Origin of the sequence: Streptomyces sp. NPDC049813, from assembly GCF_044465085.1 — a bacterium.
Classification (GTDB): Bacteria; Actinomycetota; Actinomycetes; order Streptomycetales; family Streptomycetaceae; genus Streptomyces.
In genome coordinates, this window is sequence record NZ_JBITLI010000008.1 from 166,094 (window position 1) to 223,764 (window position 57,671).

51 protein-coding genes (1 of these 51 cut by a window edge) are annotated in these 57,671 nt (G+C 72.2%); 46 read left to right on the plus strand and 5 right to left on the minus strand.

The window, feature by feature from the left end:
• Positions 1 to 187 precede the first annotated feature (187 nt).
• From ruvC to ACIBW6_RS18780, 8 genes are all read left to right on the plus strand, one after another.
• Positions 188 to 745 carry a crossover junction endodeoxyribonuclease RuvC gene (ruvC, locus tag ACIBW6_RS18745; RefSeq protein WP_399060836.1) on the plus strand — a complete coding sequence of 186 codons (558 nt, stop codon included), beginning with the start codon at positions 188 to 190 and terminating at the stop codon, positions 743 to 745.
• Positions 742 to 1,353 (plus strand): Holliday junction branch migration protein RuvA, encoded by a 612-nt coding sequence (gene ruvA / locus ACIBW6_RS18750; RefSeq protein ID WP_399060838.1) that lies wholly within the window; start codon positions 742 to 744, stop codon positions 1,351 to 1,353. Before ruvC ends, ruvA begins: the two co-directional genes overlap by 4 nt.
• 45 nt (positions 1,354 to 1,398) lie before the next feature.
• Complete coding sequence (gene ruvB, locus ACIBW6_RS18755) at positions 1,399 to 2,472, plus strand: Holliday junction branch migration DNA helicase RuvB (protein WP_399060841.1); 1,074 nt, start codon at positions 1,399 to 1,401, stop codon at positions 2,470 to 2,472.
• A 167-nt stretch (positions 2,473 to 2,639) separates the two neighbouring features.
• Positions 2,640 to 3,146, plus strand: a complete 507-nt coding sequence (gene yajC, locus ACIBW6_RS18760; RefSeq protein ID WP_399060843.1) for a preprotein translocase subunit YajC — start codon at positions 2,640 to 2,642, stop codon at positions 3,144 to 3,146.
• Positions 3,147 to 3,295: 149 nt separating this feature from the next.
• Positions 3,296 to 5,083: a protein translocase subunit SecD gene (secD, locus tag ACIBW6_RS18765; protein WP_399060845.1), complete on the plus strand. Its 1,788-nt coding sequence runs from the start codon at positions 3,296 to 3,298 to the stop codon at positions 5,081 to 5,083.
• Position 5,084: 1 nt separating this feature from the next.
• Positions 5,085 to 6,200, plus strand: a complete 1,116-nt coding sequence (gene secF, locus ACIBW6_RS18770; protein WP_399060847.1) for a protein translocase subunit SecF — start codon at positions 5,085 to 5,087, stop codon at positions 6,198 to 6,200.
• 175 nt (positions 6,201 to 6,375) lie between these two features.
• Positions 6,376 to 6,915 (plus strand): adenine phosphoribosyltransferase, encoded by a 540-nt coding sequence (locus ACIBW6_RS18775; protein ID WP_399060849.1) that lies wholly within the window; start codon positions 6,376 to 6,378, stop codon positions 6,913 to 6,915.
• Positions 6,916 to 7,083: 168 nt separating this feature from the next.
• Complete coding sequence (locus ACIBW6_RS18780; protein WP_399060851.1) at positions 7,084 to 9,606, plus strand: RelA/SpoT family protein; 2,523 nt, start codon at positions 7,084 to 7,086, stop codon at positions 9,604 to 9,606.
• A 156-nt stretch (positions 9,607 to 9,762) separates the two neighbouring features.
• Here ACIBW6_RS18780 and ACIBW6_RS18785 read toward each other — a convergent pair whose 3' ends face one another.
• Both ACIBW6_RS18785 and ACIBW6_RS18790 read right to left on the minus strand, forming a co-directional pair.
• A complete protein-coding gene (locus tag ACIBW6_RS18785) occupies positions 9,763 to 10,995 on the minus strand; it encodes a DUF349 domain-containing protein (protein ID WP_399060853.1) in 1,233 nt (410 codons plus the stop codon).
• Between the two features lie 135 nt (positions 10,996 to 11,130).
• Complete coding sequence (locus ACIBW6_RS18790; RefSeq protein WP_399060855.1) at positions 11,131 to 11,985, minus strand: peptidylprolyl isomerase; 855 nt, start codon at positions 11,983 to 11,985, stop codon at positions 11,131 to 11,133.
• 188 nt (positions 11,986 to 12,173) lie between these two features.
• On the opposite strand from ACIBW6_RS18790, the gene ACIBW6_RS18795 reads away from it, so the two are divergent.
• The 5 genes from ACIBW6_RS18795 (at position 12,174) to rpsD (ending at position 17,370) form a co-directional block, all read left to right on the plus strand.
• Positions 12,174 to 12,884: an MBL fold metallo-hydrolase gene (locus ACIBW6_RS18795; RefSeq protein WP_399060857.1), complete on the plus strand. Its 711-nt coding sequence runs from the start codon at positions 12,174 to 12,176 to the stop codon at positions 12,882 to 12,884.
• A gap of 14 nt (positions 12,885 to 12,898) precedes the next feature.
• A complete protein-coding gene (gene hisS, locus ACIBW6_RS18800; protein WP_399060859.1) occupies positions 12,899 to 14,161 on the plus strand; it encodes a histidine--tRNA ligase in 1,263 nt (420 codons plus the stop codon).
• A gap of 153 nt (positions 14,162 to 14,314) precedes the next feature.
• A complete protein-coding gene (locus ACIBW6_RS18805; RefSeq protein ID WP_399060861.1) occupies positions 14,315 to 14,965 on the plus strand; it encodes a vitamin K epoxide reductase family protein in 651 nt (216 codons plus the stop codon).
• 56 nt (positions 14,966 to 15,021) lie between these two features.
• A complete protein-coding gene (locus ACIBW6_RS18810; protein ID WP_399060863.1) occupies positions 15,022 to 16,383 on the plus strand; it encodes a replication-associated recombination protein A in 1,362 nt (453 codons plus the stop codon).
• A 372-nt stretch (positions 16,384 to 16,755) separates the two neighbouring features.
• Positions 16,756 to 17,370 carry a 30S ribosomal protein S4 gene (gene rpsD, locus ACIBW6_RS18815; protein ID WP_324771529.1) on the plus strand — a complete coding sequence of 205 codons (615 nt, stop codon included), beginning with the start codon at positions 16,756 to 16,758 and terminating at the stop codon, positions 17,368 to 17,370.
• Positions 17,371 to 17,400: 30 nt separating this feature from the next.
• Here the strand turns inward: rpsD and ACIBW6_RS18820 are convergent, their stop codons facing one another.
• Positions 17,401 to 19,611 carry an ATP-binding protein gene (locus ACIBW6_RS18820; protein WP_399060866.1) on the minus strand — a complete coding sequence of 737 codons (2,211 nt, stop codon included), beginning with the start codon at positions 19,609 to 19,611 and terminating at the stop codon, positions 17,401 to 17,403.
• 198 nt (positions 19,612 to 19,809) lie between these two features.
• On the opposite strand from ACIBW6_RS18820, the gene ACIBW6_RS18825 reads away from it, so the two are divergent.
• The 15 genes from ACIBW6_RS18825 (at position 19,810) to ACIBW6_RS18895 (ending at position 35,585) form a co-directional block, all read left to right on the plus strand.
• A complete protein-coding gene (locus ACIBW6_RS18825) occupies positions 19,810 to 20,256 on the plus strand; it encodes a DUF948 domain-containing protein (protein ID WP_399060868.1) in 447 nt (148 codons plus the stop codon).
• A gap of 7 nt (positions 20,257 to 20,263) precedes the next feature.
• On the plus strand, positions 20,264 to 20,602 hold the full coding sequence (locus ACIBW6_RS18830) for a DUF6167 family protein (RefSeq protein ID WP_399060870.1): 339 nt from the start codon (positions 20,264 to 20,266) through the stop codon (positions 20,600 to 20,602).
• On the plus strand, positions 20,602 to 23,274 hold the full coding sequence (gene alaS / locus ACIBW6_RS18835; RefSeq protein ID WP_399060872.1) for an alanine--tRNA ligase: 2,673 nt from the start codon (positions 20,602 to 20,604) through the stop codon (positions 23,272 to 23,274). The genes ACIBW6_RS18830 and alaS overlap by 1 nt, the downstream gene beginning before the upstream one ends.
• Positions 23,274 to 23,738, plus strand: a complete 465-nt coding sequence (ruvX, locus tag ACIBW6_RS18840; protein ID WP_399060874.1) for a Holliday junction resolvase RuvX — start codon at positions 23,274 to 23,276, stop codon at positions 23,736 to 23,738. Before alaS ends, ruvX begins: the two co-directional genes overlap by 1 nt.
• Before the next feature lie 133 nt (positions 23,739 to 23,871).
• Complete coding sequence (gene mltG, locus ACIBW6_RS18845; RefSeq protein WP_399060876.1) at positions 23,872 to 25,575, plus strand: endolytic transglycosylase MltG; 1,704 nt, start codon at positions 23,872 to 23,874, stop codon at positions 25,573 to 25,575.
• Positions 25,556 to 26,389: a shikimate dehydrogenase gene (locus ACIBW6_RS18850; protein WP_399060878.1), complete on the plus strand. Its 834-nt coding sequence runs from the start codon at positions 25,556 to 25,558 to the stop codon at positions 26,387 to 26,389. The genes mltG and ACIBW6_RS18850 overlap by 20 nt, the downstream gene beginning before the upstream one ends.
• A gap of 145 nt (positions 26,390 to 26,534) precedes the next feature.
• A complete protein-coding gene (gene aroC, locus ACIBW6_RS18855; RefSeq protein ID WP_399060880.1) occupies positions 26,535 to 27,719 on the plus strand; it encodes a chorismate synthase in 1,185 nt (394 codons plus the stop codon).
• Positions 27,716 to 28,231, plus strand: coding sequence for a shikimate kinase (locus tag ACIBW6_RS18860; protein WP_399060882.1), 516 nt, complete (start codon positions 27,716 to 27,718; stop codon positions 28,229 to 28,231). Before aroC ends, ACIBW6_RS18860 begins: the two co-directional genes overlap by 4 nt.
• Complete coding sequence (gene aroB, locus ACIBW6_RS18865) at positions 28,228 to 29,319, plus strand: 3-dehydroquinate synthase (protein WP_399060884.1); 1,092 nt, start codon at positions 28,228 to 28,230, stop codon at positions 29,317 to 29,319. The genes ACIBW6_RS18860 and aroB overlap by 4 nt, the downstream gene beginning before the upstream one ends.
• 134 nt (positions 29,320 to 29,453) lie before the next feature.
• Entirely contained in the window at positions 29,454 to 30,293 is an 840-nt protein-coding gene (locus ACIBW6_RS18870; protein ID WP_399060886.1) for a Pro-rich N-terminal domain-containing protein, read from the plus strand.
• A gap of 119 nt (positions 30,294 to 30,412) precedes the next feature.
• Entirely contained in the window at positions 30,413 to 31,531 is a 1,119-nt protein-coding gene (locus tag ACIBW6_RS18875; protein ID WP_399060888.1) for a M24 family metallopeptidase, read from the plus strand.
• 72 nt (positions 31,532 to 31,603) lie between these two features.
• On the plus strand, positions 31,604 to 32,170 hold the full coding sequence (efp, locus tag ACIBW6_RS18880; protein ID WP_399060889.1) for an elongation factor P: 567 nt from the start codon (positions 31,604 to 31,606) through the stop codon (positions 32,168 to 32,170).
• Between the two features lie 2 nt (positions 32,171 to 32,172).
• On the plus strand, positions 32,173 to 32,607 hold the full coding sequence (nusB, locus tag ACIBW6_RS18885) for a transcription antitermination factor NusB (RefSeq protein ID WP_383491153.1): 435 nt from the start codon (positions 32,173 to 32,175) through the stop codon (positions 32,605 to 32,607).
• Between the two features lie 109 nt (positions 32,608 to 32,716).
• Positions 32,717 to 34,120: an MFS transporter gene (locus ACIBW6_RS18890; RefSeq protein ID WP_399060892.1), complete on the plus strand. Its 1,404-nt coding sequence runs from the start codon at positions 32,717 to 32,719 to the stop codon at positions 34,118 to 34,120.
• Positions 34,121 to 34,136: 16 nt separating this feature from the next.
• The gene (locus tag ACIBW6_RS18895; protein WP_399060894.1) at positions 34,137 to 35,585 is read left to right on the plus strand and encodes a pyridoxal phosphate-dependent decarboxylase family protein; all 1,449 of its coding nucleotides are present in this window, start codon (positions 34,137 to 34,139) and stop codon (positions 35,583 to 35,585) included.
• Between the two features lie 112 nt (positions 35,586 to 35,697).
• Here ACIBW6_RS18895 and bldD read toward each other — a convergent pair whose 3' ends face one another.
• Positions 35,698 to 36,198 (minus strand): transcriptional regulator BldD, encoded by a 501-nt coding sequence (bldD, locus tag ACIBW6_RS18900; RefSeq protein ID WP_338694408.1) that lies wholly within the window; start codon positions 36,196 to 36,198, stop codon positions 35,698 to 35,700.
• 243 nt (positions 36,199 to 36,441) lie between these two features.
• On the opposite strand from bldD, the gene pyrR reads away from it, so the two are divergent.
• The 14 genes from pyrR (at position 36,442) to ACIBW6_RS18970 (ending at position 53,000) form a co-directional block, all read left to right on the plus strand.
• Positions 36,442 to 37,041 (plus strand): bifunctional pyr operon transcriptional regulator/uracil phosphoribosyltransferase PyrR, encoded by a 600-nt coding sequence (gene pyrR, locus ACIBW6_RS18905; RefSeq protein ID WP_399060896.1) that lies wholly within the window; start codon positions 36,442 to 36,444, stop codon positions 37,039 to 37,041.
• A gap of 108 nt (positions 37,042 to 37,149) precedes the next feature.
• Positions 37,150 to 38,127: an aspartate carbamoyltransferase catalytic subunit gene (locus tag ACIBW6_RS18910; RefSeq protein ID WP_399060898.1), complete on the plus strand. Its 978-nt coding sequence runs from the start codon at positions 37,150 to 37,152 to the stop codon at positions 38,125 to 38,127.
• A gap of 2 nt (positions 38,128 to 38,129) precedes the next feature.
• Positions 38,130 to 39,419 carry a dihydroorotase gene (locus tag ACIBW6_RS18915; protein WP_399060900.1) on the plus strand — a complete coding sequence of 430 codons (1,290 nt, stop codon included), beginning with the start codon at positions 38,130 to 38,132 and terminating at the stop codon, positions 39,417 to 39,419.
• Positions 39,416 to 40,003: a hypothetical protein gene (locus ACIBW6_RS18920; RefSeq protein WP_399060902.1), complete on the plus strand. Its 588-nt coding sequence runs from the start codon at positions 39,416 to 39,418 to the stop codon at positions 40,001 to 40,003. The genes ACIBW6_RS18915 and ACIBW6_RS18920 overlap by 4 nt, the downstream gene beginning before the upstream one ends.
• Entirely contained in the window at positions 40,000 to 41,142 is a 1,143-nt protein-coding gene (carA, locus tag ACIBW6_RS18925) for a glutamine-hydrolyzing carbamoyl-phosphate synthase small subunit (RefSeq protein ID WP_399060904.1), read from the plus strand. Before ACIBW6_RS18920 ends, carA begins: the two co-directional genes overlap by 4 nt.
• Positions 41,135 to 44,443: a carbamoyl-phosphate synthase large subunit gene (carB, locus tag ACIBW6_RS18930; protein ID WP_399060906.1), complete on the plus strand. Its 3,309-nt coding sequence runs from the start codon at positions 41,135 to 41,137 to the stop codon at positions 44,441 to 44,443. The genes carA and carB overlap by 8 nt, the downstream gene beginning before the upstream one ends.
• Positions 44,444 to 44,521: 78 nt before the next feature.
• Positions 44,522 to 45,673, plus strand: a complete 1,152-nt coding sequence (locus tag ACIBW6_RS18935; protein WP_399060908.1) for a quinone-dependent dihydroorotate dehydrogenase — start codon at positions 44,522 to 44,524, stop codon at positions 45,671 to 45,673.
• Entirely contained in the window at positions 45,670 to 46,518 is an 849-nt protein-coding gene (gene pyrF, locus ACIBW6_RS18940; protein WP_399060911.1) for an orotidine-5'-phosphate decarboxylase, read from the plus strand. The genes ACIBW6_RS18935 and pyrF overlap by 4 nt, the downstream gene beginning before the upstream one ends.
• 237 nt (positions 46,519 to 46,755) lie before the next feature.
• Positions 46,756 to 47,079 carry an integration host factor gene (locus ACIBW6_RS18945; protein ID WP_026246651.1) on the plus strand — a complete coding sequence of 108 codons (324 nt, stop codon included), beginning with the start codon at positions 46,756 to 46,758 and terminating at the stop codon, positions 47,077 to 47,079.
• A gap of 61 nt (positions 47,080 to 47,140) precedes the next feature.
• Entirely contained in the window at positions 47,141 to 47,698 is a 558-nt protein-coding gene (gene gmk / locus ACIBW6_RS18950) for a guanylate kinase (protein ID WP_399060913.1), read from the plus strand.
• 50 nt (positions 47,699 to 47,748) lie between these two features.
• A complete protein-coding gene (rpoZ, locus tag ACIBW6_RS18955) occupies positions 47,749 to 48,021 on the plus strand; it encodes a DNA-directed RNA polymerase subunit omega (RefSeq protein ID WP_005319902.1) in 273 nt (90 codons plus the stop codon).
• Positions 48,022 to 48,123: 102 nt separating this feature from the next.
• A complete protein-coding gene (coaBC, locus tag ACIBW6_RS18960) occupies positions 48,124 to 49,329 on the plus strand; it encodes a bifunctional phosphopantothenoylcysteine decarboxylase/phosphopantothenate--cysteine ligase CoaBC (RefSeq protein ID WP_399061075.1) in 1,206 nt (401 codons plus the stop codon).
• A gap of 211 nt (positions 49,330 to 49,540) precedes the next feature.
• Positions 49,541 to 50,749 (plus strand): methionine adenosyltransferase, encoded by a 1,209-nt coding sequence (metK, locus tag ACIBW6_RS18965; RefSeq protein ID WP_399060915.1) that lies wholly within the window; start codon positions 49,541 to 49,543, stop codon positions 50,747 to 50,749.
• 106 nt (positions 50,750 to 50,855) lie between these two features.
• Positions 50,856 to 53,000 (plus strand): primosomal protein N', encoded by a 2,145-nt coding sequence (locus ACIBW6_RS18970; RefSeq protein ID WP_399060917.1) that lies wholly within the window; start codon positions 50,856 to 50,858, stop codon positions 52,998 to 53,000.
• 190 nt (positions 53,001 to 53,190) lie between these two features.
• Here ACIBW6_RS18970 and ACIBW6_RS18975 read toward each other — a convergent pair whose 3' ends face one another.
• Complete coding sequence (locus tag ACIBW6_RS18975) at positions 53,191 to 53,733, minus strand: hypothetical protein (protein ID WP_399060919.1); 543 nt, start codon at positions 53,731 to 53,733, stop codon at positions 53,191 to 53,193.
• Positions 53,734 to 54,000: 267 nt separating this feature from the next.
• Here ACIBW6_RS18975 and fmt point away from each other — a divergent pair, with 267 nt between their 5' ends.
• From fmt to ACIBW6_RS18995, 4 genes are all read left to right on the plus strand, one after another.
• Positions 54,001 to 54,930, plus strand: coding sequence for a methionyl-tRNA formyltransferase (gene fmt, locus ACIBW6_RS18980; RefSeq protein WP_399060921.1), 930 nt, complete (start codon positions 54,001 to 54,003; stop codon positions 54,928 to 54,930).
• A 291-nt stretch (positions 54,931 to 55,221) separates the two neighbouring features.
• Positions 55,222 to 56,592 carry an RsmB/NOP family class I SAM-dependent RNA methyltransferase gene (locus tag ACIBW6_RS18985; protein WP_399061077.1) on the plus strand — a complete coding sequence of 457 codons (1,371 nt, stop codon included), beginning with the start codon at positions 55,222 to 55,224 and terminating at the stop codon, positions 56,590 to 56,592.
• A gap of 139 nt (positions 56,593 to 56,731) precedes the next feature.
• Entirely contained in the window at positions 56,732 to 57,415 is a 684-nt protein-coding gene (gene rpe, locus ACIBW6_RS18990; protein ID WP_399060923.1) for a ribulose-phosphate 3-epimerase, read from the plus strand.
• Between the two features lie 157 nt (positions 57,416 to 57,572).
• Positions 57,573 to 57,671, plus strand: partial view of a sugar-binding transcriptional regulator gene (locus tag ACIBW6_RS18995; protein WP_399061079.1) — the 5' end (the start) only. 882 nt of this gene lie beyond the right edge of the window; the window shows 99 of its 981 coding nt (coding positions 1–99); it begins with the start codon at positions 57,573 to 57,575; its stop codon lies off the right edge, out of view.

Here is a 57,671-nt window from a genome sequence, read left to right on the forward strand (position 1 = left end):
CCGCCGTGTACCCGCACTAGGTCAAAAACGTCTCCCCAACATCCGCGCCCCCCCCGGCCCCCGGCCCCCGGCCCCCCCCCCCCCGGCCCCCCGGGGGGGGGCCCCCGGCCCCCCCCCCGCCGCCCCGCCGCTTTGTCAGTGGCAGCCGATAGCCTGCACGGACAGGCGAGGGAAGTGGGGGCGAGGCGTGCGTGTGCTGGGCGTGGACCCGGGGCTCACCCGGTGCGGTGTCGGTGTGGTCGAGGGGGTCGCGGGACGCCCGTTGACGATGCACGGCGTCGGTGTCGTGCGCACGCCCCCGGACGCCGAGCTCGGCCACCGGCTGGTCGCCGTCGAGCAGGGCATCGAGCGCTGGCTCGACGAGTACCGGCCCGAACTGCTCGCCGTGGAGCGGGTGTTCAGCCAGCACAATGTGCGCACGGTCATGGGGACCGCCCAGGCGAGCGCCGTCGCCATGCTGTGCGCCGCGCGCCGCGGCCTGCCGGTCGCCCTGCACACCCCCAGCGAGGTCAAGGCCGCCGTCACCGGCAGCGGCCGCGCGGACAAGGCCCAGGTGGGCGCCATGGTGACCCGGATCCTGCGACTCGACGTGCCGCCCAAGCCGGCCGACGCCGCCGACGCGCTGGCCCTCGCCATCTGCCACATCTGGCGCGCCCCCGCACAGAACAGACTCCAGCAGGCCGTGGCGCTGCACGCGGCCCGCGCACCCAAGGCACCCAAGGCACTGAAAGGCCGTACCCCATGATCGCCTTCGTCAGCGGCTCCGTCGCCGCGCTCGCCCCCGACGCCGCGGTGGTCGAGGTCGGCGGCGTCGGCATGGCCGTCCAGTGCACGCCGAACACGCTCTCCACGCTCCGCGTCGGCCGGCAGGCCAAGCTCGCCACCTCCCTGGTGGTGCGCGAGGACTCACTGACCCTGTACGGCTTCGCGGACGACGACGAGAAGCAGACCTTCGAGCTGCTCCAGACCGCCAGCGGCGTCGGCCCGCGCCTCGCCCAGGCCATGCTCGCCGTGCACAGCCCCGACGCCCTGCGCCGCGCCGTCTCCACCGGTGACGAGAAGGCGCTCACCGCCGTCCCCGGCATCGGCAAGAAGGGCGCGCAGAAGCTGCTCCTGGAGCTGAAGGACCGTCTCGGCGAGCCGCTCGGGACCGGCGGGCCCGCCATCGGCACCGCCACCACCAGCGGCTGGCGCGATCAGCTGCACGCCGCGCTGATCGGCCTCGGCTACGCGACGCGGGAGGCCGACGAGGCGGTCGCGGCGGTCGCCCCGCAGGCCGAGGCGGCCGAGGGCGCCCCCCAGGTGGGCCAGCTCCTCAAGGCGGCCCTGCAGACCCTGAACCGCACCCGCTAGCCGACCGACCGCCCGACTTCGAACCCGCAACGCGAGGCACACGTAATGAACTGGGACGACCCGACCGACGCGGCGCCGGACCCCGAGCGGCTCGTCGGCTCCGTCGCCGACCGCGAGGACCAGGCCGTCGAGGCGGCCCTGCGCCCCAAGGACCTGGGCGAGTTCATCGGCCAGGAGAAGGTCAGGGAGCAGCTGGACCTGGTCCTGCGCGCCGCCCGCGCGCGCGGCGCCACCGCCGACCACGTCCTGCTCTCCGGCGCCCCCGGCCTCGGCAAGACCACCCTCTCCATGATCATCGCCGCCGAGATGGGCGCGCCGATCCGCATCACCTCGGGCCCCGCCATCCAGCACGCGGGCGACCTCGCCGCGATCCTCTCCTCGCTCCAGGAGGGCGAGGTCCTCTTCCTCGACGAGATCCACCGCATGTCGCGGCCCGCCGAGGAGATGCTCTACATGGCGATGGAGGACTTCCGCGTCGACGTCATCGTCGGCAAGGGCCCCGGCGCCACCGCCATCCCGCTCGAACTGCCTCCCTTCACCCTGGTCGGGGCCACCACGCGCGCGGGGCTGCTGCCGCCCCCGCTGCGTGACCGCTTCGGCTTCACCGCGCACATGGAGTTCTACGAGCCGGCCGAGCTGGAGCGGGTGATCCACCGCTCCGCGACCCTGCTCGACGTGGAGATCGACACGGCCGGGGCCGCCGAGATCGCGGGCCGCTCCCGGGGCACCCCGCGCATCGCCAACCGGCTGCTGCGCCGCGTCCGCGACTACGCGCAGGTCAAGGCCGACGGCTCCGTCACCCGGGACATCGCCGGCGCCGCGCTCGCCGTCTACGAGGTGGACGGCCGCGGCCTCGACCGCCTCGACCGCGGTGTCCTGGAGGCGCTCCTCAAGCTGTTCGGCGGCGGGCCGGTCGGCCTGTCGACGCTCGCGGTCGCGGTAGGGGAGGAGCGGGAGACGGTCGAGGAGGTGGCCGAGCCCTTCCTGGTCCGCGAGGGGCTGCTGGCCCGCACCCCCCGCGGCCGGGTCGCCACCCCGGCCGCCTGGGCCCACCTGGGTCTCACCCCGCCCCAGGGGCGCCCGGGCGCAACCGGACAAGGGGACCTGTTCGGGGCGTGACGGCGCGCGTACTCGCCGGGCCTGGAACCCCGGTGCCATGCTGAGCGTTGTTCCCACCGTGCGGACTCGCTTAGACTCCGCCGACGGTCGCCTTTCACGGCGACGGTGCACCCCCGAAACCGACAAGGCCGCTCTTCGACGCGGTCGCCTGAAGGAAGTTCCCACCCGTGAGTCTCGTGACCCTCCTCCCGTTCATCGTGCTCATCGGGGCCATGTTCCTGATGACCCGGTCGGCCAAGAAGAAGCAGCAGGCCGCCGCATCGATGCGCAATGACATGCAGCCCGGTTCCGGCGTCCGCACGATCGGGGGCATGTACGCCACGGTCAAGGAGGTCAACGAGGACACGGTCCTCCTGGACGCCGGTCCCGGCGTCCACCTCATGTTCGCGAAGAACGCGATCGGTGCCGTGCTGTCCGACGACGAGTACAACCGCATCGTCCACGGCGTCGACGCGACCGAGGACGACGAGCTGACCGGCTCGGCCGTCGTGCCGGACGACGCGTCCTCCCTCACCGGGGCCGACGAGACCGCCGCCGCCGACGTCGCCCACATCGACCTGGGCAAGAAGGACGAGGCGGACAAGCCCGCCGCCGAGGCCGAGCCCGCCGCCGAGGCCGAGAAGGCCGCCGACGCCGAGCCGAAGAAGACCGACGGCGAGTCCGACGCGAAGTAGTCACGACCGGAGCCGCGGGGCGACCGCTTGCGTCGCCGCGGCTGCGGCCCGTGCGTGACCCGCGTGGATTTACGACCATTTCATGACCGTCCGTGCAGGCCGGGGCGCCGATCCCCGCCGCCGGACGGATGGAGAGGGAGTACGAGAAGGTGGCCACACCTACGAAGAGCCGAGGGGCAGGCTCACCGAGCAAGCCCGGGCGCGCTCTGAGCCTGATCGTCATCATCATGGTGGCGCTCGTCGGGGGGATGTTCCTCTCCGGTACGTTCACGCCGCGTCTCGGCATCGACCTCGCGGGCGGCACCAGCATCACGCTGGAGGCCAAGAACGAGCCGGGCCAGCCCAACGCGATCAACAAGACCAACATGGACACGGCGGCGGACATCATCAACCGCCGTGTCAACGGCATGGGTGTCTCCGAGGCCGAGGTCCAGACGCAGGGCGCCAACAACATCATCGTCAACATCCCCCGGGGCACGAACCAGAAGCAGGCGCGTGAGCAGGTCGGCACGACCGCTCAGCTCTACTTCCGTCCCGTCCTGACGGTGGCCGCCGGCGCACCCACCGGCGACTCGGCGACCCCGTCCCCGAGCGCGTCGTCCGGCGACAAGGCGACCGACAAGGCCACGGACAACGACAAGGCGACCGACAAGGCGACGGGCACGGCCACGCCGTCCGCCACGGCCACCTCGCAGGGCCGCGCCGTCACCGACGCGCTGAAGGCCGACGAGACGCCGGGCGCCTCGTCCAGCGCCAAGGCCGACGACAAGGCGTCCCCGACGCCGTCGTCGAGCGCGACCCCCTCCGCCGACCCGGCGACAGCCGCCCTGCAGAAGAAGTTCACGGAACTGGACTGCACGGACAAGGCGGCCCGCACGAAGGTGAACGAGGGCGCCAAGCCCGGCGACACCATCGTCGCCTGCGGCAAGGACTCGCAGGGCCAGTGGGAGAAGTACATCCTCGGTGCGTCCGAGGTGAACGGCAAGGACGTCAAGAAGGCCCAGGCCGTCATCAACCAGCAGTCCGGCGCGTGGGTCGTCAACATGGACTTCACGGGCGGCGGCTCGAAGAAGTTCGCGAAGACGACCGGCAAGCTCAAGGACCAGCAGTCGCCGATGAACCAGTTCGCCATCGTGCTCGACGGCGACGTGGTCTCCGCCCCCAGCGTCAGCTCGACGCTGAGCGCCAACGCGGAGATCTCCGGCAGCTTCACCCAGGACTCCGCCCAGGACCTGGCCAACGTGCTCTCGTACGGCGCCCTGCCGCTCACCTTCCACGAGCAGAGCGTCACCACGGTGACCGCCGCGCTCGGCGGTGAGCAGCTGCACGCCGGCCTGATCGCGGGCGCCATCGGCCTCGCCCTGGTCGTCATCTACCTGATCGTCTACTACCGCGGCCTGTCGGTCATCGCCCTCGCGTCGCTGGTCGCCTCCGGCATCCTCACGTACACGCTGATGACGCTGCTCGGCCCGGCCATCGGGTTCGCGCTGAACCTGCCCGCGGTGTGCGGTGCGATCGTCGCCATCGGTATCACCGCGGACTCCTTCATCGTGTTCTTCGAACGGATCAGGGACGAGGTCCGCGAGGGCCGCTCGGTGCGGCCCGCCGTCGAGCGCGCCTGGCCGCGCGCCCGGCGCACCATCCTCGTCTCCGACTTCGTGTCGTTCCTCGCGGCGGCGGTGCTCTACATCGTGACCGTCGGCAAGGTGCAGGGCTTCGCGTTCACGCTCGGCCTGACCACCCTCCTCGACGTGGTCGTCGTCTTCCTCTTCACGAAGCCGCTGATGACGCTCCTGGCCCGCAAGAAGTTCTTCTCCAGCGGACACAAGTGGTCGGGTCTCGACCCCAAGCGCCTGGGTGCCCAGCCTCCGCTGCGCCGGCGCTCCACCCGCCGTACCGCTCCCGCCGCCGGCCCTGTCGACCCGAAGGAGGCGTGAGATGTCGAAGCTCGGCAATCTCGGCGCCAGGCTCTACCGCGGTGAGGTCGGCTACGACTTCATCGGCAAGCGCAAGATCTGGTACGGCGTCTCGATCCTGATCACCATCACGGCGATCCTCGGTCTCGCGGTCCGCGGCCTGAACATGGGCATCGACTTCGAGGGCGGCGCCGTCTTCACGACGCCCAAGACCAGCGTCTCGGCCGCCAAGGCGGAGGAGTACGCGGAGAAGGCGTCCGGCCACGACGCGATCGTGCAGGAGCTGGGCACCGGCGGCCTGCGCGTGCAGATCGCGGGCATCGACACCGGCAAGTCGGACCAGATCGCGGCCGAGCTGTCCCAGGACATGGGCATCGACGCCGACAAGATCAACGCCGACCTGGTGGGCCCCAGCTGGGGCGACACGATCGCCAACAAGGCCTGGCAGGGCCTGGCCATCTTCATGGTCCTGGTCGTGATCTACCTGGCGATCGCCTTCGAGTGGCGGATGGCGCTCGCGGCACTCGTCGCGCTCATCCACGACATCACCATCACCGTCGGGATCTACGCCCTGGTGGGCTTCGAGGTCACGCCGGGCACGGTCATCGGTCTGCTCACGATCCTCGGTTACTCGCTCTACGACACGGTCGTCGTCTTCGACTCGCTCAAGGAGCAGACGAAGGGCATCGAGAAGCAGACCCGCTGGACGTACAGCGACATCGCCAACCGGTCGATCAACAGCACCCTGGTGCGGTCGATCAACACCACGATCGTGGCGCTGCTGCCCGTCGCGGGCCTGCTCTTCATCGGCGGCGGCTTCCTCGGCGCCGGCATGCTGAACGACATCTCGCTGTCGCTCTTCGTCGGTCTCGCCGCCGGTGCGTACTCCTCGATCTTCATCGCCACTCCGCTGGTCGCCGACCTCAAGGAGCGCGAGCCGAAGATGAAGGCCCTCAGGAAGCGGGTGCTCGCCAAGCGGGCGTCGGCCGCCGCCCAGGCCGAGACCGCCGTCGTGGGCCGCCAGGCGGACGCCGAGCAGGAGGACGAGCCGCAGGACGCCGCCCCGGCCGGTGCCGGGCCGCGCAACCAGCCGGCCCGCAACCGCGGCCGCGGCCGCCCCTCGGGCAAGCGCCGCTGACCCGGCCACCGCAGCGCGCCGCCAGGGCGCGCAGCGCGCCACACGGGCGCCAGGAACCCTCGGGGCTCCTGGCGCCCGCGTCGTTCCTCGCACGGACGGCTGCTAGGGTTTCGTCCGCGCGAACCCACCGAACACCCGTCGAGCAATGCTCGAACACCTGCCCTGAGGTGCAGAAATGACCGACATCAAGGAACTGCTCCTCAGCCGTATCCGGGACGTGGCCGACTACCCGAAGCCCGGAGTGGTCTTCAAGGACATCACTCCGCTGCTCGCGGACCCCGCGGCCTTCACCGCCCTCACCGACGCCCTCGCCGAGCTGTGCGTGCGCCACGGCGCCACCAAGGTCGTCGGCCTGGAAGCGCGCGGCTTCATCCTGGGCGCCCCCGTGGCCGTCCGTGCGGGCCTCGGCTTCATCCCCGTGCGCAAGGCGGGCAAGCTGCCCGGCGCCACGCTCGCGCAGAGCTACCACCTCGAGTACGGGTCCGCGGAGATCGAGGTGCACGCCGAGGACCTGTCGGCCGACGACCGCGTCATGGTCATCGACGACGTGCTGGCCACCGGCGGCACCGCCGAGGCCGCCCTGCACCTGATCCGGCGGGCCGGCGCCCAGGTGGCCGGCGTCGCCGTCCTGATGGAGCTGGGCTTCCTGCCGGGCCGCGACCGGCTGGAACCCGCCCTCCAGGGCGCCCCGTACGAACCGCTGCTCGTCGTGTAGAAACGCCTGGTCGAGGCCGTGCGGCCGGGGCCGGAGGAATCCGGCGCCCGCCCCGGGCGTTCCTCCCGTACAGGGCGTCCCACCGGCCGAATACGTTCGGCGGGCGCTGGATCGATACCATGGACTCTCCGGGACCTGAACCGGGACCCGTGTGCACGAGGAGCGCCGTTGCCAGACGAGGCCAAGCCACTCACCGCCGCCAAGCCCGACCAGCACGCCGACCAGGCCGCGGCTCCCTCCGGCACGCCCGCGAAGAACGGGCGGGGCCCCGCGCACTCCACCGGCGCCCCGGGCGGCAAGGCGGCCGAGCGGCCACGCCCCGAGCCGGCGCCCGACAAGCCCCGCGCCACCCCGCCCCCGGCGATCCGTGCCGCGGCGAACCAGCCCGCGGCCCGCTCCGGCTCCTCGAACCGGGTCCGCGCCCGCCTCGCGCGGCTCGGCGTGCAGCGCTCGAACCCGTACAACCCCGTCCTGGAGCCGCTGCTGCGGATAGTGCGCGGCAACGACCCCAAGATCGAGACGTCGACGCTGCGCCAGATCGAGCGCGCCTACCAGGTCGCCGAGCGCTGGCATCGCGGCCAGAAGCGCAAGAGCGGCGACCCGTACATCACGCACCCGCTCGCCGTGACGACGATCCTCGCCGAGCTCGGCATGGACCCGGCCACCCTGATGGCGGGGCTGCTGCACGACACCGTCGAGGACACCGAGTACGGCCTGGACACCCTCAAGCGCGACTTCGGCGACCAGGTCGCCCTCCTCGTCGACGGCGTCACCAAGCTCGACAAGGTCAAGTTCGGCGAGGCCGCGCAGGCCGAGACCGTGCGCAAGATGGTCGTCGCCATGGCCAAGGACCCGCGCGTCCTGGTCATCAAGCTCGCCGACCGCCTGCACAACATGCGCACCATGCGCTACCTCAAGCGCGAGAAGCAGGAGAAGAAGGCGCGCGAGACCCTGGAGATCTACGCGCCGCTCGCCCACCGCCTGGGCATGAACACGATCAAGTGGGAGCTGGAGGACCTCGCCTTCGCGATCCTCTACCCCAAGATGTACGACGAGATCGTGCGGCTGGTGGCCGAGCGCGCGCCCAAGCGCGACGAGTACCTGGCCATAGTGACCGACGAGGTCCAGTCCGACCTGCGCGCGGCCCGTATCAAGGCCACCGTCACCGGCCGTCCGAAGCACTACTACAGCGTCTACCAGAAGATGATCGTCCGCGGCCGTGACTTCGCGGAGATCTACGACCTGGTGGGCATTCGCGTCCTCGTCGACACGGTCCGCGACTGCTACGCGGCGCTCGGCACGGTCCACGCCCGCTGGAACCCGGTTCCGGGGCGGTTCAAGGACTACATCGCGATGCCCAAGTTCAACATGTACCAGTCGCTGCACACGACGGTCATCGGGCCGAACGGCAAGCCGGTCGAGCTGCAGATCCGCACGTTCGACATGCACCGCCGCGCCGAGTACGGCATCGCCGCGCACTGGAAGTACAAGCAGGAGGCCGTCGCCGGCGCCTCCAAGGTCCGCTCCGACCAGCCGCGCACCACCGGCAAGGACGACCACCTCAACGACATGGCGTGGCTGCGCCAGCTGCTCGACTGGCAGAAGGAGACCGAGGACCCGGGCGAGTTCCTGGAGTCCCTGCGCTTCGACCTGTCCCGTAACGAGGTGTTCGTCTTCACGCCGAAGGGCGACGTCATAGCGCTCCCGGCGGGCGCCACCCCGGTCGACTTCTCCTACGCGGTCCACACCGAGGTCGGCCACCGCACCATCGGCGCCCGGGTCAACGGACGGCTGGTGCCGCTCGAATCGACCCTGGACAACGGCGACCTGGTCGAGGTCTTCACCTCCAAGGCGGCCGGCGCCGGGCCCTCCCGGGACTGGCTGGGCTTCGTCAAGTCGCCCCGCGCGCGCAACAAGATCCGCGCCTGGTTCTCCAAGGAGCGCCGCGACGAGGCGATCGAGCAGGGCAAGGACGCCATCGCGCGGGCCATGCGCAAGCAGAACCTGCCGATCCAGCGCATCCTCACCGGCGACTCCCTGGTCACCCTCGCGCACGAGATGCGCTACCCCGACATCTCCTCGCTCTACGCGGCCATCGGCGAGGGCCATGTCACGGCCCAGTCCGTCGTGCAGAAGCTGGTCCAGGCCCTGGGCGGCGAGGAAGCGGCCAACGAGGACATCGCCGAGAGCGCCCCGCCCTCGCGCGGCCGCTCCAAGCGCCGCTCGAACGCCGATCCGGGTGTCGTGGTCAAGGGCGTCGACGACGTCTGGGTGAAGCTGGCGCGCTGCTGCACGCCCGTGCCCGGCGACCCCATCATCGGCTTCGTCACGCGCGGCAGCGGCGTCTCGGTCCACCGCAGCGACTGCGTGAACGTGGACTCCCTCTCCCGCGAGCCCGAGCGCATCCTGGAAGTCGAGTGGGCGCCCACCCAGTCATCGGTCTTCCTCGTCGCCATCCAGGTGGAGGCCCTCGACCGCTCGCGGCTGCTCTCGGACGTCACGCGGGTCCTCTCCGACCAGCACGTGAACATCCTCTCGGCAGCGGTCCAGACCTCCCGCGACCGGGTGGCCACGTCCCGCTTCACCTTCGAGATGGGCGACCCGAAGCACCTGGGCCACGTCCTGAAGGCGGTCAGGGGAGTGGAGGGCGTCTACGACGTGTACCGGGTGACGTCGGCGCGCAGGCCTTAACCTCCGTCAGATCAGCGCCGCCAGGGGCGCGGGGAACTGCGCGAGAAGCCCCGACGCCCGGCACCCGCACGATGAGCGCGACACGGCAGACGCAAAGGCGTAAAAGAGCGGGCCCGGGCTTACGAAAGCCCGGGCCCGCTCCCTCACGGCCAGTTCTTAACCGCCGAACTCCTCAAGCCCCTTGAGCGCGGAGTCGAGCAGCGCCTGCCGCCCATCAAGCTCACGCTGCAACTTGTCGGCCTTCGCCGCGTTGCCCTGCGCACGGGCCTGCTCGATCTGCCCCGAGAGCTTGTCGACGGCCGCCTGAAGCTGACCGGTCAAGCCCGCGGCACGCGCCCGCGCCTCCGGGTTGGTCCGGCGCCACTCGGCCTCCTCGGACTCCTGGAGGGCCCGCTCCACCGCGTGCATCCGGCCCTCGACCTTCGGGCGGGCGTCCCGCGGCACGTGGCCGATGGCCTCCCAGCGCTCGTTGATCGACCGGAACGCGGCGCGGGCCGTCTTCAGGTCGCCGACCGGCAGGAGCTTCTCCGCCTCGGCGGCCAGCTCCTCCTTCAGCTTGAGGTTCTCGCCCTGCTCGGCGTCGCGCTCGGCGAAGACCGAGCTGCGCGCGGCGAAGAACACGTCCTGGGCGCCGCGGAAGCGGTTCCACAGGTCGTCCTCGTGCTCGCGCTGGGCGCGGCCCGCCGCCTTCCAGTCCGTCATCAGCTCGCGGTACCGGGCCGCCGTGGCACCCCAGTCCTGCGAGTTCGACAGCGCCTCGGCCTCGGCGACCAGCGCCTCCTTGGCCTTGCGGGCCTCCTCGCGCTGCGCGTCCAGCGAGGCGAAGTGCGCCTTGCGCCGCTTGGAGAACGCCGACCGGGCGTGCGAGAAGCGGTGCCACAGCTCGTCGTCCGACTTGCGGTCGAGCCGCGGCAGCCCCTTCCAGATGTCCACGAGGGCCCGCAGCCGCTCACCCGCCGCCCGCCACTGCTCGGATTGGGCCAGCTCCTCCGCCTCGACGACCAGCGCCTCCTTGGCGTGCCGCGCCTCGTCGGACTGCTTGGCCTTCTGGACCTTGCGCTCCTCGCGGCGCGACTCGACCGTCTCGACCAGCTTGTCCAGCCGCTTGCCGAGCGCGTCCAGGTCACCGATCGCGTGCGCGTCCGTGACCTGCGCGCGCAGGTGCTCGATCGCCACCGAGGCGTCCTTGGCCGACAGGTCGGTGGTCTGCACCCGGCGCTCGAGGAGCCCGATCTCGACGACCAGACCGTCGTACTTGCGCTTGAAGTAGGCCAGCGCCTCATCGGGCGAGCCTGCCTGCCAGGAGCCGACGACTCGCTCACTGCCGTCGGCCGCACGCACGTACACGGTCCCCGTCTCGTCGACGCGGCCCCACGGGTCGCTGCTCACAGCGCCTCCTCCACATGATGCCTGCGGGGGACTCGTGGGCCCCCGGGCATCGTCCACAGTTTCGTCACCGCCAACATAGGCGACCGGCGGGGCGGCTGTCCGCATCCAGCGCGACCGAAGTTGGCCACCGGCAGGTCAGGACTTGGTCACGGTCCCCTTGTCGATCACCACGGTCGCGTTCGGCGCCGTGTTCCCCGTGGTCTGGTCCGCCGGCTGCGCACCCGCCTTCGCGATCTTGTCGAGGACCTTCATCCCGGAGTCGGAGATGGTCCCGAACGGGGTGTACGTCGCCGGGAGCTTGCTGTCCTTGTAGACGAGGAAGAACTGGCTGCCGCCGGTGTGCTTCTGCCCGGTGTTCGCCATCGCGATGGTGCCCGCGGGGAACGTGTACAGCTGCGTGCCCTGCTGCTTCTCCGCCTTCTTCAGGGAGGCGTCCTTGAGGTTCTCGTCCGGGATCGTGTACCCGGGGCCGCCCTGGCCGGTGCCGGTCGGGTCGCCGCACTGAAGGACGTAGATCCCCTCGGTGGTCAGCCGGTGGCACTTGGTGTGGTCCAGGAAGCCCTTGCCCAGCAGGTAGTTGAACGAGTTCACCGTGTGCGGGGCGGCCTTCGCCTTCAGGTCGATGCCGATGTCGCCGCAGGTCGTGGCGAGCTTCATCGCGTACTTCGCCGACGTGTCGATGGTCATCGCCGGCTCCTTCTTCCAGGTGGCCGTCTTCGCCTTGCCCGCGGCGGGCTTCTCGCACGGGTCCGGGGCCTTCGACGCCGACGGGCTCGCGCTCGGCTCGCTGCCGGCGCTCGTCTCCTTGTCGTCGCTCTTGAAGGCCCCGGCGGCGTACGCGCCACCCGTGCCGAGGACGACCACCGCGAGCACCGCGGCGATCACGGTGTTGCGGGTGCGCGCCTTGCGCCGCGCGGACTCGCGCCGCTGCTGCTGGCGCAGGAACTTCTCCCGGGCGAGCTGACGCTGCCGCTGATCCTTGCTGACCACCGCGTGTTCTCCTCGTACGTCTCGTGACCTTGTTCGAGCGGGCCGGACCGTCGGTCGGTGCCCCGTACCGTATATGGGTTCGCTGTGGATTCGGCAGCGCCGGTAGGCTCTGATCTGCCGCATTCCGTGGTGGCGCCCCCACAGCGACGACATACCGGCGCCATACCGACGACATACGAAGGACGATCGTGCTGATTGCCGGGTTCCCCGCCGGGGCCTGGGGCACCAACTGTTACCTGGTTGCCCCCGCCGCGGGTGAGGAGTGCGTGATCATCGACCCGGGCCACCAGGCCGCCCAGGGAGTCGAGGAAGCGCTCAAGAAGCACCGGCTCAAGCCGGTCGCGGTCGTCCTCACCCACGGGCACATCGACCATGTCGCCTCGGTCGTCCCGGTCTGCGGGGCGCACGACGTGCCCGCGTGGATCCACCCCGCCGACCGCTACATGATGAGCGACCCGGAGAAGGGCATCGGCCGCTCCATCGGCATGCCGCTGATGGGCGAGCTGACCGTGGGGGAGCCCGACGACGTACGGGAGCTGGCCGACGGCGCGTCCCTGCGGCTCGCCGGGCTCGACCTCACCGTCGCGCACGCGCCCGGCCATACCAAGGGGTCGGTGGCGTTCCGGATGCCCGAGACGGCGGAGATCCCGCCGGTGTTCTTCTCGGGCGACCTGCTCTTCGCCGGCTCCGTCGGACGCACCGACATGCCCGGTGGCTCCATGGACGACATGCTCGAATCGCTGGCCCGCGTGTGCCTGCCGCTCGACGACTCGACCGTGGTCCTCTCCGGGCACGGCTCCCAGACCACCATCGGCCAGGAGCGCGCCACCAACCCGTATCTGCGGCAGGTGGCCGCCGGCCTGGGACCCTCGACCGAGGCTCCCCGACGAGGAATGTGACGAGAAGACCTCCCGTGAGCACCTTTCAGGCCCCCAAGGGCACGTACGACCTGATCCCGCCGGACTCCGCGAAGTACCTCGCGGTGCGCGAGGCGATCTCCGCGCCGCTGCGCGCCTCCGGCTACGGCTACATCGAGACGCCGGGCTTTGAGAACGTCGAGCTGTTCGCCCGCGGCGTCGGCGAGTCCACCGACATCGTCACCAAGGAGATGTACGCCTTCGAGACCAAGGGCGGCGACAAGCTGGCCCTGCGCCCCGAAGGCACCGCTTCCGTGCTGCGCGCGGCCCTGGAGGCCAACCTCCACAAGGCGGGCAACCTCCCGGTCAAGCTCTGGTACTCGGGCTCGTACTACCGCTACGAGCGCCCCCAGAAGGGCCGCTACCGCCACTTCTCCCAGGTCGGCGCCGAGGCGATCGGCGCCGAGGACCCGGCCCTGGACGCCGAGTTGATCATCCTGGCGGACCAGGCGTACCGCTCGCTGGGGCTGCGCGACTTCCGCATCCTGCTGAACTCGCTCGGCGACAAGGAGTGCCGTCCCGTCTACCGGGCCGCCCTCCAGGACTTCCTGCGCGGCCTCGACCTCGACGAGGAGACGCTGCGCCGCGCCGACATCAACCCGCTGCGCGTCCTCGACGACAAGCGGGCCGACGTGCAGAAGCAGCTCGTGGGCGCGCCCTCGCTGCGCGACTACCTGTGCGACGCGTGCAAGGCCTACCACGAGCAGGTGCGCGAGCTGCTGCTCGCCGAGGGGGTCGCCTTCGAGGACGACGAGAAGCTCGTACGCGGCCTGGACTACTACACCCGCACCACCTTCGAGTTCGTCCACGACGGGCTCGGCTCGCAGTCGGCGGTGGGCGGCGGCGGCCGCTACGACGGGCTGTCCGAGATGATCGGCGGCCCCTCGCTGCCGTCCGTCGGCTGGGCCCTGGGTGTCGACCGCACCGTCCTCGCCCTGGAGGCGGAGGGCGTCGCGCTCGAACTGCCCACCACCACCAGCGTCTTCGCCGTGCCGCTCGGCGAGGAGGCGCGCCGCGTCCTGTTCGGCAAGGTGACCGAGCTGCGCCGGGCCGGGATCTCGGCCGACTTCTCCTTCGGCGGCAAGGGCCTCAAGGGCGCCATGAAGAACGCCAACCGCTCGGGCGCCCGGTACACCCTCGTCGCCGGGGAGCGGGACCTCGCCGAGGGCGTCGCGCAGCTCAAGGACATGGAGTCCGGCGAGCAGAGCGCGGTCGCCGTGGACGAGATCGTGGCCGTCCTGAAGGACAAGCTCGGCTGATCCGGCGGCGGGCGGGGTCCGTGGCGGCTGCCAGGACCCCGCTCCGGCCGGCGCCCCCGCCGGTGCTTATGCCGATCGAACGGTGAACGGCGGCCCCCGTACGGCAGAATGGCCCTGCCCGCAGGCTCCACCCCTCACCTACGGATCGGCGTGATGAGCAAGACGACCAGGACCGCGACAGCAAGCGAGACCGTCACCCGCGACACCGGCGCCACGGGCGTCCCGCGGTCCGTCGGCGGCAGCCGCGCGTTCGCGCTGCTTCTGGTGATCACCGGGGCGGCGGGCGTGCTCGCCGCCTGGGTCATCACGCTCGACAAGTTCAAGCTCCTGGAGGACCCGAACTTCACGCCGGGCTGCTCCATCAACCCGGTCATCTCCTGCGGCAGCATCATGAAGAGCGACCAGGCGTCGGTCTTCGGCTTCCCGAACCCGATGCTCGGCCTCGTCGCCTACGGCATCGTGATCTGCGTCGGCATGAGCCTGCTCGCGGGCGCCCGCTTCCCGCGCTGGTACTGGCTCGTCCTCAACGCCGGCTGCCTCTTCGGCGTCGGCTTCGTCAGCTGGCTGCAGTTCGAGTCGCTGTACCGGATCAACGCGCTGTGCCTGTGGTGCTCCCTCGCGTGGGTCGCCACGATCCTGATGTTCTGGTACGTCACGTCGTTCAACATCCGTCACGACTTCCTGCCGGCCCCGCGCTGGCTGAAGTCGTTCTTCGCGGACTTCACCTGGGCGCTGCCCGTCGTGCACATCGGCATCATCGCCGTGCTGATCCTCACGCGCTGGGGCGACAAGCTCTGGGCGTGAGCCCGCGACGGTCGCCGCCCGCGGCGTTGTCACTGCCGTGACATAGGGTTTTCCCCGTGGAGCCCGACCTGTTCACCGCCGCAGCCGAGGACCGCCAGGAGAAGGACCCGTCCGCGAGTCCGCTGGCCGTCCGGATGCGCCCGCGCACCCTCGACGAAGTCGTCGGCCAGCAGCACCTGCTCAAGCAGGGCTCGCCGCTGCGCCGCCTGGTCGGCGAGGGCGCGTCGGGTTCGGGACCCGCCGGGGTGTCGTCGGTGATCCTGTGGGGCCCGCCCGGCACCGGCAAGACGACCCTGGCGTACGTCGTCTCGAAGGCGACGAACAAGCGGTTCGTGGAGCTGTCCGCCATCACCGCGGGCGTCAAGGAGGTCCGGGCCGTCATCGAGGGCGCCCGGCGCGCGCTGGGCGGCCACGGCAAGGAGACCGTCCTCTTCCTCGACGAGATCCACCGCTTCAGCAAGGCCCAGCAGGACTCGCTGCTGCCCGCCGTGGAGAACCGCTGGGTGACGCTGATCGCGGCGACCACGGAGAACCCGTACTTCTCGGTGATCTCCCCGCTGCTCTCCCGCTCCCTCCTGCTGACCCTCGAATCGCTCACCGACGACGACCTGCGCGGCCTGCTGGCCCGGGCGCTGACCGAGGAGCGGGGCCTGAGCGGCGCCCTGACCCTCGACGAGGACGCCGAGGAGCACCTGCTGCGGGTCGCCGGCGGGGACGCGCGCCGCGCCCTGACCGCCCTGGAGGCCGCGGCCGGCGCCGCCCTCGACAAGGGCGAGTCGGCCATCACCCTGGAGACCGTCGAGGAGAGCGTCAACCGCGCGGCGGTGACGTACGACCGCGACGGCGACCAGCACTACGACGTGGCGAGCGCCCTGATCAAGTCCATCCGCGGTTCGGACGTGGACGCGGCCCTGCACTACCTGGCCCGCATGATCGAGGCGGGCGAGGACCCGCGGTTCATCGCCCGCCGCCTGATGATCTCGGCCAGCGAGGACATCGGCCTCGCCGACCCGACGGCGCTGCCCACCGCGGTCGCCGCGGCCCAGGCCGTCGCCATGATCGGCTTCCCCGAGGCCGCTCTCACCCTGAGCCACGCCACGATCGCCCTGGCACTCGCCCCGAAGTCGAACGCGGCGACGACGGCCATCGGCGCCGCCATGGAGGACGTCCGCAAGGGACTCGCCGGACCGGTCCCGCCCCACCTGCGCGACGGCCACTACAAGGGCGCCGCCAAGCTCGGCCACGCGCAGGGCTACGTGTACCCGCACGACGTGCCCGGCGGCATCGCGGCCCAGCAGTACGCGCCGGACGCCATCGCAGGACGCCGCTACTACGAGCCCACGCGGTACGGCGCCGAGGCGCGGTACGCGGACGTGGTGGAGCGGGTCCGGGAGCGGCTGCGCGGCGAGGGCGGCTGAGCGGGCCGGGCGCGCGGTGATCGGGCCCCGCGCCATCCGGTAGACTCCTTCGCAGTGCTGCGTCCCGCGCCCGGTGTCCCGAAAGGGAGACCGGCATCACCAGAGCGGGACATCCAGCCGGATCCCCCACACCGCGAGGCAAGGGGATCCAGGAGCGTCGCGCACCGTCGAAGGTGTCGCGGGCAGCCCACCACCCTCCCGCACCCCGGGACCGGGCCGGTGGGCCACTCGCGTGCTGCACGTATGTGCCCAGCCCTGGGAGCGGCTGCCCTGCCCGTCCTTGTGACGTGAAGGGTTTCCCGGACTGCGGATGCGACCTCCCCGAACCCTGGTGAAGCCGTATTCGCATCAGAAACATGAGGTGTTTGGTTCATGACGAACCAGTCCCGCCCCAAGGTCAAGAAGTCGCGTGCCCTCGGCATCGCGCTGACCCCGAAGGCCGTCAAGTACTTCGAGGCCCGCCCCTACCCGCCGGGCGAGCACGGCCGTGGCCGCAAGCAGAACTCGGACTACAAGGTCCGTCTGCTCGAGAAGCAGCGTCTGCGCGCGCAGTACGACATCAGCGAGAAGCAGATGGCCCGCGCCTACGACCGCGCCAAGAAGGCCGAAGGCAAGACCGGCGAGGCCCTGGTCATCGAGCTGGAGCGCCGTCTCGACGCGCTGCTGCTGCGTTCGGGCATCGCCCGCACGATCTACCAGGCCCGTCAGATGGTCGTCCACGGCCACATCGAGGTCAACGGCGGCAAGGTCGACAAGCCGTCGTTCCGCGTCCGTCCCGACGACGTCGTGATGGTCCGCGAGCGCAGCCGCGAGAAGCCGCTGTTCCAGGTCGCGCGTGAGGGTGGCTTCGCCGCCGACGGCGAGACCCCCCGCTACCTCCAGGTGAACCTGAAGGCCCTGGCCTTCCGCCTGGACCGGGACCCGAACCGCAAGGAGATCCCCGTAATCTGCGACGAGCAGCTCGTCGTCGAGTACTACGCCCGCTGACCGACCGGCGGACTTGGTCTCACCTGCGTTTCAGCCCGTCGTCTCCCCGCCGTTCGCGGTGGGGGAGGCGGCGGGTTCTCGCGTCTGCGGGGTGCTCGCCCGCGGCAGGCGCACCGGCGCGGCGAGCCGCTCCGGCTCGCCCCGGCCGAGGGCGCGGGCCACGGCCTCGTCGTGCCCCAGCCGCTCGCCGGCCCGCGCCAGTTCGTCGAAGCGGCCGTCGCCGAGCGCCGCCCGCGCCCGCGCCTCGCAGAGCCGGTGCGGTTCGTTGTAGTGGCCCGAGCCGAACAGCGGCAGCCCCACCGACGGCCAGATCCCGCGCGCCGCGCCCTGGAGCACCGCCGCCTCCGCGGCGTCCCCCTCCGCCAGCGTCACCAGCGCGAGCAGCTCCAGCGCGAGCACCGTGCCGAGCAGGTCGTGGAACTCGTGGTCGATGGCCAGGCACTCCTCCAGGAGGGCGCGGGCCCCGGCCGGATCGCCGTCGTACCAGCGCGCGTACGCCAGGACGTAGAGGGCGTACGCCAGAGTCCAGCGCTCCCCGTGGTCCTCGCACACCTGCCGTACGTCCTCGCACAGCGCCACGGCCTCCGGCAGGTCCCCCTGGAAGGCCACCGCCATCGCCAGCTCGACCTGGCCCATCAGCACGTTGCTGTTCAGCTCGCCGATCTCCCGGTAGCCGGCGAGCGCGGTGCGCAGCAGCCGCTCCGCGCGCGGCAGGTCGTCCGTGACCAGCGCCAGGCAGCCCGTGCGGTGCACCGCGTACGCGAGCGCCGTCGCGTCCCCGCCGCGCTCCGCCTCGTCGTGGCACTCCTGGAGCGCCGCCAGGGCGGGCACGGTGTCGCCCTGAAGGATCGCCACGTAACCGAGCACCCACAGCGCCTTGAGCCGGGAGGCGCCGTAGGCGAAGGCCTCGTCCTCGCCGGGGGGATCGGCCAGGTCGACACTGCGGTCGAGCCAGTGCCGGCCCTCCGTGAGCCGCCCGCACCCCGCCCAGTAGAACCACAGCGTGCCCGCCAGGTACTGGCCCAGATGCGTCTCGCCCGGCTCGGTGAGGCAGAACTCCAGGGCCGCCCGCAGATTCGGCAGCTCCGCGTCGATCCGCTCCGCCACCTCGCCCTGCCGCGGGGAGAACCAGTCCAGCTCGCACCAGGTGGCGAGCCCCATGTACCAGTCGCGGTGCCTGCGCCGCATCCGGCGGCCGTCGCCGGTCCGCTCCAGCCACCCCGCGCCGTACGCCCGCACCGACTCCAGCATCCGGTAGCGCACCCCGGCCGCCGACTCCTCGCGGATCAGCACGGACTGCGCGAGCAGCTCCTCCAGTCCCGCGAGGACCGCGTCACCGGGCAGCCCCTCGCCGCCGCAGACGTACTCGACTGCCTCCAGGTCGAACTGGCCGGCGAAGACCGACAGGCGCGCCCACAGCAGCCGCTCCTGTTCCGTGCACAGCTCGTGGCTCCAGCCGATCGCCGTCCGCAGCGTCTGGTGGCGCGGCAGCAGGTCCCGGCCGCCGCCCGTCAGCAGCCGGAACCGGTCGTCGAGGCGCTCCATCAGCTGGGCGGGCGACAGGGCCCGCAGCCGGCCCGCCGCCAGCTCCACCGCCAGCGGCAGGCAGTCCAGGCGCCGGCACACCTCCAGGGCGTCGGCCCGGTGCCCGTCGTCCAGCCGGAAGCCGGGCAGCAGCTCCGCCGCCCGGTCCGCGAAGAGCTCCACCGCGTCCTGCGCCGTCAGCGGCGAGAGCGGGAACAGGTGCTCGCCCTGGAGCGCCAGCGGCCTGCGGCCCACCGCGAGGACCCGCAGCCCCGGCGCGGCCCGCAGTAGCTCGCCCACGAGGGCGGCGCAGGCCTCCACGAGGTGCTCGAACCCGTCCAGGACGAGCACCAGCCGCCGCTCGGCGAGGTGGTCGAGCAGGACCCGGCGGGGCGGCCGGGCCGTGTGGTCGGTCAGCGCGAGCGCCTCCAGGACCGTGTACTCGACCAGCTCCGGGCGGCGCACCGGCGCGAGGTCCACCCGCCACACGCCGTCCTCGCGCAGCCGCCGCGGCAGCCGGGCCGCGACCTGCGCGGCGAGCCGGGACTTGCCGACGCCGCCGGCCCCGGTCACCGTCACGAGCCGGGCCGCCGCCAGCGTCCGCCGCAGGGCGCCGAGTTCGGCCGTACGGCCGACGAAACGGTTCAGCTCGTGGGGGAGGTTGCCGGGGCGTGGTGGCCCGGCCGGCGGGCCGGCGGGCGGCGTAGAGCGTCGCATCAGGCACGGAGCGTACCTATCCGTACGCACTCCGTACAATCGCTCCGGTCGAAGTGCTCCCGCCCGGCGCCGGAATGCGGTACGGAGAGCGGGGCGGGGCGCGATAGGCTCGGGGGACGACTTTTCGATGATCGGCGGCGGCCGCTCGGCAGGTCGGTGACAGACGGCGAAGAGTGCAGAGCTAGGGAGCGGTGCCAAGTGTCCGGTGGAGAGGTGGCCGGGATCCTGGTGGCTGTCTTCTGGGCGATCCTGGTCTCCTTCCTCGCGGTGGCGCTCGCGAGGCTGGCCCAGACGCTCAGGGCGACCACCAAGCTGGTCGCGGACGTGACCGAGCAGACCGTCCCGCTGCTGGCCGACGCCTCCGCCGCGGTGCGCTCCGCGCAGACGCAGATCGACCGGGTCGACGCCATCGCCTCCGATGTCCAGGAAGTCACGTCGAACGCGTCGGCGCTCTCCTCCACCGTGGCCTCCACCTTCGGGGGCCCGCTGGTCAAGGTGGCCGCGTTCGGTTACGGCGTCCGCCGGGCCATCGGCGGCCGCAGCAAGGACGCACCCGCCCAGCAGACCCGCCGGACCGTCATCGTGGGACGCCAGGTCCCCGAGGCGCGCCGGGCCAGGCGGGCCAACCGGAATAAGAGGGACTGACCCAGCGATGTTCCGTCGTACGTTCTGGTTCACCGCGGGCGCCGCCGCCGGCGTGTGGACCACCACCAAGGTCAACCGCAAGCTCCGGCAGCTGTCGCCCGAGAGCCTCGCCGTCCAGGCCGCCAACAAGGCGGTCGAGGCCGGTCACCGGCTGAAGGACTTCGCTCTCGACGTCCGCGCCAACATGGCCGACCGCGAGGCCGAGCTCGGCGACGCGCTCGGCCTGACCGGCCCGGCCGCCGCCGAACTGCCCGAGCGCCGCTTCACGATCCTCGACGAGCGCGCCGGGGCAGCCCCCAAGCACCTAGAGAACACGCACTACACCAACCGGAATGAGGACCACTGATGGAGTCGGCAGAAATCCGTCGCCGCTGGCTGAGCTTCTTCGAGGAGCGTGGCCACAAGGTCGTGCCCTCGGCGTCGCTCATCGCGGACGACCCGACTCTGCTGCTCGTCCCGGCAGGCATGGTCCCCTTCAAGCCGTACTTCCTGGGTGAGGTCAAGCCGCCCGCGCCGCGCGCCACCAGCGTGCAGAAGTGCGTGCGCACGCCGGACATCGAAGAGGTCGGTAAGACGACCCGCCACGGCACGTTCTTCCAGATGTGCGGGAACTTCTCCTTCGGCGACTACTTCAAGGAAGGCGCCATCAAGTACGCCTGGGAGCTGCTCACCACGCCCCAGGACAAGGGTGGGTACGGCCTGGAGCCGGAGAAGCTCTGGATCACCGTCTACCTCGACGACGACGAGGCCGAGCGCATCTGGCACGAGGTCGTCGGCGTGCCAAAGGAGCGCATCCAGCGCCTGGGCAAGAAGGACAACTTCTGGTCCATGGGCGTCCCCGGACCCTGCGGCCCCTGCTCGGAGATCAACTACGACCGCGGCCCCGAGTTCGGCGAAGCGGGCGGCCCGATCGTCAACGACGAGCGGTACGTGGAGATCTGGAACCTGGTCTTCATGCAGTACGAGCGCGGCCAGGGCATCGGCAAGGAGGACTTCGAGATCCTCGGCGACCTGCCGTCGCAGAACATCGACACGGGTCTCGGCCTCGAGCGCCTCGCGATGATCCTCCAGGGCGTACAGAACATGTACGAGACCGACACCCTGCGCGTCGTCATGGACAAGGCCACCGAGCTGACCGGTGTGGCGTACGGCGACAAGCACGACAGCGACGTCTCGCTGCGCGTCGTCGCCGACCACATCCGCACCTCCGCGATGCTCATCGGCGACGGCGTCACGCCGGGCAACGAGGGCCGCGGGTACGTGCTGCGCCGCATCATGCGCCGCGCCATCCGCAACATGCGCATCCTGGGCGCCACCGGGCCGGTGGTGAACGACCTGATCGGCGTCGTCATCGACACGATGGGTCAGCAGTACCCGGAGCTGGTCACCGACCGCAAGCGGATCGAGACGGTCGCGCTCGCCGAGGAGGCCGCGTTCCTCAAGGCCCTCAAGGGCGGCACGAACATCCTCGACACCGCCGTCTCCGAGACCAAGGCCGCCGGCCGGACGGTCCTCGCCGGCGACCAGGCGTTCCTGCTCCACGACACCTGGGGCTTCCCGATCGACCTCACCCTGGAGATGGCCGCCGAACAGGGCCTGTCCGTGGACGAGGACGGCTTCCGGCGCCTGATGAAGGAGCAGCGCGAGCGCGCCAAGGCCGACGCGCAGGCCAAGAAGACCGGCCACGCCGACATGGGCGCCTACCGCGAGATCGCGGACGCCGCCGGCGCCACCGACTTCATCGGCTACTCCTCGACCACCGGCGAGTCCACCGTGGTGGGGCTGCTGGTCAACGGCGTCTCCTCGCCCGCCGCCTCCGAGGGCGACGAGGTCGAGGTCGTCCTCGACCGCACCCCCTTCTACGCCGAGGGCGGCGGCCAGATCGGCGACACCGGCCGCATCAAGCTGGACAGCGGCGCCGTCATCGAGGTCCGCGACTGCCAGAAGCCGGTCCCCGGCGTCTACGTCCACAAGGGCGTCGTGCAGGTCGGCGAGGTGACCGTCGGCGCCCCGGCGCAGGCCGTCATCGACGTCACCCGCCGCCGGGCCATCGCCCGCGCCCACTCCGCGACGCACCTCACCCACCAGGCGCTGCGCGACGCGCTCGGCCCGACGGCCGCGCAGGCCGGTTCGGAGAACCAGCCGGGCCGCTTCCGCTTCGACTTCGGTTCGCCGTCCGCCGTTCCCACGGCCGTGATGACGGACGTCGAGCAGAAGATCAACGAGGTCCTGACCCGGGAACTCGACGTGCAGGCCGAGGTCATGTCGATCGACGACGCCAAGAAGCAGGGCGCCATCGCCGAGTTCGGCGAGAAGTACGGCGAGCGCGTGCGCGTCGTGACCATCGGCGACTTCTCCAAGGAGCTGTGCGGCGGCACGCACGTGCACAACACCGCCCAGCTCGGCCTGGTGAAGCTGCTCGGCGAATCCTCCATCGGCTCCGGTGTGCGCCGCATCGAGGCCCTGGTCGGCGTGGACGCGTACAACTTCCTGGCCAAGGAGCACACGGTCGTCGCCCAGCTCCAGGAGCTGGTCAAGGGCCGCAGCGAGGAGCTGCCGGAGAAGATCTCCGCGATGCTCGGCAAGCTGAAGGACGCCGAGAAGGAGATCGAGAAGTTCCGCGCGGAGAAGGTCCTCCAGGCCGCCGCCGGTCTCGTCGACTCCGCCAAGGACGTGCGCGGCGTCGCCCTCGTCACCGGCCAGGTCCCGGACGGCACCTCCGCCGACGACCTGCGCAAGCTGGTCCTCGACGTGCGGGGCCGCATCCAGGGCGGCCGCGCCGCGGTCGTCGCCCTGTTCACCACCGCCAATGGCAAGCCGCTGACGGTCATCGCGACGAACGACGCGGCACGCGACCGCGGCCTCAAGGCCGGTGACCTGGTGCGCACCGCCGCCAAGACGCTCGGTGGCGGTGGCGGCGGCAAGCCGGACGTCGCCCAGGGCGGCGGGCAGAACGCGGCCGCCATCGGCGACGCCATCAACGCCGTCGAGCGGGCGGTCGCGGAGACGGCCAACTGATGCGCAGAGGCCGCCGGCTGGCGATCGACGTCGGGGACGCCCGGATCGGGGTCGCGTCCTGCGACCCCGATGGGATCCTCGCCACCCCGGTGGAGACGGTCCCGGGACGCGATGTCCCGGCCGCCCACCGGCGGCTGCGGCAGATCGTCGAGGAGTACGAGCCGATCGAGGTCGTCGTCGGACTTCCGCGCTCCCTCAAAGGCGGCGAGGGCCCGGCGGCGGTCAAGGTCCGCGGCTTCGCGACGGAGCTCGCGCGGGGCATCGCCCCCGTGCCGGTGCGGCTGCTGGACGAGAGGATGACCACAGTGACGGCCAGTCAGGGGCTGCGCGCCTCGGGCGTCAAGTCCAAGAAGGGCCGGTCCGTCATCGACCAGGCGGCGGCCGTCATCATCCTCCAGCAGGCACTGGAGTCCGAACGGGCGTCGGGAACGGCTCCGGGCGAGGGCGTCGAAGTGGTTGTCTGATCGCGATACGGTAACGTTCCGCGCGACCGGCGGCGTTCGAACAGCTGCCGCACAGCAGAAAGAGGCGGAACGGTTGCCCTCCTGACTCACCGGACCTGGGCTCCCCCACCGCCTCGCGGCTTGTAGGGGATCGATGACTGAGTATGGCCGGGGCCAAGGCTCCGAACCGTGGCACCCCGAGGACCCCTTGTACGGGGACCAGGGGTGGGGGCAGCAGGCCGGATCCGGCCAGCCTGCCTACGGCGGCCAGGGGAGTTACGACCCGCAGCAGCCGCAGCAGCAGCACTACGAGGGCGACTGGGGGACGGGACACCAGTCCGGCTACGGCCAGGACCCGGGTTACGCGCAGGGCCAGGGGTACGGGCAGCACGCCGGCTACCACCAGGACCCGGGCTACGGACAGCAGGCGTACGGCGGCGGGCAGGACCCGAACCAGGGCCAGGGCGGCTGGGACCCGCACGCCGCGCACGGTCAGGTCCCGTACGGCATCGATCCCATGGACCCCTACGGCGCGGCGACGCCCGCGGCGTACGGCGGCGAACAGCCGGACTACTACGACACCCCCGGCGCCTACCCGCCGCCCGAGCCCCCGGGCCGCCGCCGGGCGCCCGAGCCCGAGCAGACCGGCTGGGACGCGGGCCCCGACCAGGGTGAGCACGCGTTCTTCAGCGGCGAGGACGACGAGTACGGCGAGGACGAGGACGACGAGCGGGGGGGCCGGGGCGCCCGGCGCGGACGCGGCGGCAAGAAGCCGAAGAAGCGTCGCAGCGGCTGTGCCTGCCTGGTCCTGACCGTGGTCTTCGCGGCCGGTGTCGGCGGCGTCGGCTACTTCGGCTACCAGTTCTACCAGGACAAGTTCGGCTCGGCGCCGGACTACGCGGGCTCGGGCAACGGCGAGAGGGTCACCGTCGTCATCCCCAAGGGCGCGGGCGGCTACGCCATCGGGCAGGCGCTCAAGGACGCGGGCGTCGTGCAGAGCGTCGACGCGTTCGTCGCGGCCCAGTCGGCGGACTCCGAGGGCAAGTCGATCCAGGACGGCGCGTACATCCTGCAGAAGAAGATGTCCGGGGCCAGCGCGGTCGACCTGATGCTGAGCCCGAAGAGCCGCGCCAACCTGATCGTGCACGAAGGCTGGCGGAACGCCCGGGTCTACGAGGAGATCGACAAGAAGCTGAACGTCGGCAAGGGCACCACGGCCAAGGTCGCGAAGCAGCAGTACAAGGACCTCGGCCTGCCCGGCTGGGCGCTGAACCACCCCGACGTGAAGGACCCGCTCGAAGGTTTCCTCTTCCCGTCGAGCTACGCCGCGGCCAAGGGCATGAAGCCCGAGGACGTGCTGAAGGACATGGTCTCCCGGGCCAACGACAAGTACGCGGCACTGCACCTGGAGGACAAGGCCGCCAGTCTCCACCTCGAAAGCCCCTGGCAGGTGCTGACCGTGGCGAGCCTCGTCCAGGCCGAGGGCAAGACCCACGACGACTTCCGCAAGATGGCCGAGGTCGTCTACAACCGCCTCAAGACCAGCAACACCGAGACCAACCAGCTCCTGCAGTTCGACTCGACGTACAACTACCTCAGGGGCCAGAGCAACATCAACATCGGTGAGTCCGAGATCCACAGCAACAAGGACCCGTACAACACCTACACGCGCAAGGGGCTGCCGCCCGGGCCGATCGGCAACCCTGGTGACGAGGCGTTCACCGCGACGCTCGATCCCACGTCCGGCGGCTGGATGTACTTCGTGGCCACGGACGGCATGGAGAAGACCGAGTTCGCGAAGACGCACGCCGAGTTCGAGAGGCTGAGGGACAAGTTCAATGCAAGCCAGGGCAACTGATACACGCCGGGCCGCCGTACTCGGCTCGCCCATCGCCCACTCCCTCTCCCCACAGCTGCACACCGCGGCGTACGCGGCGCTCGGCCTCGGTCATTGGACGTACGACCGGTTCGACGTCGACGAGGCGGCGCTCGCGGGCTTCCTCGCCACGCTGGGGCCCGAGTGGGCCGGCCTGTCGCTGACGATGCCCCTCAAGCGGGCGGTGATCCCGCTGCTCGACGCGGTCACCGACACCGCGGCCTCCGTCGAGGCCGTGAACACCGTGGTCTGCCACCCCGACGGGAGCAGGACCGGCGACAACACCGACATCCCGGGACTCGTGGCCGCACTGCGCGAACAGGGCGTCGAGAAGGTCGCCTCCGCCGCGGTCCTCGGCGCGGGCGCCACCGCCTCCTCGGCACTGGCCGCCCTCTCCCGGATCTGCTCGGGCGAGGTCGTCGCCTACGTACGCAGCGAGCACCGGGCCGAGGAGATGCGCGGCTGGGGCGAGCGGCTCGGCGTCGCGGTGCGCACGGCCGACTGGGCGGACGCGGCCGCCGCCTTCGAGGCGCCGCTGGTGATCTCCACGACACCGAAGGGCGGCACGGACCACCTGGCGGACGCGGTCCCCGAGCGGGTGGGGACCCTGTTCGACGTGGTGTACGACCCGTGGCCGACGCCGCTCGCGGCGGCCTGGCAGCGGTGCGACGGCCCGGTCCTGAGCGGTCTCGACCTCCTCGTGCACCAGGCCGTCTTCCAGTTCGAGCAGTTCACGGGGGAGTCGCGGCCGGTGCTCGCCGCGATGCGCGAGGCGGGCCTGCGCGCGCTGGGCTGAGGCCCGCCCGCCGCGTCCGGAGGGCGGACGCGGCGACGGTCCCGCCGCGGGCCGTGGGAGGATCGGGGGCACACGGTGGGCCGGGCCGCGCACCCGGTGCCCGCCCTTTGAGCCCGAACGCAGTGCGCGAGCATGAGGAGCATCGTTGAGCAGGTTGCGCTGGCTGACCGCGGGGGAGTCGCACGGACCCGCGCTTGTGGCGACGCTGGAGGGGCTGCCCGCCGGGGTGCCGATCACCACGGAGATGGTGGCGGACCACCTGGCCCGGCGCCGTCTCGGGTACGGGCGCGGGGCGCGGATGAAGTTCGAGCAGGACGAGATCACGTTCCTGGGCGGCGTCCGGCACGGGCTGTCCCTGGGCTCGCCCGTCGCGGTGATGGTCGGCAACACCGAGTGGCCCAAGTGGGAACAGGTCATGGCGGCCGACCCGGTCGACCCCGAGGTCCTCGCGGGCCTCGCGCGCAACGCGCCGCTGACCCGGCCCCGGCCCGGCCACGCCGACCTCGCGGGCATGCAGAAGTACGGGTTCGACGAGGCGCGGCCGATCCTGGAGCGCGCCTCGGCGCGCGAGACCGCGGCCCGGGTCGCGCTCGGCGCGATCGCCCGGTCGTACCTGAAGGAGACGGCCGGGATCGAGATCGTCTCCCACGTCGTCGAGCTCTGCTCGGTCAAGGCGCCCCAGGGCGTCTACCCCAAGCCCTCCGACGTGGCGAAGCTGGACGCCGACCCGCTGCGCTGCCTGGACGCCGACGCCTCGAAGGCGATGGTGGCCGAGGTCGACCAGGCCCACAAGGACGGCGACACCCTGGGCGGCGTCGTCGAGGTCCTGGCCTACGGCGTCCCGGTCGGCCTCGGCTCGCACGTGCACTGGGACCGCAAGCTCGACGCCCGCCTGGCCGGCGCGCTGATGGGCATCCAGGCCATCAAGGGCGTCGAGATCGGCGACGGCTTCGACCTGGCGCGGGTGCCCGGTTCGCAGGCGCACGACGAGATCGTCAGCACCCCCGAGGGCATCCGCCGCGTCTCCGGCCGCGCGGGCGGCACCGAGGGCGGCCTGTCCACCGGCGAACTGCTGCGGGTGCGCGCCGCGATGAAGCCGATCGCGACCGTGCCGCGCGCGCTGAGGACCGTGGACGTCGCCACCGGCGAGGCCACGCAGGCCCACCACCAGCGCTCCGACGTCTCCGCGGTGCCCGCGGCCGGCATCGTCGCCGAGGCCATGGTCGCCCTCGTCCTCGCGGACGCGGTGGCCGAGAAGTTCGGCGGTGACAGCGTGCCCGAGACCCGGCGCAACGTGACGTCGTACCTCGAGAACCTGCAGATCCGGTGAGCGGCCCGAAGGTCGTGCTCGTCGGGCCGATGGGCGTCGGCAAGTCGACGGTGGGCGCGCTGCTCGCCGAGCGGCTCGGCGCCGCCCTGCGGGACACCGACGAGGACATCGTGGCCGCGCAGGGCCGGACCATCGCGGAGATCTTCGTCGACGACGGCGAGGAGCGCTTCCGCGCCCTGGAGAAGGCGGCCGTCGCGGCCGGCCTCGCCGAGCACGACGGGATTCTCGCCCTGGGCGGCGGCGCCGTCCTCGACGCCGACACCCGGGCCCTGCTCGCCGGGCACCGGGTCGTCTACCTCTCGATGGACGTCGAGGAGGCGGTCGGCCGCACCGGCCTGAACGTGGCCCGGCCGCTGCTCGCCGTCAACCCGCGCAAGCAGTGGCGCGAGCTGATGGAGGCCCGGCGGCATCTGTACACCGAGGTGGCCACGGTGGTCGTGGCCACCGACGGCCGTGGTCCCGACGAGGTGGCCCAGGCCGTCCTCGACGCACTGGAGTTGAAGCAGGCATGAGCGACGAAGTGACCCGGATCCAGGTCGGCGGCACCGCCGGTACCGACCCCTACGAGGTGTTGGTCGGACGGCAGCTGCTGGGCGAGCTGGGCTCGTTGATCGGGGACCGGGCCAAGCGGGTCGCCATCGTGCACCCCGAGGCGCTGGCCGAGACCGGCGAGGCGCTCCGCGCCGACCTGGCCGAGCAGGGCTTCGAGGCGGTCGCCATCCAGGTGCCGAACGCGGAGGAGGCCAAGACCGCCGAGGTCGCCGCCTACTGCTGGAAGGCGCTCGGGCAGTCGAACTTCACGCGCTCCGACGTCATCGTCGGCGTCGGCGGCGGCGCCACCACCGACCTCGCCGGGTTCGTGGCGGCCACCTGGCTGCGCGGGGTGCGCTGGATCGCCGTCCCGACGACCGTGCTCGGCATGGTCGACGCCGCCGTCGGCGGCAAGACCGGGATCAACACCGCCGAGGGCAAGAACCTTGTGGGCGCCTTCCACCCGCCGGCCGGTGTGCTCTGCGACCTCGCCGCGCTCGACTCCCTCCCGGTCCACGACTACGTCTCCGGGCTCGCCGAGATCATCAAGGCCGGCTTCATCGCGGACGAGCGCATCCTGGAGCTCATCGAGGAGGACCCGGCCGCCGCGCGCACCCCGGCCGGACCGCACACCGCCGAGCTGATCGAGCGGTCCATCAAGGTCAAGGCCGAGGTGGTCTCCGGCGACCTCAAGGAGTCGGGCCTGCGCGAGATCCTCAACTACGGCCACACCCTCGCCCACGCCATCGAGAAGAACGAGCGCTACAAGTGGCGCCACGGCGCGGCCGTCTCCGTCGGCATGCACTTCGCCGCCGAACTCGGCCGCCTGGCCGGGCGCCTCGACGACGCGACCGCCGACCGGCACCGCACCGTCCTGGAGTCCGTCGGTCTCCCGCTGAGCTACCGCTACGACCAGTGGCCCAAGCTCCTGGAGACGATGAAAGTCGACAAGAAGTCCCGCGGCGACCTGCTGCGCTTCATCGTCCTCGACGGCCTCGGCAAGCCCACCGTCCTGGAGGGCCCGGACCCCGCCGTCCTGCTCGCCGCCTACGGCGAAGTGGCCGAATAGCGCCGCTTGTTCGGCAGCGGGCACTTTGCGACCTCCCCGGCCGTTCACACAACGGCGGCCGGGGACGGTACCGTTCGGTAGCGCCCTGATCGCCGGCGCCCCAGTGACGGTTGTACGAGACGGAGTGGCACCGGATGCAGCACGCAGTGGGGTCTCCGCTGCCACCGCCCCATCGGCCGGGGCAGGGACCGGCCGGCCCCTGGCCGGCGGCGCCGGCGGCGCAGCAGCAGCACCCCGGGGCCCCGGGCTTCGCCGGTGCCGCGCACCCGCCGCAGGTACCGCCGCACCCCCAGGCGCCCCACCCCGTCCCGCCCGCTCCGGCGGCGCGCGAGACGACCGGCCATGTCCAGCTCCCGCCCGGCGGCCCGGTCGCGGTGCCGGCCCCGCCGCCCGCGCAGGCCCCCGCCGACCCGGGCGCGACCACCCTCGCCGTGCTGCTCATCGGCCCGGCGGGCGCGGGCAAGACCAGCGTCGCCAAGCACTGGGCGGAGTGCCGCCGGGTGCCCACCGCGCACATCAGCCTCGACGACGTCCGCGAGTGGGTGCGCTCCGGCTTCGCCGACCCGCAGACCGGGTGGAACGACAACAGTGAGGCGCAGTACCGCCTCGCCCGCCGCACCTGCGGCTTCGCCGCGCGCAACTTCCTGGCGAACGGGATCTCCTGCATCCTCGACGACGCCGTCTTCCCCGACCGGCCGGTCGTCGGCCTCGGTGGCTGGAAGCGGCACGTCGGCCCCGGGCTGCTCCCCGTCGTCCTGCTGCCGGGCCTGGAGATCGTCCTGGAGCGCAACGCGCAGCGCAGCGGCAACCGCCGCCTCAGCGACGAGGAAGTGGCCCGCATCCACGGCCGGATGGCCGGCTGGTACGGATCGGGGCTGCCGATCATCGACAACTCCCAGCTCGACGTGGCCGCCACGGCCCAGGTCCTGGACGAGGTGCTCGCCCGCGCCATCGCGAGCCCGCCGCAATGGTGAGCCCGTCGCAAGGGTGAGCCCGCCCCGGTGGTGAGCCCGCCCCTGGTGGTGGCGGCGGCGACGCCCGTCCGGACGCGCTGAACCGGCCGCCGGGGCCCCGCGCTCGTACGCTCGGCTCCATGGCAGAGGTGTACGCGGCACGACGGAACCGGCTCAGAGAGCGCGCGGCAGCGGGCGGCAGCGCCGCCGCCCTCGTGTCGCGCTCCGCCAACGTCCGCTATCTCACCGGGGCGGCCCCGCCCGGTGCGGTGCTGCTGGTCGGCCGGGACTCCGGTGGCAGCGGCGACGTCCTGCTGTGCGGGCGCTCCCCGAGCGGACAGATCGCCGAGGGGCGGCCCGACGAGGCGCTGCGGGTGCAGCTCCTTGCGTCGCCCGCGGGCGACCCGGCCGTCGCCGCCGCCGACGTCGCCCTCGCGCAGGGCGCCGACTCCCTCGCCGTCGAGGAGCACCACCTGACGATGGCCAGGCACCGCGCCATCGGCTCGGTCGCGCCCGGGCTGCTCCTGACCGACCTGGACCGGGCCGTCGAGCAGCTGCGCCTGGTCAAGGACGAGGAGGAGATCTCCTGTCTGCGCATCGCCGCCGAGATCGCGGACCAGGCCCTCGGCGAACTGCTGGAGTCGATCCTCGTCGGCCGCACCGAGCGCCACCTCGCCCTGGAGCTGGAACGTCGACTTGTCGACCATGGCGCGGACGGGCCCGCCTTCCCCACCTGCGTGGGCACGGGGCCGAACTCCGGCCGTGGCGGCCACCGGCCCAGCGACCGCCGCGTCGAGGAGGGCGACTTCCTCTCCGTGTGCCTGGGCGCCACCTACCGCGGGTACCGCTGCGAGGTCGGCCGCACCTTCGTCATCGGGACCTCGCCCGCGCAGTGGCAGATCGACCTCTACGACCACGTCTTCGCCGCTCAGCGGGCCGGACGGGAGGCGCTGGTGCCCGGCGCCGAGTGCCGCGAGGTGGACCGGGCCGCCCGTCACGTCCTGGACGCGGCGGGGTATGGTGACGGGCTCGCCCAGCTGACCGGGCACGGCGTGGGACTCGAAATCGACGAGGACCCGCAACTGGCCCCCGCGGCCATGGGTAAACTGGACGCTTGTGTGCCGGTCACCGTCGAACCGGGGGTCCACCTCCCGGGCCGGGGCGGCGTCCGGATCGATGACACGCTCGTCGTCCGCCCCGAGGCGGACGGCGGACCCGAGCTACTCACCATCACGACCAAGGAGCTGCTCGCGCTCTAGCCGGAGCAATCCGGCCGGCGGCCGAGCACGTGCCCCGGGGTCGTCCACGTCAGTCCAGGAGATTCCGCAACCGTGGCTTCCACGAACGACCTCAAGAACGGCCTGGTGCTCAAGCTCGACGGGGGCCAGCTCTGGTCCGTCGTCGAGTTCCAGCACGTCAAGCCCGGCAAGGGCCCGGCCTTCGTGCGCACCAAGCTCAAGAACGTGCTCTCCGGCAAGGTCGTCGACAAGACGTTCAACGCCGGCGTCAAGGTCGAGACGGCCACGATCGACAAGCGCGACATGCAGTTCTCCTACATGGACGGCGACTACTTCGTCTTCATGGACATGGAGACCTACGACCAGCTGCACGTCGACCGCAAGGCCGTCGGCGACGCCGCCAACTTCCTGATCGAGGGCTTCAACGCCTCGGTCGCCCAGCACGAGGGCGAGGTGCTCTTCGTCGAGCTGCCGGCCGCCGTCGAGCTCGTCATCCAGGAGACGGAGCCGGGCGTCCAGGGCGACCGCTCCACCGGTGGCACCAAGCCCGCCACGCTGGAGACCGGGCACCAGATCAACGTCCCGCTCTTCATCACCCAGGGCGAGAAGATCAAGGTCGACACCCGCACGAGCGACTACCTCGGCCGGGTGAACAGCTAACCGTGGCTGCCCGTAACACGGCCCGCAAGCGAGCCTTCCAGATCCTCTTCGAGGCCGACCAGCGCGGCGCCGACGTCGTGACGGTCCTCGCGGACTGGGTCAAGAACTCGCACAGCGATCCCCAGCAGCCGCCCGTCAGCGAGTACACGATGGAGCTGGTCGAGGGGTACGCCCCCAAGGCCCGCCGCATCGACGAGCTGATCTCGCAGTACTCCGTCGACTGGACGCTGGACCGGATGCCGGTCGTCGACCGCAACATCCTGCGGCTCGGCGCCTACGAGCTGATCTGGGTCGACGGAACGCCGGACGCCGTGGTCCTCGACGAGGCGGTCTCGCTCGCCAAGGAGTTCTCCACCGACGATTCCCCGGCATTCATCAACGGACTTCTGGCCCGGTTCAAGGACCTGAAGCCCTCGCTCCGCCGCGACGAGGCATAGCCCCCACGCCACCGCGGAGCACGCGTGACACCGCAGGCCCGAGGCAGAACATGAACATTGTTCTGCTTCGGGCCTGGTGCGTTCCCCGGGGCCGAAATAGGTTGCGGGCATGTCCCCCTCCGGCCCCGGCGGCACCGGCGCCCTCCCCGTGCGCGTGCGCGTCGGCTACGGCCTCGGCTCCTTCGCCACCGGCACCTTCGGCACCGTCCCCGGCCTGCTGCTGCTCTACTACCTGACCGACGTCCTCGGAGTCGGCGCGGGCCTCGCCGGGCTGCTCGTCTTCCTGCCCAAGGCATGGGACGTCCTGCTCAACCCGTGGATCGGCAGCCGCTCCGACCGCACCACCCGCGCGCGCCTGGGCCCGCGCCGCTCCTGGATGCTGCTCGGCGCGCTCACCATGCCCCTCTGTTTCGCGGCCATGTTCGCCGCGCCGGGCCTCGGCGGCGGGCCCGCCGCCGCGTACGTCGCGCTGCTCTTCCTGCTCACCGCCTCCGCGTACGCCTGCTTCCAGGTCCCCTACGTCGCGCTGCCCGCCGAACTGACCGCCGACCCCGACGAGCGCGCCCGCGTGATGTCCTGGCGCGTGGCGTTCCTGGCCGTCGCCATCCTGCTCTCCGGGGCCGTCGCGCCGCTGCTCGCCGGAGCCACCGCCGAGGACCGGGGCAGCGCGGGCGGCTACCGGCTGATGGGCGCGGTGATCGGCGCCCTGCTCGCCGCCGGGATGCTCGCCGCCGTGGCCGCGACCGCGGGGACCCGGAGCGTCCTGGACGCCACGAGCGAGCCCGGCCTGCGGGCCCAGCTCCTGGCCGCCCGCGGCAACGCGCCCTTCGCCTGGCTGCTCGGCGCCTTCGTCACCCAGGCCGCGGCGAGCGGCCTGATGCTGGCAGGGACCCAGTACTTCGCCACGTACATCCTCGGCAGGCCCGGCGCCACGACGCTGCTGTTCCTGTGCCTCATCGTCCCGTCGCTGCTCGCCATGGGGCTCTGGCTGGCCGCCGGGCGCCGCGCGGGCAAGCGGAACGCGGCGGTCTGGGCCTCGCTCTGCTTCCTGCTGGGGTGTCTCGGGGCCGCCGCCGGCCGGGCCCTGCCGGCCCCGCTGATCTACGCGGCCGTCGCCGTGGCCGGGGTGGGCTACGCCGGGATGCAGCTGCTGCCCATGGCGATGCTGGGCGACGCGATCGCCGCCGACGCCTACCGGAGCGGCCGGCGCCGGGCCGGGGTCTTCACCGGCCTGTGGACCGCGGGCGAGACGCTCGGGCTCGCTCTGGGGCCCGGCCTGTTCGGCCTGGTGCTCGCCCTCGGCGGGTTCGTCTCGTCCGACGCGGACCACCGTGTGGCCCAGCCCGGCTCCGCGCTCACCGCGATCGTCGTCGGCTTCGGCGCCCTGCCCGCCGCACTGCTGCTGCTCAGCCTGCCCCTGCTGGCCCGCTACCGCCTCACCGAGGCCGAACTGGTCCGGCTGCGCGACGCGTCCGCCGCCCGTCCGGCCACCCGAACCGAAGGAGCCGCATGACGACCGGAGTGTGCGCATGACGACCGACCCGATCCTGGCGCGCCTCGCCTCACTGCGCGCGGGCGACCTCCCCGTCCACGGGGGCCGCACCATGGCCTACGTCTACGACTCCGGGCTCGACGGGCTCGACGAACTGGCGAGCGCCGCGCACGCCGCCTTCGCCGGGGTCAACGGGCTCGACATGACGGCGTTCCCGAGCGTGGTCGAGCTGGAGAACGACCTGGTGCGGCGGGCTACCACGCTGCTCGGCGGCGGCGCGGGCACCTTCACCAGCGGCGGCACCGAGAGCTGTCTGCTCGCGGTCCTGACGGCACGCAACCACGCCCGCGCGACGCGGGGCGTGCGCGACCCCGAGCTGGTCCTGCCCGAGACGGCGCACGCCGCCTTCCACAAGGCCGCCGAACTGTTCGGGCTGCGCGTGGTCAGCGTGCCCGTCGACCCGGACACCTGTGCGGTGCGCCCCGTCGACATGGCCGCGGCCCTCACCGACCGCACCGCGCTGACCGTCGTCTCGGCCCCTTCCTACGCGCACGGCGTCATCGACCCGGTCGCGCAGGTCGCGGCCGAGGCGGCCCGGCGCGGGGTCCTCTGCCATGTCGACGCCTGCATCGGCGGCTGGTACCTCGGACACCTGCGGGCCGCCGTGGACGCCGGACACGTCACCCAGGACGCACCGCACATCCCGCCGTTCGACCTGTCCGTCCCCGGCGTGACCTCCCTCTCGGTGGACCTCCACAAATACGCGTACACCGCGAAAGGCGCCTCGCTCCTCCTCTTCCGGGACGCCGGGCTGCGCCGCCATGGCTGGTTCTCGCACGCCTCCTGGCCCGGCTACCCCGTCGTCAACTCCACCCTCCAGGGCACCAAGTCCGCCGGGCCGCTCGCGGCGGCCTGGGCCGTGACCGAGCGCGTCGGCGCCGGAGGTTACTCCGCGCTGTCGACGCGCGTACACCGGGCGACCCGGGGGCTGGCCGCGGGCATCGACCGGATCGCGGGGCTGCGGCTGCTCGCACGACCGGGCGCCTCGCTGCTCGCGGTCGCCGCCGACGATCCCGGGGTCGACGTGTTCGTGGTGGCGGACGAGATCCGGGGGAGCGGCTGGTACCTCCAGCCGCAACCCGCGTTCGGGGCGTTCCCCGCCACCGTGCATCTGACGGTGACCGCCGCGGTCGCCGACGAGGAGACCGTGCGGCTGCTCCTCGGCGATCTGGAGAAGGCGGTGGTCCGCGCACGGGCGGCCGGGCCGGTGCGGGTCGACCCGGCGCTCGTCGAGGCGGCCGGTGCGCTCGACCCGGACGCGCTCGGCCCGGAGGAGGTGGAGGCGGCGCTGGCCCTGGCGGGCGTCGGCCCGGACGGCAGGCTGCCCGGGCGGATGGCGCCGGTGCTCGCGGTCCTCCAGGCGCTGCCGCCGCGGCTGAGCGAGCGGCTGCTGCCGGAGGTCGTCGGACGGCTCTACCGGATCTGAGCCCGCCCGCCGGGAAAGACACTCAGGGGAAGACACTCAGGGAAAGACACCAAGGGGCGGAGCCGTCCGGCTCCGCCCCTTGGGATGTGACGTTTCTTCGCTACCGCCCCGCTCAGACCTCTTCGTGCGCCACCGCGCGCCGCGCGTCCGCGTCGAGCACGCCCCAGCTGATCAGCTGCTCGGTCAGGACCGAGGGCGACTGGTCGTAGATGACCGCGAGGGTGCGCAGGTCGTCCTGGCGGATCGAGAGCACCTTGCCGTTGTAATCGCCGCGCTGCGACTGGATCGTCGCGGCGTACCGCTGCAGCGGGCCCGCCTTCTCCGGCGGCACGTGGGCCAGGCGCTCCAGGTCGAGGACCAGCTTCGGCGGCGGCTCGGCGGCGCCGCCGGGGGTGGTCCCGGGCAACAGCTCCTGCACGGGGACCCCGTAGAAGTCCGCCAGCTCGGCGAGGCGCTGCACGGTGACGGCACGGTCACCGCGCTCGTACGACCCGACCACGACCGCCTTCCAGCGTCCCTGGGACTTCTCCTCGACGCCGTGGAGGGAAAGGCCCTGCTGGGTACGGATCGCACGGAGCTTGGCCCCGAGCTGCTTGGCGTATTCGCTGGACATATAGCTCCCCGGACACTGCATCACTGTGCGGCTGCGCCGCGTGGCTGGTAACTCACTGTGAGGTTACGCAGCGTTACTTGGCCGCGTCAAGCCGAATGGTCCGTACCGACTCTCTCCCAAAACGGGCGTTCTCGCACCTTCAGGGAGGTGATCGGCGCCGTTCGGGGGCTGGTAGTCTGGATGGCGCAATTCCGACGTCCTTTAAGATCCGTCCCGTGAGGCGGAGAAGGGGGTCCGTTTCGTATGGACACGCAGAACGCCAAAGCCGCCGAGACTGCTGAGCACTCCGGCGCCAGGTCCGTCCTCGAAGGCCCTGACATCGCGCGGGTACTGACCCGCATCGCCCACGAGATCGTCGAGCGCGCCAAGGGCGCCGAGGACGTGGTCCTCCTGGGCATCCCCACGCGCGGCGTCTTCCTCGCCCGCCGGCTCGCCGAGAAGCTCGCCGAGATCACCGGCCGCACCGTCCCCGTCGGCTCGCTCGACATCACGATGTACCGGGACGACCTGCGCATGCACCCCCCGCGCGCGCTGGCCCGCACCGAGATCCCCGGCGACGGCATCGACGGCCGCCTGGTGATCCTCGTCGACGACGTGCTCTTCTCCGGCCGCACCATCCGCGCCGCCCTCGACGCCCTGAACGACATCGGGCGACCGCGCGCGGTCCAGCTCGCGGTCCTCGTCGACCGCGGCCACCGCGAACTGCCGATCCGCGCCGACTACGTGGGCAAGAACCTGCCCACGTCGCTGCGGGAGACCGTCAAGGTCCAGCTCGCCGAGGAGGACGGCCGCGACGCCGTGCTGCTCGGTGCCAAGCGGGCCGCCAGGGCGGCCGAGCAGTAGCCACCTGTGCGCGTACGTCCCCGCGAGGGGCCGTACGCCCCGACAGGTGTGCCCCCACGCGCCCGTATGCCCCGAAATCTTCTGAATCTCCCTACGGAGCACCCCCCGATGATGCGACACCTCATCTCGGCCGCCGATCTCACCCGCGACGACGCCGTCCTCATCCTCGACACCACCGAGGAGATGGCCCGCGTCTCCGACCGGCCCATCAAGAAGCTGCCCGCCCTGCGCGGGCGCACCGTCTGCAACCTCTTCTTCGAGGACTCGACCCGGACCCGGATCTCCTTCGAGGCCGCCGAGAAGCGGCTGTCCGCCGACGTCATCAACTTCGCCGCCAAGGGCTCCAGCGTCTCCAAGGGCGAGTCCCTCAAGGACACCGCGCAGACCCTGGAGGCGATGGGCGTCGACGCCGTCGTCATCCGGCACGGCGCGTCCGGCGCCCCCTACCGGCTCGCCACCTCCGGCTGGATCGACGCCCCGGTGATCAACGCGGGCGACGGCACCCACCAGCACCCCACCCAGGCGCTCCTGGACGCCTTCACGATGCGCCGCCGCCTGGTCGGCGCCGACGCCGGGCTCGGACACGGCCTGGACGGCAAGCGCGTCACGCTCGTCGGCGACGTCCTGCACAGCCGCGTCGCCCGTTCGAACGTCGACCTGCTGCACACCCTCGGCGCCGAGGTCACCCTCGTCGCGCCGCCCACCCTGCTCCCCGTCGGCGTCGAGACCTGGCCCTGCGAGGTCAGTTACGACCTCGACTCCACGCTCACCAAGTCCGACGCCGTGATGATGCTCCGCGTCCAGCGCGAGCGGATGAACGCCGCGTTCTTCCCGACCGAGCGCGAGTACTCCCGCCGCTACGGCCTCGACGGCGACCGGATGGCCAGGATGCCGGAGCACGCCATCGTGATGCACCCCGGCCCGATGGTCCGCGGCATGGAGATCACCGCCGAGGTCGCGGACTCCGGCCGCTGCACCGCCATCGAGCAGGTCGCCAACGGCGTCCACACCCGGATGGCCGTCCTCTACCTGCTGCTCGGCGGCAACGAGCCCGCCGTCACCCACTCTCGTACCGAGGAGAAGTAACCATGAGCAAGATCCTTATCCGCGGTGCGAAGGTGCTCGGCGGCGAGCCGCAGGACGTCCTGATCGACGGGGCCGTCATCGCCCAGGTCGGAGCCGGGCTGAGCGCCGACGGTGCCGACGAGGTCGTCGAGGCCCGGGGCAAGGTCCTGCTGCCGGGCCTGGTCGACCTCCACACCCACCTGCGCGAGCCGGGCCGCGAGGACTCCGAGACCGTGCTGACCGGCACCCGGGCCGCCGCCTCCGGCGGCTACACCGCCGTCTTCGCCATGGCCAACACCTTCCCGGTCGCCGACACCGCCGGTGTCGTCGAGCAGGTGTACCGCCTCGGCCGGCAGCACGGCTACTGCGACGTGCAGCCCATCGGCGCCGTCACCGTGGGCCTGGAGGGACAGAAGCTCGCCGAGCTCGGCGCCATGCACGAGTCCACCGCCGGCGTCACCGTCTTCTCCGACGACGGCAAGTGCGTCCACGACGCCGTGATCATGCGCCGCGCCCTGGAGTACGTGAAGGCCTTCGGCGGCGTCGTCGCCCAGCACGCGCAGGAGCCCCGGCTCACCGAGGGCGCCCAGATGAACGAGGGCACCGTCTCCGCCGAGCTCGGGCTCGGCGGCTGGCCCGCCGTCGCCGAGGAGTCGATCATCGCCCGGGACGTGCTGCTCGCCGAGCACGTCGGCTCCCGCGTGCACATCTGCCACCTGTCGACCGCCGGGTCCGTGGAGATCGTGCGCTGGGCCAAGTCCCGCGGCATCGACGTGACCGCCGAGGTCACCCCGCACCACCTGCTCCTCACCGACGAGCTGGTGCGCTCCTACAACCCGGTCTACAAGGTCAACCCGCCGCTGCGCACCGAGAAGGACGTCATGGCGCTGCGCGCGGCGCTCGCCGACGGCACGATCGACATCGTCGCCACCGACCACGCCCCGCACCCGCACGAGGACAAGGACTGCGAGTGGGCCGCCGCCGCCATGGGCATGGTCGGCCTGGAGACCGCCCTGTCCGTCGTGCAGCAGACCATGGTCGACACCGGACTGCTCGACTGGGCGGGCGTCGCCGACCGCATGTCCGTCAAGCCCGCCGAGATCGGCCGGGCCACGGGCCACGGACGGCCCGTCTCGGCAGGTGAGCCCGCCAACCTGGTTCTGGTCGACGCCGACTACCGTGGAAGCGTTGACCCCGCGGGCTTCGCCTCCCGCAGCCGCAACACCCCCTACGAGGGCCGTGAGCTGCCGGGGCGCGTCACCCACACCTGGCTGCGGGGCAAGGCCACCCTCGCCGACGGGAAGCTCGCGTGACCTCTCTGCACACCATCCGCCCGCTGGTCCTGGCCGCCGAACAGAAGTCGGCGGACGTGACCGACTGGGCCGACCGGATCGGCTGGATCGTCGGGCTGCTGCTCTTCGTCGCCCTCGTCTACTGGCTGATGCGCCAGGGCTGGAAGTGGCGCGGCACCCTCCAGGGCGACCTGGCGCCGCTCCCGCAGTCGCCCGCGGAGCCCGGCGAGCCCAGAATGACGATGAGCGGCCGGTACCACGGCTCCACCACCGCCGGGCAGTGGCTCGACCGCATCGTGGCGCACGGCCTCGGTACCCGCAGCCGCGTCGAGCTGACCCTCACCGACGCCGGACTCGACGTCGTACGCCCCGGTGCGAGCGACTTCTTCGTCCCGGCCGAGGCGCTGCGCGAGGCCCGGCTCGACAAGGGCATCGCCGGCAAGGTCCTCACGGAGGGCGGTCTGCTGATCGTCACCTGGGCCCACGGCGACCGGCTGATCGACTCCGGGTTCCGCTCCGACCACGCCGCCGAGCAGGCCGCCTGGGTCACCACACTGAACGACATGGTCAAGACGACCATCACGACGGAAGGCACCGCACGATGACCACCTCCACCAGGGGAGCCGCCAAAACTCCCGCCGTACTCGTCCTGGAGGACGGCCGCGTGTTCCGCGGCCGCGCCTACGGGGCCGTGGGGGAGACCTTCGGCGAGGCCGTCTTCTCCACCGGCATGACCGGCTACCAGGAGACCCTCACCGACCCGTCGTACGCCCACCAGATCGTCGTCGCCACCGCCCCGCAGATCGGCAACACGGGCTGGAACGACGAGGACGACGAGTCGGCCCGCATCTGGGTCTCGGGCTACGTCGTGCGCGACCCCGCGCGCATCCCGTCGAACTGGCGCTCGCGGCGCAGCCTCGACGACGAGCTGGTCGCCCAGGGCGTCGTCGGGATCAGCGGCATCGACACCCGCGCCCTCACCCGCCACCTGCGCGAGCGCGGCTCCATGCGCTCCGGGATCTTCGCCGGCGAGACGCTGCCGGCCGACGCCGAGCTGGTCGCGAAGGTCCAGGCGCAGCCGCAGATGAAGGGCGCGAGCCTGTACGAGGAGGTCGCCACCAAGGAGACCTACGTCGTCCCGGCCGTCGGCGAGAAGAAGTTCACCGTCGCCGCCGTCGACCTCGGCATCAAGGGCATGACCCCGCACCGGATGGCCGAGCGCGGCATCGAGGTGCACGTGCTGCCCGCCACCGCCACCGAGGAGGAGCTGTTCGCGGTCGCCCCCGACGGCGTCTTCTTCTCCAACGGCCCCGGTGACCCGGCCACCGCCGAAGGACCGGTCGCGCTGATGCGCGCCGTCCTCGCCCGCAGGACGCCGCTGTTCGGCATCTGCTTCGGCAACCAGATCCTCGGCCGCGCCCTCGGCTTCGGCACGTACAAGCTGAAGTACGGCCACCGCGGCATCAACCAGCCGGTGCAGGACCGCACCACCGGCAAGGTCGAGGTCACCGCGCACAACCACGGCTTCGCCGTGGACGCGCCGCTCGACAAGGTCAGCGAGACCCCCTTCGGCCGCGCCGAGGTCTCCCACGTCTGCCTGAACGACCAGGTCGTCGAGGGCCTCCAGCTGCTCGACCAGCCGGCCTTCTCCGTCCAGTACCACCCCGAAGCCGCCGCGGGCCCGCACGACGCCGCGTACCTCTTCGACCGTTTCGTCACCCTGATGGAGGGCCAGCGTGCCTAAGCGCTCCGATATCCAGTCCGTCCTGGTCATCGGCTCCGGCCCGATCGTCATCGGCCAGGCCGCCGAGTTCGACTACTCCGGCACCCAGGCGTGCCGCATCCTGCGGGCCGAGGGCCTGCGGGTCATCCTCGTGAACTCCAACCCCGCGACGATCATGACCGACCCGGAGATCGCCGACGCCACGTACGTCGAGCCGATCACCCCCGAGTTCGTCGAGAAGATCATCGCCAAGGAGCGCCCCGACGCGCTCCTGCCCACCCTCGGCGGCCAGACCGCGCTCAACACCGCGATCTCCATGCACGAGCAGGGCGTCCTGGAGAAGTACGGCGTCGAGCTGATCGGCGCCAACGTCGAGGCGATCAACAAGGGCGAGGACCGCGACCTCTTCAAGGGCGTCGTCGAGGAGGTCCGCAAGAAGATCGGGCACGGCGAGTCCGCCCGCTCGGTGATCTGCCACTCCATGGACGACGTCCTCGCGGGCGTCGACACCCTCGGCGGCTACCCCGTCGTGGTGCGCCCCTCCTTCACCATGGGCGGCGCCGGCTCCGGCTTCGCGCACGACGAGGAGGAGCTGCGCCGCATCGCGGGACAGGGCCTGACGCTCTCCCCGACCACCGAGGTGCTCCTGGAGGAGTCCATCCTCGGCTGGAAGGAGTACGAGCTGGAGCTGATGCGCGACAAGAACGACAACGTCGTGGTCGTCTGCTCCATCGAGAACTTCGACCCGATGGGCGTGCACACCGGCGACTCCATCACCGTCGCGCCCGCCATGACGCTGACCGACCGCGAGTACCAGCGGCTGCGCGACATCGGCATCGCGATCATCCGCGAGGTCGGCGTCGACACCGGCGGCTGCAACATCCAGTTCGCGATCAACCCCGAAGACGGCCGCGTCATCGTCATCGAGATGAACCCGCGTGTGTCGCGCTCGTCCGCGCTCGCCTCCAAGGCCACCGGCTTCCCGATCGCGAAGATCGCCGCCAAGCTGGCCGTCGGCTACACGCTCGACGAGATCCCGAACGACATCACCGAGAAGACGCCGGCCTCCTTCGAGCCGACGCTCGACTACGTGGTCGTGAAGGCCCCGCGCTTCGCCTTCGAGAAGTTCCCGAGCGCCGACTCCACCCTCACCACCACCATGAAGTCGGTCGGCGAGGCCATGGCGATCGGCCGCAACTTCACCGAGGCGTTCCAGAAGGCGCTGCGCTCCCTGGAGAAGAAGGGCTCGCAGTTCACCTTCGTCGGCCCGGTCGGCGACAAGAAGGAGCTCCTCGAAGCCTCCGTGCGCCCGACCGACGGCCGCATCAACACGGTCATGGAGGCGATCCGGGCGGGCGCCACCCCCGAGGAGGTCTTCGATTACACGAAGATCGACCCCTGGTTCGTGGACCAGCTCTTCCTCATCAAGGAGGTCGCCGACGAGCTGGCCGCCGCCGAGCGGCTCGACGCGGAGCTGCTCGCCGAGGCCAAGCGGCACGGCTTCTCCGACCAGCAGATCGCGGAGCTGCGCGGCCTGCGCGAGGACGTCGTCCGCGAGGTCCGGCACGCCCTCGGCGTCCGCCCGGTCTACAAGACGGTCGACACCTGCGCCGCCGAGTTCGCCGCGAAGACCCCGTACTTCTACTCCTCCTACGACGAGGAGTCCGAGGTCGCGCCGCGCACCAAGCCCGCGGTGATCATCCTCGGCTCGGGTCCGAACCGCATCGGCCAGGGCATCGAGTTCGACTACTCCTGCGTCCACGCCTCCTTCGCGCTCAGCGACGCGGGCTACGAGACCGTGATGGTCAACTGCAACCCGGAGACGGTCTCCACCGACTACGACACCTCCGACCGCCTGTACTTCGAGCCGCTCACGCTGGAAGACGTGCTGGAGATCGTGCACGCCGAGTCCCTCGCGGGCCCGATCGCGGGCGTCGTCGTCCAGCTCGGCGGCCAGACCCCGCTGGGCCTCGCCCAGGCGCTCAAGGACAACGGCGTGCCGGTCGTCGGCACCTCCCCGGAGGCGATCCACGCCGCCGAGGACCGCGGCGCCTTCGGCCGCGTCCTCGCCGAGGCCGGCCTCCCGGCGCCCAAGCACGGCACCGCCACCACGTTCGCGGAAGCGAAGGCGATCGCCGACGAGATCGGCTATCCGGTCCTCGTCCGCCCGTCCTACGTGCTCGGCGGCCGCGGCATGGAGATCGTCTACGACGAGACCCGGCTGTCCTCGTACATCGAGGAGTCGACCGAGATCAGCCCGTCCCGACCGGTCCTCGTGGACCGCTTCCTGGACGACGCCATCGAGATCGACGTCGACGCCCTCTACGACGGCGAGGAGCTCTACCTCGGCGGCGTCATGGAGCACATCGAGGAGGCCGGCATCCACTCCGGCGACTCGGCGTGCGCCCTGCCCCCGATCACCCTCGGCGGCTTCGACATCAAGCGCCTGCGCGCCTCCACCGAGGGCATCGCCAAGGGCGTCGGCGTGCGCGGCCTCATCAACATCCAGTTCGCGCTCGCCGGGGACATCCTCTACGTCCTGGAGGCCAACCCGCGCGCCTCCCGTACCGTCCCCTTCACCTCCAAGGCGACCGCGGTGCCGCTCGCGAAGGCCGCCGCCCGCATCTCGCTGGGCGCCACCGTCGCCGAGCTGCGCGCCGAGGGGCTCCTGCCGAAGACCGGCGACGGCGGCACCCTCCCGCTCGACGCGCCGATCTCCGTCAAGGAGGCCGTCATGCCGTGGTCGCGCTTCCGCGACATCCACGGCCGCGGCGTCGACACGGTCCTCGGCCCGGAGATGCGCTCCACCGGCGAGGTCATGGGCATCGACACCGTCTTCGGCACGGCGTACGCCAAGTCGCAGGCCGGCGCCTACGGGCCGCTGCCGACCAAGGGCCGGGCGTTCATCTCCGTCGCCAACCGCGACAAGCGCTCGATGATCTTCCCGGCCCGTGAGCTGGTCGCCCACGGCTTCGAGCTGCTCGCCACCTCCGGCACGGCCGAGGTGCTGCGGCGCAACGGCATCAGCGCCACCGTCGTGCGCAAGCAGTCCGAGGGCGAGGGCCCGAACGGCGAGAAGACCATCGTCCAGCTGATCCACTCGGGCGACGTCGACCTCATCGTCAACACCCCCTACGGCACCGGCGGCCGCCTCGACGGCTACGAGATCCGCACCGCGGCCGTCTCCCGCTCCGTGCCGTGCCTGACGACGGTCCAGGCGCTCGCCGCCGCCGTCCAGGGCATCGACGCCCTCAACAACGGCGACGTCGGCGTCCGCTCCCTGCAGGAACACGCGGAGCACCTGACCGCGACCCGCGACTAGCAGCCCACGAGGGGGACACCGGAAACGGTGTCCCCCTCTTCACGAGGCCCGCCGCGGGCTCGTCCAGAGGACTTGATCATGTACAAGCTGTTCTTCCACCTCGTCTTCACGCGCATGGACCCCGAGAAGGCCCACTACGCGGCCTTCCGCTGGATCAGGGGCGCCGCCCGCGTCCCCGTCCTGCGCACCTTCATCGCCGCCGCCCTCGCGCCGCGCCACAAAGAGCTGCGCACGCAGGCCCTCGGTCTGCGGATGCACGGCCCCTTCGGGCTCGCCGCCGGCTTCGACAAGAACGCCGTCGCCGTGGACGGCATGGCGATGCTCGGCTTCGACCACGTCGAGATCGGCACCGTCACCGGCGAGCCGCAGCCCGGCAACCCCAAGAAGCGGCTCTTCCGGCTCGTGCAGGACCGTGCGCTCATCAACCGCATGGGCTTCAACAACGAAGGCTCGCTGGCCGTCGCCGCCCGCCTCGCCTCCCGCAACCCGGTCTTCCGGACCACGGTCGGCGTCAACATCGGCAAGACCAAGGTCGTGCCCGAGTCCGAGGCCGCCGCGGACTACGTGAAGTCGACCGAGCGGCTCGCCGCCTTCGCCGACTACCTCGTCGTCAACGTCTCCTCGCCCAACACCCCGGGCCTGCGCAACCTCCAGGCCACCGAGGCGCTGCGCCCGCTGCTCACCGCCGTGCGCGAGGCCGCCGACCGCACCGTGCGCAGCCGCCGCGTCCCGCTCCTCGTGAAGATCGCGCCCGACCTCGCCGACGAGGACATCGACGCGGTCGCCGACCTCGCCGTCGAACTCGGCCTGGACGGCGTCATCGCCACCAACACCACGATCTCCCGCGCCGGCCTCGCCACCACTGGCGGCGTCGTGCAGGAGACCGGCGGGCTGTCCGGGGCGCCCCTCAAGGAGCGCTCCCTGGAGGTGCTGCGCCGCCTCTACGCGCGCGTGGGCGACCAGGTCACCCTCGTGGGCGTCGGCGGCATCGAGACCGCCGAGGACGCCTGGCAGCGCATCCTCGCGGGCGCCACGCTCATCCAGGGCTACTCGGCCTTCATCTACGAGGGCCCGTTCTACGCCCGCGCGATCCACAAGGGCCTCGCCGCCCGCCTGAACGCCTCCCCGTACGCCACCCTGGCCGACGCGGTCGGCGCCGACGTGAAGAAGTCCACCGAGCAGCGGGCCGACGCGCCGCAGGCCGACGTGAAGAAGGCGGAATCCGCATGACCGCACCGCAGCAGCCCTTCGGCGCCCGCCTGCGCCGCGCCATGGACGAGCGCGGCCCCCTGTGCGTCGGCATCGATCCGCACGCCGCCCTGCTGTCCTCCTGGGGCCTCGGCGACGACATCGCGGGCCTGGAGACCTTCACCCGCACGACGGTCGAGGCCCTGGCCGGCACGGTCGCCGTGGTGAAGCCGCAGTCGGCGTTCTTCGAGCGGTTCGGCTCGCGCGGCGTCGCCGTCCTGGAGCGCGCCGTCGCCGATCTGCGGGCCGCGGACACCCTGGTCGTCATGGACGCCAAGCGGGGCGACATCGGCTCCACCATGGCGGCGTACGCGCAGACCTTCCTGCACCGGGACTCCCCGCTCTTCTCCGACGCGCTGACCGTCTCGCCCTACCTGGGGTACGGCTCGCTGAAGCCGGCCGTCGACCTCGCGCGCGCGTCCGGCGCGGGTCTGTTCGTCCTCGCGCTCACGTCCAACCCCGAGGGCGGCGAGGTCCAGCACGCGGTGCGCGCCGACGGCCGCACCGTGGGCGCCACGATGCTGGCGCACCTGGCCGAGGAGAACGCGGGGGAGGACCCCCTGGGCTCGTTCGGCGCGGTGGTCGGAGCGACCCTCGGGGACCTGTCGTCCTACGAGCTCTCCGTCAACGGTCCGCTCCTCGCCCCCGGCATCGGGGCACAGGGCGCCACGGCCGCCGATCTCCCGACGGTGTTCGGGGCCGCCGTGCGCAACGTCGTACCGAACGTGAGCCGCGGTGTCCTGAAGGCCGGACCGTCCGTGACGGCCCTGCGCGAGGCGGCCGTACGGTTCGCTGACGAGGTGCGTGAGGCGGTCGACGGCGCCTGAGGAGAGGTGCCCGGGGGTGGCACTCCGTGCCGACCTCGGGCCCGGCGTCCGAATCCTGACCGAATTACTGGTTGTTTTGTCCGATATGCACGGCTCGTGCGAGGCTGACCAGGACTTTTCGTTCGTTCTCGCTGACTCGGGCGGCCTTGGCCGCTAGTCTCCGTCGAGAGGTGTGGGGCGACTAGGTTCCTCACCGGTCCCTGTCCGACCAGTTTCGACATCCGAGGTGACGTAGGCGTGGCTCTTCCGCCCCTTACCCCTGAACAGCGCGCAGCCGCGCTCGAGAAGGCCGCCGCGGCTCGCCGGGAGCGGGCCGAGGTCAAGAATCGACTCAAGCACTCCGGCGCCTCCCTCCACGAGGTCATCAAGCAGGGCCAGGAGAACGACGTCATCGGCAAGATGAAGGTCTCCGCCCTCCTCGAGTCCCTGCCGGGCGTGGGCAAGGTCCGCGCCAAGCAGATCATGGAGCGTCTCGGGATCTCCGAATCCCGCCGGGTCCGCGGTCTCGGTTCCAACCAGATCGCCTCCCTGGAGCGCGAGTTCGGCAGCACCGGAGCCTGAGCGTCACGGGCCGGCCCCCGGGCTGGTCCGGGCACTCCGGAACAACTGGAATAATCGCTGCATGAGTGAACGTCCGCGGCTGACCGTGCTCTCCGGCCCCTCGGGGGTCGGCAAGAGCACGGTTGTCGCCCACATGCGCAAGGAACACCCCGAGGTCTGGCTCTCGGTGTCGGCGACGACCCGCAAGCCGCGCCCCGGCGAGCAGCACGGGGTCCACTACTTCTTCGTCACCGACGAGGAGATGGACAAGCTGATCGCCAACGGCGAGCTCCTGGAGTGGGCCGAGTTCGCGGGGAACCGCTACGGCACTCCGCGCCGCGCCGTCCTCGATCACCTCGAGGCCGGCGAGCCGGTCCTGCTCGAGATCGACCTCCAGGGCGCACGCCTGGTCCGGGAGTCGATGGCCGAGGCGCAGCTGGTCTTCCTGGCTCCGCCGAGCTGGGAGGAGCTGGTCCGCCGGCTCACCGGGCGCGGCACCGAGGCCCCCGAGGTCATCGAGCGCCGGCTCGGGGCCGCCAAGATCGAACTGGCCGCCGAGGCGGAGTTCGACACGACCCTTGTCAATACCTCCGTCGAGGACGTGGCGCGTGAGCTGCTAGCCTTGATGAAAGTTCTTTGATCTTTACCCCAGTCGGGACATCGGTCCCGGCCCCCATCGGAAGGCAGAGAGTGTCCTCTTCCATCACCGCGCCCGAGGGCATCATCAACCCGCCGATTGATGAGCTGCTCGAAGCCACCGACTCGAAGTACAGCCTGGTCATCTACGCCGCCAAGCGCGCGCGTCAGATCAACGCGTACTACTCGCAGCTCGGTGAGGGCCTCCTCGAGTACGTCGGCCCGCTGGTGGACACGCACGTCCACGAGAAGCCCCTCTCGATCGCCCTGCGCGAGATCAACGCGGGCCTGCTGACGTCCGAGGCCATCGAGGGCCCCGCGCAGTAGTCCGCAGAGCTTTTCCACAGGCCCGACAGCCCGGCTGTCGGGCCTGTGGTGTGTCATGGAGTCGTACACACACGAGCGCGGGGAGCACGGACGGTGGAGACGGTGGACAAGCCGAAGGTCGTTCTGGGGGTCAGTGGCGGGATCGCCGCCTACAAGGCCTGCGAGCTGCTGCGACGGCTGACCGAGTCCGGCCACGACGTGCGCGTCGTCCCCACGGACTCCTCGCTGCACTTCGTCGGCGCCGCGACCTGGTCGGCCCTCTCCGGCAACCCGGTCTCCACCGAGGTCTGGGACTCCGTCCACGAGGTCCCGCACGTGCGGATCGGTCAACACGCCGACCTGGTGGTCGTCGCCCCGGCCACCGCCGACCTGCTCGCCAAGGCGGCCCACGGCCTCGCCGACGACCTCCTCACCAACACCCTGCTGACGGCCCGCTGTCCGGTCGTCTTCGCGCCCGCCATGCACACCGAGATGTGGGAGCACCCGGCGACCCAGGAGAACGTCGCCACGCTGCGCCGCCGCGGCGCCCTCGTCATCGAGCCCGCGGTCGGCCGCCTGACCGGCGTCGACACCGGAAAGGGTCGCTTCCCCGACCCGGTGGAGATCTTCGAGTACGCCCGCCGTGTGCTGGCCCGCGGCGCCGGTGCGGCCGGTTCCGACCTGGCCGGGAAGCACGTCGTCGTGAGCGCGGGCGGCACCCGCGAGCCCCTCGACCCGGTCCGCTTCCTCGGCAACCGCTCCTCCGGCAAGCAGGGCTACGCGCTGGCCCGTACGGCGGTCGCCCGCGGCGCCCGGGTCACCCTGCTCTCGGCGAACGCGGCGCTGCCCGATCCGGCGGGCGTCGACGTGGTCCACGTCGGCACCGCGCTCCAGCTGCGGGAGGCGGTCCTGAAGGCGGCCGCCGACGCCGACGCGGTCGTCATGGCGGCGGCCGTCGCCGACTTCCGCCCCGCGGTCCGTGCGAGCGGCAAGATCAAGAAGAAGGACGGCGAGGAACCCGCCCCGATCGCCCTCGTCCGCAACCCCGACATCCTCGCCGAGGTCGCCGCCGACCGGCAGCGCGCGGGCCAGGTCGTCGTCGGCTTCGCCGCCGAGACCGACGACGTCCTCGCCAACGGCCGCGCCAAGCTCGCCCGCAAGGGCTGCGACCTGCTCGTCGTCAACGAGGTCGGGGAGCGCAAGACCTTCGGGGCCGAGGAGAACGAGGCCGTCATCCTCGGCGCCGACGGCTCGGAGACGCCCGTTCCGCACGGCCCGAAGGACGCACTCGCGGACCGGATCTGGGACGAAGTCGCCCGGCGTGTCTGAAAACCCGGTGATTCGGGGCGCCCAGTAGTCTTCCGGAGACCGTTCGTCATATCGCAGAATGCCGTGTCGCAGGTCACAGCGTTTCCATCTACCGAGACGCGGGGTCCGGCGGCCGAGCGTGACCGATAAACTGGTCTCGGACGCCGCCGGGCGCAGCTCCCGGCAGTCCATCAATGATCAGCCAGCAGCCGCTGCAACCACAGGGAGCGTTGTGTCCCGTCGCCTGTTCACCTCGGAGTCCGTGACCGAGGGTCACCCCGACAAGATCGCTGACCAGATCAGCGACACCATCCTCGACGCGCTGCTGCGGGAGGACCCCACCTCCCGCGTCGCCGTCGAGACGCTGATCACCACCGGCCTCGTGCACGTGGCCGGCGAGGTCACGACCAAGGCGTACGCGCCGATCGCGCAGCTCGTGCGCGACAAGATCCTCGAGATCGGCTACGACTCCTCGAAGAAGGGCTTCGACGGCGCCTCGTGCGGCGTCTCCGTCTCCATCGGGTCGCAGTCCCCGGACATCGCGCAGGGCGTCGACACCGCGTACGAGAACCGGGTCGAGGGCGACGACGACGAGCTGGACAAGCAGGGCGCCGGCGACCAGGGCCTGATGTTCGGCTACGCGTGCGACGAGACGCCGGACCTGATGCCGCTCCCGATCCACCTCGCGCACCGCCTGTCGCGCCGCCTCTCCGAGGTCCGCAAGAACGGGACGATCCCGTACCTGCGCCCCGACGGCAAGACCCAGGTCACCATCGAATACGACGGTGACAAGGCGGTCCGGCTTGACACCGTCGTGGTCTCCTCGCAGCACGCCTCGGACATCGACCTCGACTCGCTGCTCGCCCCCGACATCCGCGAGTTCGTCGTCGAGCCGGAGCTGAAGGCGCTCCTGGACGACGGCATCAAGCTGGAGACCGAGGGCTACCGGCTGCTGGTCAACCCGACCGGCCGCTTCGAGATCGGCGGCCCGATGGGCGACGCGGGCCTCACCGGCCGCAAGATCATCATCGACACGTACGGCGGCTACGCCCGGCACGGCGGCGGCGCCTTCTCCGGCAAGGACCCGTCGAAGGTCGACCGCTCCGCCGCCTACGCGATGCGCTGGGTCGCGAAGAACGTGGTGGCCGCCGGCCTCGCCGCCCGCTGCGAGGTCCAGGTCGCCTACGCGATCGGCAAGGCCGAGCCCGTCGGCCTCTTCGTCGAGACCTTCGGCACCAACACCGTCGACACGGACACCATCGAGGCCGCCATCACGGACGTCTTCGACCTGCGCCCGGCCGCGATCATCCGCGACCTCGACCTGCTGCGCCCGATCTACTCCCAGACGGCCGCCTACGGTCACTTCGGCCGCCCGCTGCCCGACTTCACGTGGGAGAAGACGGACCGCGTGGACGCGCTGCGCAAGGCCGCGGGCCTGTAGTCCCGCACCCGGCGCCCGCGGGGCCCGGCTCTCCTACCGGAGGGCCGGGCCTCCGGCGTTTTTCCCGGACGGTGCGCTGTCGGTCCCCTCTGGTAGGAATGCAGCTGTGAGCAGCGAGAACGACACGTCCGGGCGGTCCGGCGGCGAGCCGGAGCAGCTGGCGTTCATCCGGGAGAGCGTGCGCAAGGCCAAGGCGCCGAAGGCGAAGCCGCGGACCTGGCGGGGGGCCGCCCTCGCCAAGGAGCTGCCGGTGGCCCGGGTCCTCGTCGACAAGGGCGTGCTCCACCTCGACCGGTACTTCGAGTACGCCGTCCCCGAGGAGCTGGACGCCGTCGCGCAGCCCGGCGTCCGCGTGCGGGTGCGGTTCGGCGCCGGCTCGAAGAACGTGCGGGACGGGCGGCGCGAGGGCGGCGGCCTGATCGACGGGTTCCTGCTGGAGCGGGTCGCGGAGGCCGAGTACCAGGGCCCGCTGGCCGCGCTGGCCCAGGTGGTGTCGCCGGAACCGGTGCTCGACGCCGGTCTGCTGGGGCTGACGCGGGCCGTCGCCGACCGCTACGCGGGCAGCCTCGCGGACGTGCTCCAGCTCGCGGTGCCGCCCCGGCACGCCAAGGCGGAGGCGCGGGAGTACCCGGACCCGCCGCCCCCGCCGTCCGCTCCGGAGCCCGGATCGTGGCGGCGCTACGAGCGCGGGGCCGAGCTGCTGGCGGCGCTGGCCGCCGGGGGCGCGCCGCGCGCCGTGTGGACCGCGCTCCCCGGGCCCGAGTGGGCCGCCGAGATCGCCCGGGCCGTCCGGGCGACGCTCGCCTCGGGGCGGGGCGCGCTCGTGGTCGTGCCCACCGTGCGGCTCGCGGCGCGGGTCGACGCCGCGCTGCGGGAGATCCTCGGTGAGGGGCAGCACGCGCTGCTGACCGCCGACGCCGGGCAGCAGCGCCGCTACCAGGAGTGGCTGGCCGTGCGCCGGGGCGCCGTGCGGGCCGTGGTGGGGACCCGGGCCGCCATGTTCGCCCCCGTACGGGATCTGGGCCTCGTCGTGGTGTGGGACGACGGGGACGGGCACCACAGCGACGAGCGCGCGCCCTTCCCGCACGTGCGCGAGGTCCTGGAGCTGCGGGCCACGCGGGAGGCGTGTGCCTTCCTGCTGGGCGGCTGGAGCTGCACCGTCGAGGCGGCTCAGTTGGTGCGCAGCGGCTGGGCGGCGGCGGTCGCCGCGCCCCGGGACGAGGTGCGCCGCGCCGCTGCGCTGGTGCGGACCGTGGGGGACCTGGACGAGGCGAGGGACGAGGCGGCCCGGGCCGCCCGGCTGCCCAGCATCGCCTGGGACGTGGCCCGGGCCGCCCTGCGCACGGGCCCGGTCCTGGTCCAGGTGCCACGGCGCGGGTACGTGCCGCGGCTCGCCTGCCAGCGGTGCCGGGAGCCCGCCCGGTGCCGGCACTGCGCGGGCCCGCTGGAGGCCCGGGCGGCCACCGGCGTGCTGGCCTGCGGCTGGTGCGGCCGCGAGGAGGCGCACTGGCAGTGCGCCACGTGCGGGGGCACCCGGCTGCGGGCCCAGGTGGTCGGGGCGCGGCGCACCGCCGAGGAGCTGGGCCGGGCCTTCTCCACGGTGCCGGTGCGCACGTCGGGGCGCGAGCAGGTGCTCGACACGGTCTCGGGCGAGCCCGCACTCGTGGTGAGCACGCCCGGCGCCGAGCCGGTCGCCGAGGGCGGGTACGCGGCCGCGCTGCTGCTCGACGGGTGGGCCATGCTCGGCCGGCCCGATCTGCGGGCCGGGGAGGACGCGCTGCGCCGCTGGATCGCCGCGGCGGCCCTGGTCCGGCCCCAGGAGGCGGGCGGCACCGTCGTCATCATGGCGGAGCCGACGCTGCGTCCGGTGCAGGCCCTGGTGCGCTGGGACCCGGCCGGGCACGCCGTGCGGGAGCTCGCGGACCGGTCCGAGCTGGGCTTCCCGCCGGTCTCCCGGATGGCCTCGGTGAGCGGGGCCCCGGCCGCGCTCACCGACTTCCTCGCCGCGGTCGAACTGCCCGCGGACGCCGAGGTGCTGGGTCCGGTGCCGCTGCCCGACGCGGGGCCGGGCGGTGCGCGGCGCCCCGGGGCGCCCCCGGCCACCGCGCCCGGCGAGCGCGTCCTGGTCCGGGTGCCACCCGGCAGCGGGGCCGCGCTCGCCCGCGCCCTGAAGCAGGCGCAGGCCGCGCGGATGGCCCGCGGTGGGGTCGACCCGGTGCGCGTACGGGTGGACCCCCTCGACATCGGCTGACCGGACGTCAGCCGGGGGGTGACGCGGGGGCGTCAGCGGGGGGTGACGCGGTGGGGGCGGCCGGGGCGCGGTGGGTGCGGCCGGGGCGCGGAGGCGTGACCGAGGGGCAGCGGTGTCGGCCGGGGGAGAAGTGGTTGACGCAGCACTGCCTCCCCGCACGCGGTGCGGGGAGGCAGTCCGGGAGCTCCGCTCAACCGTTGCGCGGGCCCGGGAAGGCGCCCGGGCGGGCCTCGTCGCGCAGGCCGGGGCTCCCCGCGGTGGGCTGGCTCGGCATGGCGCGGGCGGCGGGCACCGACGGGAGCGGGCCCGCGCCGAGCGGAAGGGCGGGACGGGCCGCCGCGGGCGTGTCGGTGGCCCGCTCGGCGTCGGCGGCCGCCTGCGTGACGGCCCTGCGGGCCCCGTAACGGCGGTGCACCGCCTGCTTGGTGACTCCCAGGGCGGAGCCCACCGCGTCCCACGAGAAACCCAGCGAGCGGTCGAAGTCCACGGCGGCGGTCACCAGCGTCTCGACGCTGTCCCGCAGCTCCTGGGCGAGACGGACGGTCGGGGCGGGGGCCCTGCCGTAGACGACGAACCCCGCGGAGGGGCCGGAGCGGCGCGGGCGGTAGACGTTGCCGAGCTGTGCGGTGAGGGTGCGCAGGGCGTCCACCTGCCGGCGGACCCGCTCGATGTCCCGCACCAGCAGGTGCAGGCTGGCCCGTGCCTGGGCGTCGTGGGTGGCGTGGTCGGCCATAGACAAGCCTCTCGAACCGGCGATGTGAAGGAGGGGGCCGCGCTCGCCGCAACGACGACTTCCGCTGCCGACCGAGTGGTCACGGCCCCTGGACTGGTCAACTCTTTCTTGACCAACGCGCCATCAGGTGTGGGGTCACGCTGTTCCGGCGCATCCGCATATGCACAGGGCGCACGTTCAGGCGTGCGCCCCATGTGTGCCCGGGACCGGGCCGCCATAGACTGGTGCGCTGCCCATGACCCTGACCCGAGAGGCCGTCAGTCCCTGATGAAGCTCGTCTTCGCCGGCACCCCCGAGGTCGCCGTCCCCGCTCTGGACGCCCTGATCGCCTCCGACCGGCACGAGGTCGCCGCGGTCGTCACCCGGCCGGACGCCCCCGCGGGGCGCGGCCGCCGCCTCGTCGCCAGCCCGGTCGCCGAGCGCGCCGAGGAGGCCGGGATCGAGGTGCTCAAGCCGGGCAGGCCGCGCGAGGAGGAGTTCCTCGCCCGGCTGCGCGAGATCGGCCCGGACTGCTGCCCGGTCGTCGCCTACGGGGCCCTGCTGCCGAAGGTCGCCCTCGGCGTGCCGGCCCGCGGCTGGGTCAACCTGCACTTCTCGCTGCTGCCCGCCTGGCGCGGGGCCGCGCCCGTGCAGCACGCGGTCATGGCGGGCGACGAGATCACCGGCGCCTCCACCTTCCTCATCGAGGAGGGCCTGGACTCCGGGCCCGTCTACGGCACCGTCACCGAACCGGTCCGCCCCACCGACACCAGCGGCGACCTGCTGACCCGCCTGGCCTTCGCCGGGTCCGGGCTGCTGGTCGCGACGATGGACGGCATCGAGGACGGCTCCCTGCGGGCCGAGCCGCAGCCCGCCGACGGCGTCTCGCTCGCCCCGAAGATCACCGTCGACGACGCCCGGATCGACTGGGCCGCGCCCGCGCTCCGCGTCGACCGGGTGGTGCGCGGCTGCACCCCGGCCCCCGGCGCGTGGACGGGGTTCCGCGGCGAGCGGCTGAAGGTGCGCACGGCCGTGCTCGCCCCGGACCGTACCGACCTGGCCCCGGGCGAGCTGGGCGTGGGCAAGAAGAACCTGTACGTCGGCACCGGGTCGCACGCCGTCGAGCTGCTGTGGGTGCAGGCCCAGGGCAAGAAGCCGATGGCCGCCGCCGACTGGGCGCGCGGCGTGCGGATCGCCTCGGGAGAGCAGCTCGGCTGAGCCGGCCGCCCCCCCCCCCGCGGGGGCCCGGCGGCCGGCCGGCGCCCGCGACGTAGGCTGGGAGGGTTCATCCCGGCGGACCCCCTCGGCGTACCGCCCGTACGACCCACCAGCGGAGCACCTTTGAGCGACCAGCCGACCTCGTCCGACCGCCGTCCCCACCCGTCCGGCAAGACCGGCCGGGGCTCGGGGGCCGGGACGCCAGGCACTCCCGGCAAGGCCGGGAACGGCGGCAAGTCCGGGAAGCCGGCCAGGACCGGCAAGCCGCACCGCCGTCCGCAGAAGGACCCGGTGCGCATCCTCGCCTTCGAGGCGCTGCGCGCCGTCGACGAGCGGGACGCCTACGCCAACCTCGTGCTGCCCCCGCTGCTGCGCAAGGCGCGCGAGAAGGAGGGGCCCGAGAAGTTCGACAACCGGGACGCCGCGCTCGCCACCGAGCTGGTGTACGGGACGCTGCGCCGCCAGGGCACGTACGACGCGATCGTGGCGGCCTGCATCGACCGGCCGCTGCGCGAGGTCGACCCGCCGGTGCTCGACGTGCTGAACCTGGGCGTGCACCAGCTGCTCGGCACCCGCATCCCCACGCACGCCGCGGTGTCCGCCTCCGTCGAGCTGGCCCGCGTGGTGCTCGGCGACGGCCGGGCCAAGTTCGTCAACGCCGTGTTGCGCAAGGTCTCCCGGGACGATCTCGACACCTGGCTCGAACGGGTCGCACCGCCCTACGACGAGGACGCCGAGGAGCACCTCGCCGTGGTGCATTCGCATCCGCGATGGGTCGTCTCCGCGCTCTGGGACTCCCTGGGCGGCGGTCGCGCGGGGATCGAGGACCTGCTGGAGGCGGACAACGAGCGGCCCGAGGTGACGCTCGTGGCCCGGCCGGGGCGGACCACGGCCGAGGCCGTCCTCGCCGAGGTCGGCGAGGAGTCCGGGCTGCCGGGGCGCTGGTCGCCGTACGCGGTGCGGCTGGCCGAGGGCGGGGAGCCGGGGGCGCTCGACGTCGTGCGCTCCGGCCGGGCCGGGGTGCAGGACGAGGGCAGCCAGCTGGTCGCCCTTGCGCTCGCGAACGCGCCGCTGGAGGGCCCGGACGAGAAGTGGCTCGACGGCTGCGCGGGCCCCGGCGGCAAGGCAGCCATGCTGGCCGGGCTCGCCGCGGAGCGCGGGGCGACCCTGCTCGCCGCCGAGAAGCAGCCGCACCGCGCCGGGCTGGTCGCGAAGGCGCTCGACGGGAACCCGGGGCCGTACCAGGTGATCGCCGCCGACGGCACCCAGCCGCCGTGGCGGCCCGGCACCTTCGACCGGGTCCTGGTGGACGTGCCCTGCACCGGGCTCGGCGCGCTGCGCCGCCGCCCCGAGGCGCGCTGGCGGCGCCGCCCGCAGGACCTGGAAGGGTTCGCCCCGCTCCAGCGGTCGCTGCTGCGGACGGCCCTGGAGTCGGTGCGCGTCGGCGGCGTCGTCGGCTACGCGACGTGCTCGCCGCACCTCGCCGAGACACGGTCCGTCGTCGACGACGTGCTGAAGGCCTCCGGCGGGGCCGAACTCCTCGACGCGCGGCCGCTGATGGCGGACGTGCCCGCCGTCGGGGACGGCCCGGACGTACAGCTGTGGCCGCATCTGCACGGCACCGACGCGATGTACCTGGCGCTGATCCGGCGCACCGCCTGACCGCTCCGGCGGTCAAGGCAGGGCACGGCGGGGCACGGCAGGGCACGGCGGGGCACGGCAGGGCACGGCTCGGCATCGGTTGCGCGGACAGGTACGGACCGGGGCGGGTGCGGGGCGCCGGGCATGGCAGGGTGGGGGCATGGCTCAGATCAACCCCAGCATCCTGTCCGCGGACTTCGCCCGCCTCGCCGACGAGGCCAAGGCCGTCGAGGGCGCCGACTGGCTCCATGTCGACGTCATGGACAACCACTTCGTCCCCAACCTCACGCTGGGGGTGCCGATCGTAGAGTCCCTGGCACGGGCGACGGAGACCCCGCTGGACTGCCACCTGATGATCGAGGACCCCGATCGGTGGGCACCGCAGTACGTCGAAGCGGGGGCCGGGTCCGTCACCTTCCACGCCGAGGCCGCCGCCGCCCCGGTCCGCCTCGCCCGGGAGATCCGGGCCAAGGGCGCCCGCGCCTCCATGGCGCTGAAGCCGGCGACGCCCATCGAGCCGTACGAGGACCTGCTCCCCGAGCTGGACATGCTGCTGATCATGACGGTGGAGCCCGGCTTCGGCGGCCAGGCCTTCCTCGACATCATGCTGCCGAAGATCCGCAGGACCCGGCAGCTCATCGCCGAGCACGGCCTCGAACTGTGGCTCCAGGTCGACGGGGGCGTCTCCGCGTCGACGATCGAGCGGTGCGCCGAGGCCGGGGCGGACGTCTTCGTCGCCGGATCGGCCGTGTACGGGGCGGACGACCCCGCCGAGGCGGTACGTGCACTGCGCACCCGGGCGCAGGGCGCGACGGCATCCGCGGCGTGGGCATGCGACCACTGAGCCACGGATACGTGAACGCCGTCCATCAGGGCTGATCAAGCCCGCGGGATCTGCAAGGATGAACGACGTATCCCGGTTGTGAACGCAGTGAGTCGTGCAGAAGAGCAGTGAGGAGATCGCCGTGTCCGCATCATCGGCAGGTCGGTCAGCCCTGCGGATGGGACCCGCGGAGCTGGTGCAGGCGGCGGCCATGGCCCGTCGCTTCTACCTGGAGGGCAAGTCCAAGATCCAGATCGCCGAGGAGTTCGGCGTCAGC

What these genes read in the sequence shown, in the direction of transcription:
- ACIBW6_RS18775 (WP_399060849.1), top strand. Translation starts at nt 6,376, where the DNA reads ATGACCGACATCAAGGAACTGCTCCTCAGCCGTATCCGGGACGTGGCC.
- ACIBW6_RS18805 (WP_399060861.1), top strand. Translation starts at nt 14,315, where the DNA reads ATGAGCAAGACGACCAGGACCGCGACAGCAAGCGAGACCGTCACCCGC.
- ACIBW6_RS18910 (WP_399060898.1), top strand. Translation starts at nt 37,150, where the DNA reads ATGATGCGACACCTCATCTCGGCCGCCGATCTCACCCGCGACGACGCC.
- ACIBW6_RS18895 (WP_399060894.1), top strand. Translation starts at nt 34,137, where the DNA reads ATGACGACCGACCCGATCCTGGCGCGCCTCGCCTCACTGCGCGCGGGC.
- ACIBW6_RS18915 (WP_399060900.1), top strand. Translation starts at nt 38,130, where the DNA reads ATGAGCAAGATCCTTATCCGCGGTGCGAAGGTGCTCGGCGGCGAGCCG.
- ACIBW6_RS18830 (WP_399060870.1), top strand. Translation starts at nt 20,264, where the DNA reads ATGTTCCGTCGTACGTTCTGGTTCACCGCGGGCGCCGCCGCCGGCGTG.
- ruvB (WP_399060841.1), top strand. Translation starts at nt 1,399, where the DNA reads ATGAACTGGGACGACCCGACCGACGCGGCGCCGGACCCCGAGCGGCTC.
- aroB (WP_399060884.1), top strand. Translation starts at nt 28,228, where the DNA reads ATGAGCGACGAAGTGACCCGGATCCAGGTCGGCGGCACCGCCGGTACC.
- ACIBW6_RS18875 (WP_399060888.1), top strand. Translation starts at nt 30,413, where the DNA reads ATGGCAGAGGTGTACGCGGCACGACGGAACCGGCTCAGAGAGCGCGCG.
- ACIBW6_RS18850 (WP_399060878.1), top strand. Translation starts at nt 25,556, where the DNA reads ATGCAAGCCAGGGCAACTGATACACGCCGGGCCGCCGTACTCGGCTCG.
- ACIBW6_RS18890 (WP_399060892.1), top strand. Translation starts at nt 32,717, where the DNA reads ATGTCCCCCTCCGGCCCCGGCGGCACCGGCGCCCTCCCCGTGCGCGTG.
- ACIBW6_RS18870 (WP_399060886.1), top strand. Translation starts at nt 29,454, where the DNA reads ATGCAGCACGCAGTGGGGTCTCCGCTGCCACCGCCCCATCGGCCGGGG.
- ACIBW6_RS18935 (WP_399060908.1), top strand. Translation starts at nt 44,522, where the DNA reads ATGTACAAGCTGTTCTTCCACCTCGTCTTCACGCGCATGGACCCCGAG.
- pyrR (WP_399060896.1), top strand. Translation starts at nt 36,442, where the DNA reads ATGGACACGCAGAACGCCAAAGCCGCCGAGACTGCTGAGCACTCCGGC.
- fmt (WP_399060921.1), top strand. Translation starts at nt 54,001, where the DNA reads ATGAAGCTCGTCTTCGCCGGCACCCCCGAGGTCGCCGTCCCCGCTCTG.
- ruvA (WP_399060838.1), top strand. Translation starts at nt 742, where the DNA reads ATGATCGCCTTCGTCAGCGGCTCCGTCGCCGCGCTCGCCCCCGACGCC.
- bldD (WP_338694408.1), bottom strand. Translation starts at nt 36,198, where the DNA reads ATGTCCAGCGAATACGCCAAGCAGCTCGGGGCCAAGCTCCGTGCGATC.
- gmk (WP_399060913.1), top strand. Translation starts at nt 47,141, where the DNA reads ATGAGTGAACGTCCGCGGCTGACCGTGCTCTCCGGCCCCTCGGGGGTC.
- alaS (WP_399060872.1), top strand. Translation starts at nt 20,602, where the DNA reads ATGGAGTCGGCAGAAATCCGTCGCCGCTGGCTGAGCTTCTTCGAGGAG.
- ACIBW6_RS18975 (WP_399060919.1), bottom strand. Translation starts at nt 53,733, where the DNA reads ATGGCCGACCACGCCACCCACGACGCCCAGGCACGGGCCAGCCTGCAC.
- secF (WP_399060847.1), top strand. Translation starts at nt 5,085, where the DNA reads ATGTCGAAGCTCGGCAATCTCGGCGCCAGGCTCTACCGCGGTGAGGTC.
- carA (WP_399060904.1), top strand. Translation starts at nt 40,000, where the DNA reads ATGACCACCTCCACCAGGGGAGCCGCCAAAACTCCCGCCGTACTCGTC.
- rpsD (WP_324771529.1), top strand. Translation starts at nt 16,756, where the DNA reads ATGACGAACCAGTCCCGCCCCAAGGTCAAGAAGTCGCGTGCCCTCGGC.
- pyrF (WP_399060911.1), top strand. Translation starts at nt 45,670, where the DNA reads ATGACCGCACCGCAGCAGCCCTTCGGCGCCCGCCTGCGCCGCGCCATG.
- mltG (WP_399060876.1), top strand. Translation starts at nt 23,872, where the DNA reads ATGACTGAGTATGGCCGGGGCCAAGGCTCCGAACCGTGGCACCCCGAG.
- ACIBW6_RS18820 (WP_399060866.1), bottom strand. Translation starts at nt 19,611, where the DNA reads ATGCGACGCTCTACGCCGCCCGCCGGCCCGCCGGCCGGGCCACCACGC.
- rpe (WP_399060923.1), top strand. Translation starts at nt 56,732, where the DNA reads ATGGCTCAGATCAACCCCAGCATCCTGTCCGCGGACTTCGCCCGCCTC.
- ruvX (WP_399060874.1), top strand. Translation starts at nt 23,274, where the DNA reads ATGCGCAGAGGCCGCCGGCTGGCGATCGACGTCGGGGACGCCCGGATC.